Annotated in this window: 45 protein-coding genes, 2 pseudogenes and 1 CRISPR repeat array (2 of these 48 running past the window's edge); of the genes and pseudogenes, 35 read left to right on the top strand and 12 right to left on the bottom strand. The window is 42.6% G+C overall.

All coding sequences use genetic code 11. The annotated features are described in order from the left end of the window. The 3 genes in view from E5342_RS00820 to E5342_RS00810 are tightly spaced (at most 34 nt apart) and all read left to right on the top strand, a layout consistent with a single transcriptional unit that may run on beyond the window. Positions 1 to 92, top strand: the final stretch of a protein-coding gene (locus E5342_RS00820; RefSeq protein WP_135958610.1) for a pyridoxal phosphate-dependent aminotransferase. Its footprint begins 1,087 nt before the window's first position; the window shows 92 of its 1,179 coding nt (coding positions 1,088–1,179); its start codon lies beyond the left edge, outside the window; it ends in the stop codon at positions 90 to 92. A 34-nt stretch (positions 93 to 126) separates the two neighbouring features. Further along, positions 127 to 1,197: a bifunctional 3-deoxy-7-phosphoheptulonate synthase/chorismate mutase type II gene (locus tag E5342_RS00815; RefSeq protein ID WP_168354435.1), complete on the top strand. Its 1,071-nt coding sequence runs from the start codon at positions 127 to 129 to the stop codon at positions 1,195 to 1,197. Positions 1,198 to 1,205: 8 nt separating this feature from the next. Then, positions 1,206 to 1,979 (top strand): prephenate dehydrogenase, encoded by a 774-nt coding sequence (locus E5342_RS00810; RefSeq protein WP_005856360.1) that lies wholly within the window; start codon positions 1,206 to 1,208, stop codon positions 1,977 to 1,979. Positions 1,980 to 2,075: 96 nt separating this feature from the next. Here the strand turns inward: E5342_RS00810 and E5342_RS00805 are convergent, their stop codons facing one another. Genes E5342_RS00805 through E5342_RS00790 form a run of 4 tightly spaced genes read right to left on the bottom strand, consistent with a single transcriptional unit; the run spans position 2,076 to position 4,478 of the window. Then, positions 2,076 to 2,834, bottom strand: a complete 759-nt coding sequence (locus E5342_RS00805; protein ID WP_121734683.1) for a tetratricopeptide repeat protein — start codon at positions 2,832 to 2,834, stop codon at positions 2,076 to 2,078. Next, positions 2,831 to 3,376: an RNA polymerase sigma factor gene (locus E5342_RS00800; RefSeq protein WP_168354434.1), complete on the bottom strand. Its 546-nt coding sequence runs from the start codon at positions 3,374 to 3,376 to the stop codon at positions 2,831 to 2,833. The genes E5342_RS00805 and E5342_RS00800 overlap by 4 nt, the downstream gene beginning before the upstream one ends. A gap of 8 nt (positions 3,377 to 3,384) precedes the next feature. After that, on the bottom strand, positions 3,385 to 4,263 hold the full coding sequence (locus tag E5342_RS00795) for a caspase family protein (protein WP_121734685.1): 879 nt from the start codon (positions 4,261 to 4,263) through the stop codon (positions 3,385 to 3,387). Continuing rightward, positions 4,260 to 4,478 (bottom strand): hypothetical protein, encoded by a 219-nt coding sequence (locus E5342_RS00790; protein WP_087343024.1) that lies wholly within the window; start codon positions 4,476 to 4,478, stop codon positions 4,260 to 4,262. The genes E5342_RS00795 and E5342_RS00790 overlap by 4 nt, the downstream gene beginning before the upstream one ends. A 51-nt stretch (positions 4,479 to 4,529) precedes the next feature. Here E5342_RS00790 and E5342_RS00785 point away from each other — a divergent pair, with 51 nt between their 5' ends. The 30 genes and pseudogenes from E5342_RS00785 (at position 4,530) to E5342_RS00645 (ending at position 46,834) form a co-directional block, all read left to right on the top strand. After that, positions 4,530 to 6,824, top strand: a complete 2,295-nt coding sequence (locus tag E5342_RS00785) for a CHAT domain-containing protein (protein WP_135958608.1) — start codon at positions 4,530 to 4,532, stop codon at positions 6,822 to 6,824. 64 nt (positions 6,825 to 6,888) lie between these two features. Beyond that, positions 6,889 to 8,451 carry an ATP-binding protein gene (locus tag E5342_RS00780; RefSeq protein WP_135958607.1) on the top strand — a complete coding sequence of 521 codons (1,563 nt, stop codon included), beginning with the start codon at positions 6,889 to 6,891 and terminating at the stop codon, positions 8,449 to 8,451. 253 nt (positions 8,452 to 8,704) lie between these two features. Next, positions 8,705 to 9,412 (top strand): hypothetical protein, encoded by a 708-nt coding sequence (locus E5342_RS00775; protein ID WP_135958606.1) that lies wholly within the window; start codon positions 8,705 to 8,707, stop codon positions 9,410 to 9,412. Between the two features lie 1,109 nt (positions 9,413 to 10,521). Then, entirely contained in the window at positions 10,522 to 11,184 is a 663-nt protein-coding gene (locus tag E5342_RS00770; protein WP_135958605.1) for a hypothetical protein, read from the top strand. A 108-nt stretch (positions 11,185 to 11,292) separates the two neighbouring features. Beyond that, positions 11,293 to 13,278 (top strand): MotA/TolQ/ExbB proton channel family protein, encoded by a 1,986-nt coding sequence (locus E5342_RS00765; RefSeq protein WP_135958604.1) that lies wholly within the window; start codon positions 11,293 to 11,295, stop codon positions 13,276 to 13,278. Further along, positions 13,275 to 13,979 (top strand): OmpA family protein, encoded by a 705-nt coding sequence (locus tag E5342_RS00760; RefSeq protein WP_135958603.1) that lies wholly within the window; start codon positions 13,275 to 13,277, stop codon positions 13,977 to 13,979. The genes E5342_RS00765 and E5342_RS00760 overlap by 4 nt, the downstream gene beginning before the upstream one ends. Further along, positions 13,976 to 15,820, top strand: coding sequence for an EH signature domain-containing protein (locus E5342_RS00755; protein ID WP_135958602.1), 1,845 nt, complete (start codon positions 13,976 to 13,978; stop codon positions 15,818 to 15,820). Before E5342_RS00760 ends, E5342_RS00755 begins: the two co-directional genes overlap by 4 nt. A gap of 1 nt (position 15,821) precedes the next feature. Beyond that, positions 15,822 to 18,581, top strand: a complete 2,760-nt coding sequence (locus E5342_RS00750; protein WP_135958601.1) for a DEAD/DEAH box helicase — start codon at positions 15,822 to 15,824, stop codon at positions 18,579 to 18,581. Between the two features lie 13 nt (positions 18,582 to 18,594). After that, positions 18,595 to 19,422, top strand: a complete 828-nt coding sequence (locus E5342_RS00745; protein ID WP_135958600.1) for a hypothetical protein — start codon at positions 18,595 to 18,597, stop codon at positions 19,420 to 19,422. Positions 19,423 to 19,578: 156 nt separating this feature from the next. After that, a complete protein-coding gene (locus E5342_RS00740) occupies positions 19,579 to 20,154 on the top strand; it encodes a hypothetical protein (protein WP_135958599.1) in 576 nt (191 codons plus the stop codon). Positions 20,155 to 20,167: 13 nt separating this feature from the next. Next, complete coding sequence (locus E5342_RS00735; protein WP_135958598.1) at positions 20,168 to 21,841, top strand: tetratricopeptide repeat protein; 1,674 nt, start codon at positions 20,168 to 20,170, stop codon at positions 21,839 to 21,841. A gap of 417 nt (positions 21,842 to 22,258) precedes the next feature. Beyond that, positions 22,259 to 22,483 (top strand): annotated as a pseudogene (locus E5342_RS00730) (cell division protein FtsZ); the annotation flags it as partial. 557 nt (positions 22,484 to 23,040) lie between these two features. Next, positions 23,041 to 24,387, top strand: a complete 1,347-nt coding sequence (locus tag E5342_RS00725) for an MATE family efflux transporter (RefSeq protein ID WP_135958597.1) — start codon at positions 23,041 to 23,043, stop codon at positions 24,385 to 24,387. A 48-nt stretch (positions 24,388 to 24,435) separates the two neighbouring features. Further along, a complete protein-coding gene (locus tag E5342_RS00720; protein ID WP_121734694.1) occupies positions 24,436 to 25,785 on the top strand; it encodes a sigma-54-dependent transcriptional regulator in 1,350 nt (449 codons plus the stop codon). After that, on the top strand, positions 25,775 to 27,094 hold the full coding sequence (locus tag E5342_RS00715; RefSeq protein WP_135958596.1) for a sensor histidine kinase: 1,320 nt from the start codon (positions 25,775 to 25,777) through the stop codon (positions 27,092 to 27,094). The genes E5342_RS00720 and E5342_RS00715 overlap by 11 nt, the downstream gene beginning before the upstream one ends. Before the next feature lie 561 nt (positions 27,095 to 27,655). Beyond that, a complete protein-coding gene (locus E5342_RS00710) occupies positions 27,656 to 28,909 on the top strand; it encodes an Nramp family divalent metal transporter (protein ID WP_121734696.1) in 1,254 nt (417 codons plus the stop codon). Between the two features lie 52 nt (positions 28,910 to 28,961). Continuing rightward, on the top strand, positions 28,962 to 30,701 hold the full coding sequence (locus E5342_RS00705; protein WP_121734697.1) for a glutamine--tRNA ligase/YqeY domain fusion protein: 1,740 nt from the start codon (positions 28,962 to 28,964) through the stop codon (positions 30,699 to 30,701). 10 nt (positions 30,702 to 30,711) lie between these two features. Continuing rightward, the gene (locus tag E5342_RS00700; RefSeq protein ID WP_135958595.1) at positions 30,712 to 32,172 is read left to right on the top strand and encodes a tetratricopeptide repeat protein; all 1,461 of its coding nucleotides are present in this window, start codon (positions 30,712 to 30,714) and stop codon (positions 32,170 to 32,172) included. A 17-nt stretch (positions 32,173 to 32,189) separates the two neighbouring features. Next, positions 32,190 to 33,107 carry a DUF368 domain-containing protein gene (locus E5342_RS00695; protein WP_135958594.1) on the top strand — a complete coding sequence of 306 codons (918 nt, stop codon included), beginning with the start codon at positions 32,190 to 32,192 and terminating at the stop codon, positions 33,105 to 33,107. Positions 33,108 to 33,636: 529 nt separating this feature from the next. Further along, positions 33,637 to 37,395 (top strand): type V CRISPR-associated protein Cas12a/Cpf1, encoded by a 3,759-nt coding sequence (gene cas12a, locus E5342_RS00690; protein WP_121734700.1) that lies wholly within the window; start codon positions 33,637 to 33,639, stop codon positions 37,393 to 37,395. Next, positions 37,388 to 37,957, top strand: coding sequence for a type V CRISPR-associated protein Cas4 (gene cas4 / locus E5342_RS00685; RefSeq protein WP_135958593.1), 570 nt, complete (start codon positions 37,388 to 37,390; stop codon positions 37,955 to 37,957). The genes cas12a and cas4 overlap by 8 nt, the downstream gene beginning before the upstream one ends. Further along, entirely contained in the window at positions 37,944 to 38,924 is a 981-nt protein-coding gene (gene cas1 / locus E5342_RS00680) for a type V CRISPR-associated endonuclease Cas1 (RefSeq protein ID WP_135958592.1), read from the top strand. Before cas4 ends, cas1 begins: the two co-directional genes overlap by 14 nt. After that, on the top strand, positions 38,854 to 39,198 hold the full coding sequence (gene cas2 / locus E5342_RS00675; protein WP_349237369.1) for a CRISPR-associated endonuclease Cas2: 345 nt from the start codon (positions 38,854 to 38,856) through the stop codon (positions 39,196 to 39,198). The genes cas1 and cas2 overlap by 71 nt, the downstream gene beginning before the upstream one ends. 273 nt (positions 39,199 to 39,471) lie before the next feature. Then, positions 39,472 to 40,406: a CRISPR direct-repeat array (repeat unit 36 nt; unit sequence GGCTATAAGCCTTGTATAATTTCTACTATTGTAGAT). Positions 40,407 to 40,978: 572 nt separating this feature from the next. After that, a complete protein-coding gene (locus E5342_RS00670; RefSeq protein WP_121734704.1) occupies positions 40,979 to 41,206 on the top strand; it encodes a 4Fe-4S dicluster domain-containing protein in 228 nt (75 codons plus the stop codon). Between the two features lie 14 nt (positions 41,207 to 41,220). Next, a complete protein-coding gene (locus E5342_RS00665) occupies positions 41,221 to 42,300 on the top strand; it encodes a 3-methyl-2-oxobutanoate dehydrogenase subunit VorB (RefSeq protein ID WP_121734705.1) in 1,080 nt (359 codons plus the stop codon). A gap of 5 nt (positions 42,301 to 42,305) precedes the next feature. Further along, positions 42,306 to 42,476, top strand: a complete 171-nt coding sequence (locus tag E5342_RS19260; protein WP_168354433.1) for a hypothetical protein — start codon at positions 42,306 to 42,308, stop codon at positions 42,474 to 42,476. Positions 42,477 to 42,488: 12 nt separating this feature from the next. Then, positions 42,489 to 43,253, top strand: a complete 765-nt coding sequence (locus tag E5342_RS00660; RefSeq protein WP_135958591.1) for a thiamine pyrophosphate-dependent enzyme — start codon at positions 42,489 to 42,491, stop codon at positions 43,251 to 43,253. A gap of 18 nt (positions 43,254 to 43,271) precedes the next feature. Continuing rightward, complete coding sequence (locus E5342_RS00655) at positions 43,272 to 43,814, top strand: 2-oxoacid:acceptor oxidoreductase family protein (protein ID WP_121734707.1); 543 nt, start codon at positions 43,272 to 43,274, stop codon at positions 43,812 to 43,814. 104 nt (positions 43,815 to 43,918) lie between these two features. Beyond that, entirely contained in the window at positions 43,919 to 46,000 is a 2,082-nt protein-coding gene (locus E5342_RS00650) for a putative porin (RefSeq protein ID WP_121734797.1), read from the top strand. Positions 46,001 to 46,009: 9 nt separating this feature from the next. Beyond that, positions 46,010 to 46,834, top strand: coding sequence for a transporter substrate-binding domain-containing protein (locus E5342_RS00645; RefSeq protein ID WP_135958590.1), 825 nt, complete (start codon positions 46,010 to 46,012; stop codon positions 46,832 to 46,834). A 2-nt stretch (positions 46,835 to 46,836) separates the two neighbouring features. On the opposite strand, the pseudogene E5342_RS00640 reads toward E5342_RS00645, so the two are convergent. Beyond that, positions 46,837 to 48,027 (bottom strand): annotated as a pseudogene (locus tag E5342_RS00640) (ATP-binding protein); the annotation flags it as partial. Positions 48,028 to 48,173: 146 nt separating this feature from the next. Here E5342_RS00640 and E5342_RS00635 point away from each other — a divergent pair. Next, entirely contained in the window at positions 48,174 to 49,451 is a 1,278-nt protein-coding gene (locus E5342_RS00635) for a DEAD/DEAH box helicase (RefSeq protein ID WP_121734709.1), read from the top strand. Between the two features lie 75 nt (positions 49,452 to 49,526). Here the strand turns inward: E5342_RS00635 and rho are convergent, their stop codons facing one another. From rho to E5342_RS19255, 6 genes are all read right to left on the bottom strand, one after another. Continuing rightward, positions 49,527 to 51,503 carry a transcription termination factor Rho gene (rho, locus tag E5342_RS00630; RefSeq protein WP_135958589.1) on the bottom strand — a complete coding sequence of 659 codons (1,977 nt, stop codon included), beginning with the start codon at positions 51,501 to 51,503 and terminating at the stop codon, positions 49,527 to 49,529. A gap of 201 nt (positions 51,504 to 51,704) precedes the next feature. Next, entirely contained in the window at positions 51,705 to 53,021 is a 1,317-nt protein-coding gene (tilS, locus tag E5342_RS00625) for a tRNA lysidine(34) synthetase TilS (RefSeq protein ID WP_121734710.1), read from the bottom strand. A gap of 73 nt (positions 53,022 to 53,094) precedes the next feature. After that, positions 53,095 to 53,859: a zinc ribbon domain-containing protein gene (locus E5342_RS00620; RefSeq protein ID WP_121734711.1), complete on the bottom strand. Its 765-nt coding sequence runs from the start codon at positions 53,857 to 53,859 to the stop codon at positions 53,095 to 53,097. Position 53,860: 1 nt separating this feature from the next. After that, entirely contained in the window at positions 53,861 to 54,958 is a 1,098-nt protein-coding gene (locus E5342_RS00615; RefSeq protein ID WP_135958588.1) for a Nif3-like dinuclear metal center hexameric protein, read from the bottom strand. Between the two features lie 111 nt (positions 54,959 to 55,069). Continuing rightward, on the bottom strand, positions 55,070 to 56,827 hold the full coding sequence (gene aspS, locus E5342_RS00610; protein WP_121734713.1) for an aspartate--tRNA ligase: 1,758 nt from the start codon (positions 56,825 to 56,827) through the stop codon (positions 55,070 to 55,072). 120 nt (positions 56,828 to 56,947) lie between these two features. Continuing rightward, on the bottom strand, positions 56,948 to 57,121 hold the full coding sequence (locus tag E5342_RS19255) for a hypothetical protein (protein WP_005856296.1): 174 nt from the start codon (positions 57,119 to 57,121) through the stop codon (positions 56,948 to 56,950). An 86-nt stretch (positions 57,122 to 57,207) separates the two neighbouring features. On the opposite strand from E5342_RS19255, the gene E5342_RS00605 reads away from it, so the two are divergent. Further along, complete coding sequence (locus E5342_RS00605; RefSeq protein WP_095231483.1) at positions 57,208 to 57,345, top strand: HepT-like ribonuclease domain-containing protein; 138 nt, start codon at positions 57,208 to 57,210, stop codon at positions 57,343 to 57,345. A 44-nt stretch (positions 57,346 to 57,389) separates the two neighbouring features. Here E5342_RS00605 and E5342_RS00600 read toward each other — a convergent pair whose 3' ends face one another. Next, positions 57,390 to 57,671: the 3' end of a glycosyltransferase family 2 protein gene (locus E5342_RS00600; RefSeq protein WP_008771875.1), read on the bottom strand. It continues 531 nt past the right edge of the window; only the last 282 of its 813 coding nucleotides appear in the window; its start codon lies off the right edge, out of view; its stop codon occupies positions 57,390 to 57,392.

The raw sequence follows: 57,671 nt of genomic DNA, 5'->3' as shown, positions 1-57,671 counted from the left end.
TCGGTAGTCGTGGCGAGCGTTATATCCGTATATCCCTTTGCTGCAAGAACGAGACTTTAGAAGAAGCCTTGAAGAGAATTGAGAATTTATAACTGAAAATTGAAAATTAAAATATAGATCACAAAGATGGAAATGAAGATTGAACCGTTAGCATTACCGGGAGTTGATACACAACGTCCTATCGTAATCGCAGGCCCTTGTAGCGCCGAGACAGAAGAGCAAGTGTTAGAAACAGCCCAAGGATTAGCCTCCAGAGGCGTTAAGATATTCCGTGCGGGTATTTGGAAGCCTCGTACGAAACCGGGTGGATTCGAGGGCATCGGAGCCGAGGGATTGGCTTGGTTGAAGAAAGTGAAAAAAGAGACCGGCATGCTGGTATCTACCGAGGTAGCGACTAAAGATCATGTATTCGAGGCATTGAAAGCCGGTATCGATATCCTTTGGATCGGAGCACGTACGACAGTAAACCCATTCGCTGTCCAAGAGATCGCCGACGCATTGAAAGGGGTTGATGTACCTGTATTGATCAAGAACCCGGTTAACCCGGACCTGGAGTTATGGATCGGAGCGTTCGAACGTTTGTATCGGGCGGGTATCCGTCGTTTAGGCGCTATCCATAGAGGTTTCAGCTCATACGACAAGAAGATCTACCGTAACCTTCCGTTGTGGCATATTCCTATCGAGCTTCGCCGCCGTATGCCGGATCTGCCTATTTTCTGTGATCCTAGTCACATCGGTGGTAAGCGTGAGCTGGTAGCCCCACTTTGCCAGCAAGCGATGGACTTGAGTTTCGACGGATTGATCGTAGAGTCTCACTGTAACCCGGATTGCGCATGGAGCGACGCTTCCCAGCAAATCACCCCGGATGTATTGGACTACGTATTGAACCTATTGGTGATCCGTGACGTAAACCAGACTACCGAGAACCTGACCGCTCTTCGCCGCCAGATCGATGGTATCGACGAGCAATTATTGGAGCTTTTAGCTAAACGTATGCGTATCTCCAAAGAGATCGGCGTTTATAAGAAAGAGCACAATATGCCGATCTTGCAGTCTCCCCGCTACAGCGAGATCTTAGAGAAACGCTCCAACATGGGTGAACAAATGGACTTGAGCCCAGACTTTGTAAAGGAGATCTTGAAGGAGATCCATGAGGAATCCGTGCGCCAGCAAATGATTATCATGAACGAACAATAATTTATAAGATGAAAATATTGATTTTAGGCGCAGGAAAGATGGGTTCTTTCTTCACCGACCTGCTTAGTTTTGATCATGAGGTAGCCGTATTGGAGAAAGATCCGAAACGTATGCGTTTTATCTATAACGCCCTTCGCCTACAAAGCCCGGAAGAGGTTAAGGATTTCAATCCCGAGTTGGTCATCAACTGCGTGACGTTAAGTTACACGATAGAGGCTTTCAAGGCCGTGATGCCTTACTTGCAACCGTATTGTATCATTTCCGATATCGCTTCCGTGAAGACTTATTTGAAGGAGTTTTATGAGACATGCGGTTTCCCGTATGTTTCCACTCACCCGATGTTCGGACCGACATTCGCCAATCTGGGGCAACTGGAGAAAGAGAATACGATTATTATCTCCGAGGGCGATCATCTGGGCAAGATATTCTTCAAGGATATTTATTCCAGCCTCCGCCTGCATATCTGCGAATACACGTTCGAGGAGCACGATAAAGTGGTAGCCTACTCACTAGGTATCCCTTTCGCCTCCACTATGGTATTTGCCGCTACGATGAAGCATCAGGACGCTCCGGGTACGACGTTCAAACGCCATATGAAAATCGCCCGCGGCCTTTTGTCCGAGGACGATTTTCTATTGACCGAGATCCTTTTCAACCCCCGTACCCCTCGCCAAATCGAGCGGATACAAGAGGAATTGCATATCTTGCAAGAAATCATCAAGGATAAGGATTCCGAGAAGATGAAAGAGTATCTGACGAAGATACGGAAGAATATCGAGTGATAGGACGTACCGACTCTAGGTTCTGGAGATAAGGGGGGCGCATAGAAACATAGCTCCCCCTTATCCATAAAATTCACATCTATTCAGCGGCCTTTCTCACTCCTCCAACTTATCCAAAATCGCCTTTGCCTTCTCCGCATAAAAGCCATCCGTTTCCACGATCCTCTTTAAAGAGGAAAGTGCATTCTCCTTTTGGTGACTTTTTAAATAGGCCATGGACAAATACCATTCTGCCGGTTGAAAATAAAGGCATTTATCCCCCATCTCCACCAATGGTAGTAATCTGGCTATCGCATTCTCTGGATCATTTAGCTCTAAATAACAAATGGCCGAGAAAAAAGAGATCTCTTCGGTGAGAGTAGGCGCAGACTCAAATCCACGTAACGCAGCGATGTAATTCCCTTTCTTATACTCAACGAAGGCTTCCCGCAAAAGCTTATCCGGTTCATCGGAAACACTACCCCTAGAAACCAATGCCTCGTATCCGACAGGTTCATAATACATCAGATACAAACCTTCCATACTTTTAGACGGCGGCAGTAACAGGATCCGTGTCACGACCGCTACCAGCAATATAGCGGCCGCTACCCAAGACGCCCGATTCAAGAAACGCCGTCCGGAACGCTTTTCCTTCATGAACGCCTTCATCTCCTCCTCACTTGTCATCCGGAAAGCTTCCATCAACTCTCGATCCGCCGCGACATCTCGGATAGACTCCGCGATTAAAAGCGTCTCCTCATACTGATGAGACAAGAAGTCATCTTTTTCCAGATCCCGTTCGAAAGCCTGCATCTCACCCTCCGGCATCTCCCCTCTTATATATCGATCTATTCGATCTTGCCTATCCAAACTCATATTGATTTCTTTTTCTCACCTGTGATACCCATTTGTCTCAACACATCCGCGACTTTCCTCACGCATCTGTACTTTTGCGATTTAGCCACCGTAGCATCCTTATAGGACATCCGGGTAGCGATCTCGTCCATGCTAAACTTATCCCAATAAAAAGCGAAAAGAATATCCTTACAAGGAGATTCCATCGCGGCAACTATAGAATATATCCGGTCTTGCCACTCCGATAACATACCTTCCTCAGTTTCCCTCATGCTACGCTCATCCAGATCAACCGTCTCCCGCCTAGACTTGAAATAAGTAAGCGTCTTATGAAACCCTATCTGGAATAAATAAGTCTTGAGAGAACAAGAAGAACGTTCCTCATACTTTCCGTTTCGTATATTCTCATGCATGGCTATAAAAGCCTCTTGGTACAAATCCCGCAGATCCTCCATCGGCAACTCACCACATTGCTTACGGATAAAAGCGAAAAAATCCTCCTTGCAAGCATCATAAAACCAAGCGATCTTTCGCTCATATCCTATTTTATCATTTATATTCACGTCTATCCTCATTTTGTTATCTCAAACACAGGAGTTTGAAAAGGAGACATACGTCTCACTCTCTTGTCCACTTCCCGCAAGAACCGATCCGTATCCTCAGCCCAATCCGGCAAACGATCCAAAGCCTTACCGATCGAATACGATAAAACCCCATACCAACGCCCATCCACCTTACACTCACAGTTATCTTGGTACGACTTACAAGCGCTTAATACAATGATCGAAGCCCAATCTTCTTTTTGTTCCAACGGTGTATCCACATACCCATTACCGGGGACATCGGGAGGCATAAAGCCCAAATTAGCGGAGAAAATCAAGTTCGTTCCCCGGATCCATCGTCCTTCCACCTCATCCCCTCTAGTAGCCGAGGCACTATGACAAGCGTCCAAGGAAACCCAAAGCTTTCCTCTACCACCTAATCGTTTACGGATCTCCGTTAAATACGTATGAAGCTCATCATCCCTCAAATGAGATTCTCCCTCATATACGCCTTTCTCGTAATACATCTGGGCATCATAAGGGATCAAAGCCTCATCCAATCCGTCCGGCTCATCCCCATCCAAGTCCTCCATCTGCTGTCCATGGCAAGAAAAGTGAATCCAAACGGTATCTCCCGGATTCACGCTCTCCCGCAACCCTCTTAGGGCGGTCGTTATTCCTTGGTAAGTAGCCTCCTTATCTTTACATAACCGAATATCCGAAAAGCCCTGCCGCAAAAAACTCATACGTAGCAAACTCCAATCGTTATCCGCATGCAAAGAAGACCAACCCGAATGAGGCGGATACTCAGCGATCATCACACCCAGAACCCTGCGGGTTTGCGCCATACCGGAAAGTACCAACCACCATCCCATTCCCAGCAATACAACCGACCTGCCTATTCTCATCCAAATATCCAACTAAAGATCAAATACAATACATACAGAGAAACAAAGCCTAGAAACAGCTGGAAAATCATCCCGGCACACCCCAAGCTTCCCATCAGGAAACCACTCCAAAAGGCCTCTTTTTTATCTTCTTTCCGATCCTCAATCCGATACAGATAGACCGCATACAGCAGCCCCACCAAACAAATCACTCCGGCAATGCCCCACCAATTCATAATAATTTGTACTTTTACACAAAAGTATGAAATCGTATCCAACTTCTCGATATGGGTGTAAAGAAAAATATACAAGAAATGCTTGCCGCCATTCTCTATTTGTCAGGACACCTTTTCATGTACCTACTTGGTTTGCTGACTATCGGAACGATCTGCGTATGCGCCGTCCGTTTCTTTCTTCCGGATATCACGCATGCCTTTAATCAAGAACTAACAGAAAAGTCGGTCAAGCAATTGCTGGATAAAAATTATTTCAATCAAGTTCTTTGGCTATTACAAACCAAGCGAAGCACGATCGAGCGAATGCCCTCCGAAAAACAAGCTTTCTATCTATACGTAGAAGCAGAGGCCTACTCCGGTATCGGGGAGTTTCGCTTGGCGGAACAGCGTTATCTGCGCATGGTAGATCAAGCCCGCCTTACGGCAGGAAAAGACAGTGCGGGATATATGGCAAGTATTTTATCACTCGGCATGTTCTATCATCGTCTGGGTGACCGCCCTAAAGCGGAACAACTAGCCGGACAAGTTGTCCGTTTCAACCAAGCACATACCGATAAAATACCCGAAAGTTTCCGGATAGCAGCCCTTTGCCTGCAAAAAGGATCGGTATCCGAGCCATCGCTCCCACCTTTAAATAGGGAAGAAACCCACCAACTCACCCAAGCCACCCGTAAAGATTATGGGGAAGAACATCCTTTTTACGTGAATGCCCTGAAAAAAGAGAGCTTCTTTGCCGCGGCAGATCGAGATACGGCACGACTTAGGGAGCTCATCGGCGAACAAAACCGAGTCATCCGCACCATCTTGAACCGGAACTTCCTGTTCATGTCCACGCACCAGCAAACCTATCTATACCAAATGTACCAAAAAGACCTTATACAAACCTACCAACTCCAACACATCGCCCCGGATAAGGACTGGGCCGGCCATTGCTACGACAATGCCCTTTTCATCAAGGGGCTTTTGCTACGTTCCGGTCACCGCCTGCGTAATACGCTGGATAGCCAAAGCGACACGACCCTACTACAGGCTTACGATCAATGGCTCGCATGTAAACGAAAAATCTCTTATCTCGCCACCCAAAACAGCATGATCGCTAAAATAAAGCGCATGCTGGAAGAGGAAAAGGCCGAGAAACAAGAGAAAGAACTAGCCGCTCGAACACTCAACTGGCAAGAGGCGATCTCATTGGATCCCTTCAACTGGATGGATATACGGAAAGCCCTCTCTACAGATGAAGCTTGCGTCGAATATATCACCTACCCGAATAAGGGGGAAAATCATTACGCCGCCTTGCTTCTACGGTCGGACTTCGATAGGCCGCTCTTTATCCCGTTGTTCGAGGAAAAAGAGATAAGCCCCCTATTCCCGGCAGACACCTTGCCTATCCAAAATCAAATCCATACATTATATAATAAGGAGAATCTCTATCAAAAGATATGGCAGCCGATATCCGAATATGTACACGATATCAAACGAATCTATTACAGCCCTTCCGGAATCCTGCATAAAATCTCCTTTTCCGCTACCCTAGCCGGACACTTCCCGCAAAAAAAAGCCCCCTATGAGCTTTACAGGGTAAGTAGCACAAGGGAAATCATAAAGTTCAAGGAAGAGAGTAAATACCTTCCTCTCAACGCCACTCTTTTCGGAGCCTTACGTTATGACGCCCCAGAAAGCGCCTTACAGAAAGCGGCACAAGAGGCGACAACCCGAGAACGGCTCTCCCGACATCCTTGGGGTCCTCTTCGATACTCAGGTAGTGAGATCTACCAAATCAAGGCATTACTAGACAGCCTCCATATCCAAACAACCGCATACACCGGCCTGTCGGGAAATGAGGAAGCCTTCAAGTCGCTCGATCGATCCGATGCCCATATCCTTCATATCTCCACCCACGGTTATTTCTTGGAAGATGACAGCCTGCGAGTAAACCCCATGCTCCGATCCGGCTTGATTCTTTCCGGAGCGAACCGGGCTTGGCTACAGAAAGACATCATCGAGGGTATAGAAGACGGACTGCTCACGGCCGATGAGATCTCCCTGCTCCGTTTGGATCATCTTCGGCTCGCCGTTCTTTCCGCCTGTAATACGGCTCTAGGCTCGATCAATAACAGCGAGGGTGTCTTCGGCCTCCAACGAGCCTTCAAGCTAGCCGGAGCGCAAACCCTTATCATCAGCCTATGGCCCGTAGACGACCGAGCGACGGCTGAATTTATGATCACCTTTTACCAAGCTTGGCTAACTGGCAAAGATATGCGCACCGCCTTCACGGAAACCCAACACGCTTTCAGCGAGAGGTATGAGAATCCGTATTATTGGGCGGGGTTTGTGATGGTTGATTAAAAACTTTTCCAATTCGATTTTTTATCATACCTTAGCGAAACTATTCAAGCAAAAGGATACGGCTATGGAAGCAATCAGAAAATATCCGGTAGGAATCCAAACGTTCTCCGAGATCCGTACACGCAACTACGTGTACGTGGACAAGACGCAATACATCGTAGATCTCGTACAAAACGGAGCAAAATACATCTTTCTGAGTCGCCCCCGGCGATTCGGCAAATCACTCTTTGCCTCTACCTTACAAGCCTATTATGAAGGCAGGAAAGAACTTTTCGACGGACTTGCCATCGCCGCATATGAGACAGAATGGACCAAGCATCCTGTAATGCACTTCGACATGAGCGGAGCCAAGCATTATGACGCAAACTCGCTTGAAAACTATCTCAACCTGCAACTCATCCCCTATGAGAGACTTTACGGGAGAGACGAACAGGAGATCCATCCAAACGAACGACTGAGAGGCATCGTGGAGAGAGCTCATGAACTGACCGGGCAAAAGGCCGTGGTGATCATTGACGAGTATGACGCACCCTTACTGGATGTGGCACATGAGGAAAAGAACCTTCCCATGCTAAGACGTATCATGCAGAACTTCTACAGTCCGTTGAAGATGCTCGACCCTCATTTGGAATTCGTATTCCTGACCGGAATCACGAAATTCTCACAGTTAAGTATTTTCAGCGAGCTAAATAATATCAACAATATCAGTATGCTCGATCAATTCTCGGCCATTTGTGGTATCAGCAAGACCGAGCTACTTGATCATATGCGACCGGACATCCAAGCATTGGCAAACGCGCTTGATCAAAGCTTCGATAAGACCCTGAAGGAACTGACAGAATATTATGACGGGTATCACTTCAGTAAACAATCGGAAGACATATTCAATCCATTCAGCATGATCAAGGCATTAGCGAACAAGGATATCGCTCCCTATTGGTTCGGATCAGGAACCCCCTCCTACATCATCCAGACTTTGCAAAAGTATCATGTGAACGTGATGGATTTAGAAGGTAATGACGCATCAGTAGATGATTTTGATGTATCACCGGAACGCATGACATCCGCATTACCCTTACTCTACCAAAGCGGTTACCTAACCATCAAGGAATACAATAAACTAATAGGAGTGTACACTTTAGGGTATCCCAACAAAGAGGTACGCATAGGTATGCTCAAGTCTTTGGCGCCCAATTATCTTTCACCCATTACAACAGACAATAGCGGTTTCGTCTTCAAGTTCATGAAATGCTTGTATGCGGATAACATCGAAGGTGCGCTCATGGAGTTGCAAGCCTACTTAGCCTCTCTGTCAAACCGCCTATCCAATAAAAGCGAGAAGGATGTACAGACTATCTTTTACTTGATATTCAGTCTTCTTGGCCAATTCATCCAAGTCGAGGTAGAAAGTGCGATCGGCCGTGCTGACATCGTATTACGTATGCCGGAAACCCTCTATGTATTCGAGTTGAAGTTTGACAAGAGCACAGAGGAGGCGTTACGCCAAATCGATGAGAAAGGTTACCTGATTCCTTATACCACCAACGGACTGCGCTTGATAAAGGTAGGAATCAATTACGATAGCTCACAAAGGACGATCACGGAATGGAGGATCATAAATGGTTAATCTATCAACTTTTTTCAGGAAAGCTCACATGATACATATTATCGGTGTAAGATGTATCATCTTATTCATGTAAGATGTGTCATGTGAATCATATAAGATGTATCATCTGATATGGAATTCATCCAAGACAGGCAACTTGCATTGCTTTGAATTATATCGAACAGACGTTAAAATAAAAAAAGCTCCTTCCCTTGTTTACCTTTCGCCCCTCATCGCTATTCATAGTCAAAGAATATTTAATCAGATAGCGAATATGGAAAAGACACAAGTACACAACGTAATCATCCTCGACCGCAACGGTTCGATGAGTAGTATCCGGCAAGCGGCCATAGACAGTTTTAACGAGACATTGGCGGGAATCAGGAAAGCGCAACAGAAATTCGCCGATACCCAAGAGCATTTCATATCACTCGTGACCTTTTGTGGTTGCGAGATGAGAAATGTCCTTGACAAGACACCGATTTGCGAGGCTCACCCCTTACGATTGGAAGACTATGAGCCTTGTTGTTGCACACCCCTTTACGATGCGATGGGATTCACTTTTACGAACATACGTAAGTATGTCAAACCTATAAAAAACGCGGTAGTAGTAGTGACTATCATCACAGACGGGATGGAGAACGCCTCAGAAGAATACACAGGATCAAGTATCAAGCGACTTGTCGAGACACTCCGTACCGAAGGATGGACTTTCACCTATATGGGTGCCAATCAAAACTCGGTAGAGGTAGCCATGGAAATGGCCATCCATAACACCCGCGATTTCGCATACAGCGAGAAAGGCATCAACGCATGTATGCGGAAAGACGCAAATACCCGGATGAACTTCTTTTCCCGGCTAGCACAAATGAAGAAAAAGGAAGGTCTACGCTGTTATTGTTTGTCCGCCGAAGCCCTCCACTCTCACTACGCAACGCTGTTCGAGGAAGCGTTCGAGGAAGAAGAGAACAAGGAAGAATAAAACCGCAAAGCACATGTTTTCTCATTAACTTTCCTTATCTTTCTCGAAGAAAATTATACCGCTTCCTCAACGTCATCCCGGATTCACCAAATCGCCAAATTTCGGATAGACCACTACGGAGTGACAGAGAGGGGCGGTAGTACTTACTTAGCCAGAGAAGTAGTACTCCATTGGCAAAGTAATATATACTTCGTTGACAAAGTAAGTATATATTCTCCACGGAAATGAATTTACCAACAGTATAAGGCTTGCGCAAGAATCAAAGAAAAACATTTTCCAATAGAGACACAAATTTAATGTAATCTATTATGTAATAGCTTCTTATACAATACAGCAAGCCATAGGAACAATGCCTGTCAAATGAATAACTAATCATTTCCCAAATGAATAACTTACGACTACCCCTAGCCGTAAGTTATTCACTTGAGAAGCCATTAGTTATTCACTTAACAAGGCTTTAATTGGATCAATTCCAAGCCCCTCTGTGGGAATTTTCAGTATCTTAGGTGCATCGGTCTATGAAGCTAAGATACTTCGCCAATGAAGCTAAGATACTTTGACGATGAACCTAAGATACTAACATCGCCGTACGCCTAATTCATTCTTGAAAAAATCCACCACAATTGTTTACCTTTCGTACATCATTCTTATTCATAGACAAGAAACAGCCGCTCCTCAAAGCCTCCTAGGATTCACCCAATCGCCAAATTCGGACAGACCGTTACAAGGAGACTGAAGCAGAGTGGTATTTTTCAGATTAGGTACAATCTTAGTCAGGTTACTTAGAATACCTTTCGCAAAAGTTGATAGTCAATAAAACAATTACTACATTTGCGAAAATAACAAATCGAATTGCGAATGAATAAACAACAGAAGAAGAAAGACATAATAACATATTAGATAAAGCGTAAGCTTAGACTTGTAACGTTCAGAAAATCGCCAATTTAATGAATGCCAGTACAAGGGAATAAGTTGACGCTCATGTTCTATATACATGATGTATAGGCGTGAGCTTCCTTGTTGTACTGGTGGGTGTTTGGCGATACCTCTGAATCTAGCAAGGCGGTTATCACGCCTTTCTTTGTATATAAACATTAACAAATCATAATATGGAAGAGCAAAATTTATATTTAGAGTATTTAGAGAATCACCCTAAATGGAAGACTAAAGAAGGTTGGTTGGATCGAGAATATGACTCAAACCAAAATATCACTGAGTATATCGCCTATTTCTATGTGCTCAAATATGAAAACACATATATAGGCATATTAGAATCTACCCGTCCTAACGCAGCGACATACATATACTCATTCCCGGATACGTATATCCAGTTACGAACTTTTCTATATAAGACGCACCTTACCGAACCTTATATCAAAAGGGAGTTTTCCACAGAAGATAAAGAGGAAATTAAACGGATAGTGGCCGCATTGAACGATAAAGACTTCATAGAATGTTCAGACGAGGAAGAAGAACTCGATAACGAGTTAACATTCATCTTATCCTATAAACCTATTAAATACAGACACTATTTTATCGATGAAATAGAGCATGGAGACATAACGAAATGGAAAGCCCAATTAGAAAATACAATTAACAACTATTTAAAGGAGGGTAAACAAAACAAACAGAAAATTGAAGGACTATATAATGATGACGATGACGATGTAAGTAAAATTACTTCTGTCATGCGTGAATATATGTATGATGGAGGAATAATAAGCTCAATCGTATCAGAAATCATTAAGCCTTATGAAGAGAAGGAAAATTAGGAGTATGAGACAAATAGTAACAGCAAGTATGATCCTAACAATTTTTGTTTGTTAATCTTCTGGGAAATAGAAAGTAAGAATTTATCTTTTTAATTTGACTATACGATTATGAATACAATAACTGAATGGATAAATAACGACACAACAACTGTTGTTTTTTGTATTATTATCTTAAGTGTTTTCTTTTTCTTTCTTTTGCAAGCAATAGGATTGCAAAGGCTTTCTTTTCTTATAATAAAGATAAATAGCAAAGATGATATATTACAATCATTAGAAAACACAAAGCTAAATAATTTAAAACAGCAGTTTGAACAAACGATTAACATAAAAACCCCGAAAGGGAATAAAACAAATACACCCTCTTCCATATATTTTGATGAGTTTCATCTATGTAAAGCTTTTGATTTTAACCTGAGATTGTTGGATACAGCTGCCGGTACACTTGTCGGCTTAGGTTTGTTGGGAACATTCTTAGGCTTGACATTAGGTGTAAGAGGCATTGATATTACTGATTCCTCGAAAATATCAGAAAGTATAAAACAATTGTTAGGAGGAATGGGTACTGCATTTATGACTTCCTTATTCGGTATGGCTTTATCTTTGATCTATACGTTTGTAGATAAACAATGCAAACATAGTTTGGCTAAATCTCTTTCTGATTTTACAGAGCGATTGGATGATTTATATTATATTGACGATACCCGGTTAGCACAGTTGCAACAAGAAGAAATGATGACCAATTTCTATGGGAATGTAAGACTATTGATTGAAAAACAATCTACTGAAATTGTTAGGGAATTGAAAGGGACGCTTATTTATGACGATGCCAATGGAAATAAAGTTCCTGTCTGTAACGCAATTCGTGATATCCTTTTGGAAAACAACGAACAGTCTAAAGCCCTAAAATCATTCTCTACGGATCTTGCTATTGAAATGAATGATAGACTTGATGAAACAATGTCACGACAAATGCAAGAAAATATCATTCCACTGATGGGAGACCTTAATAAAACAGCGGGAGATATTGTTAAACATATTGACCTGTTATCAAAGGATATCGCATCACCAGCCACAGATATCATCGAGAAAGTGGTTGAAGAATTGAAAAAAAGCATTGATGTGGTCTTGAATGAGTTTAAAAGTAGTTTGTCCGGATCTGCTACAAAAGAACTTGAAAGACTGGCTTTACAATTGGGTTCAGCAACAGATGCCATGGCGAAATTCCCTCAGAATATGGAAGATATATCCTTAACGCTTCAAGCAACTATCAAAGATGTTCAAAGTGTTGTTTCTGAAATATCAAAGACATCGGCAACGGCTAACTCCGAAGCAATGCAAGAAATGCAAAAACAAACCACATTGGCGACCAATGCTATCCGTGATGCTATCAATGATCTCAAATCAGTAATGACTGATGTTTCTAATTCTACGCAGTTGCATAGTGAGCAAACGATTAACAAAATGTCGGACGCCACCCAGCAAATGACAGCGTTGGTTCAACAAACGGTTCAAAACATTTCCGGTGGCTTGTCTGATCAACAATTAAGCATATTATCCTTGCATGAAGGAGTAATCAATGAAATAAAGAATCTTCTAAAGACATTTGAAGTTGGATTGAACCATTTGGAAAAAGTGAACGGTTTACTTTTTCAAACAATGGGACAGTTTGGAGAGGCTCAAAATAGCATAACCGATACAACGATAAATCTAAAGGCAATATCCGGTAATATGGATGTCTCTACTAAGAAATTTTCAGATATTGTTATGGAGCATTCCAACAAAATCGGAGTCATACAGCAAGATACAGAACGAGGAATTGCCGCTGTAAAAGATATTTTACATAACGCAGATGAATTATCGGAAGGATATGTGAAGAAATTCGGAATCATAGAAGGCGGATTGCAGGGAATTTTCTCTCAAATCCAAAACGGATTGACAGAATATAGCCATATAGTCATAGCCTCTAATCAAAAATATTTAGAAAGTTATAGTGCAAGTTTGACACAAACAGCAGATGCTCTTTCTAATGCCATACAACAATTAAATGAAGTTGTAGAGATGTTAGTCGAATCTATTAATACGCGTAAGCAATGAAGAAAACAAATATACCATACGAAGAACGGGAAGAAAACGCATTTTCGCTTTCTACAGGGGATTTAATGGCCGGTTTACTTTTTATCTTTGTATTGTTGCTGATGAGTACTTTATTAAGGGTTGTCGAAACGGAAGAAAAACGCACAGGCATTGTTAATGAATATAATAATGTAAGAGATAGTTTGTATATTGATTTACAGAAAGAGTTTGAAAACGACTTAGTTGCTTGGAAAGCAGAAATAGACTCTTCTTTGGTTATTCGTTTTAAAGAACCTTCTACATTGTTTGATTACGACAAGTCTGTTCTTAAACCGGAATTTAAGAAGATATTAAATAACTTTTTCCTTCGATATATCAAAGTTCTTAGAGAGCCGAAATTTAAAGATCATATTACGGAAATAAGAATAGAGGGACATACCGATAGTAAAGGAGAATATTTCTATAACATGGAATTGTCACAAAACAGAACTCGAGCTGTATTGCAGTTTTGTTTCAACTTAATAGAGGAAGAAGAGATAAAAGAATGGGCAAAAAAACTAATTACGGCAAATGGATTATCTTCCAGTCGATTGATATTAAATGAAAATCGCGCAGTGAATGATAGTCTATCAAGAAGAGTGGAATTTTGTGTCAGGACGGATGCCGAAAGGCAATTGGAAAAAATCATGAAAAGTAATTTAGATTCAATACCCAAGAAATGAATGGCATATATAACATCCTAAATATAGACTTTAATTCGCTTTGTGATTATCCAAAGCTGGCCAATCTATCTGTTAATTACCAATTAGAAAAAAAGATTGAAGCCAATATCCGTAAATTGGGAGAAATAGAAAATTCTATTCAAATAGCGGATAATGTACCTTCTCCTTTAGACATTGATAAAATATTGAACAAAGTCCGTTGGTATGCACGGCAAGAGGAAAAAGTGGGTTTCTCAATGAGAGAGTTGAGAATCGTTTCCTTTTATATGGTCAAATTGCAGGGAGATACTATCTCTTACGATTATGCGATTGACTTATTAAGAAACAATTGGAAAAGTCTTTATTTTAGGGGACTGGTCTATTATGCTTTAAATTCTTGGAACACTTTATATAAAGAATATCGGATCAAAGTTTGTGAATTGATTCGTAAAAAACTATCTGAATACCAGGACCATAATAAAAGGTATCTCTTGCTAAAAGACCATGCTAATTATTTTGAAGAAGAAGGACCTTTAAGAATGTCTAAGTTGGTAACAATAAAAGAGATGAATTTATTTGATGCACCCCAAATCATTGGCTATAAATCATCTTCATTCACCCTTTCTTTCTATTCAGATGTAATCTTGTACTATTTGAAAGAAAAAGAGTATGACTTGACACTCATAGAAAAGATTCTTGAAAAACATGAATTAGACAGAACTAAAAAATTAATATTTTCCAATCTCGTCAGGATTGCAGATGAACTGGGAGATGAATTTTACCAAACACGTATCTGTAAACTTGCCAATCGATTTTTAGGTGATATTACTGTTTCACAAACCTGGATGCCTTTTATCGGTGCTACAGAAAAGGAGGTGGAAGAGTTACGTGAGGCAAAGGAGCTGGTTAATTTATGGTTTACTAAAAAAATCATTGAAACATTTTTTGAGGTCTGTGTACAAGATAAAACTCGGAAAAACTTCTGGTTAAAATATGTAAATTGGGTAAATGATTTTAAGGTGTTTGGATCGGCATTGATTGAATCCAAATTGAAAGCAGACAACCGTATAGGGAATATGTTGGGCCGCTTTTTTATGAAAACAAAATCTCGAAATTCACAAAATGCGGCATTGGCCTTATGTATCAGAGGAAAAGTACTAATAGAGTTTTCCGATGTGGGCAGATTGTATGTGTATGATGCACATCATCCGATAGTCAGAAAGATAAAAAGTTCAAGATCAATAGACTCATTAGAAGATTTAAAACGCCCGGAAATGAATAAACTTATTAATCTTATTAATTTTCAACGAAACAATTGGGGTCAGTTTAATAATTACGAATTTGAAGATGAAGGACATCTGAATCACCGTGGCGAATGGGAAATTCGTTTGGAAGGATGGATGAACGATAAGCTGAGAAATGACAACTTCGTATTCGTAGAATTTACTTCTCAAAAAGACAATGAAGTCTTTGTAGAAAAACCTATTCCTATTGAAGAGGTAGAAATAAGAAATCCAGAGGAGGAGACAACCGATTTAATAATTGAAAAATCAATTAAAACAAGGTTTCAAAGTCAATGGATATTTGGAGAAGAAAAATGCCGAGTTGTTACAAGCAAAAAAGGGTTCTATATTTTCGTTAAGGAAAGAGATGAATATATTTTTATTAAATCATTTGAATCCAGTGAACATCCCATAGGATATATTACGTTAACAAAATCAAGTTCTACTGATTTCCAAGGAATCATACATATTGATTCAAAAAAAACATACAAAGTAGGATATATTAAAAAAGACGATAATCAGCTAATTTTCAAAGAAGAAATAGAAGACAAAAAAGAGATAAAAATTAAAATTTATTGATATGCTAAGATTAGACATAAACAGTGACGGTTTTAATTTTACAGCCAGTCAAGGCGAATATTATATAGATTTTGCTGAATGGATAAATACGGATGACTGTATCTATTATTTCCCATTATCGACATTAAAAGATAATGGTTTTGCGACTATTCAGGAACAAACTTGCGTTGTTCCATTCGATAATATTTATCGGTTAGAACAAACAGACAGGGATTTGTTGGGCATTCCGAAGTATTACAACAAGGCAATGCGGTTAAGAGGGGAAGGAACGCTTAATCTTTCTGATTTCAACTATCAATTGGAATATTTGACACCTAAAGGAGAGCTAATTGAGCATAATCGATTAAAGAATATATTGATTACGTCTAATCAAAAATACCTTTTGCCAAAAACACAATATAGACTTGCTGAGTTAGTCAGTCGTTATAATCAAGCAAACAGCAATGAAAAAACATTTGACTATAACCTGCGGTGCTTTTCAGAAATAAAATCGTTAGCGATTGAATCCGGTTGTGAATTGGACAGTTATCTGCTCAATGAGAATGTATTTGTCCCAGAAAAGATAGCAATCCATATTGATGTGGATGATGAAGGTATCAAAGTTGAACCTTCGATAGATATTGAAGAAAAAGAGAAGTTTACAAGTACCTTCGGAAGAATGCGAAAAGTGCTCAGTGTTTATCCTCTATCGAAAGATAATGGAGAACGTGTACGAGTGGTCTTAAATCATCAACAAAAAGAAGATCTTGAAACGCTAAAGAAATCGGGAAGTAAATATAAATCAAAAGAGTTTGTGAAAGATCTTATAGAGCATCCAACAGCCTATTTTGATCCAAATGTATTCGACTTGTCTAATTTGTATAGTGACAGAGTGATTGATATCGGAGTCTATAAACCGAAGTTTTATCCTTTTATCTGTCCGTATAAAACAGAATGGATTGTTGTAGCAAAAATTACGACCTCTACTGGTGGAACCAATTATTTGGCAATCAAAACGAGAGAAGATTTAGAAGAATTATATGTCGCAATAAATAAAACCAAAGAACACAAAAAAGAGATAGTCAATTTTAGAAATAACCTAATAGCATTGGAAGACGCTGAATTGCTCGCTAAAAAGGCAGAAAAGCAATTGGAAAATCAGACTTCTCCGAATGGTGATTCACCGGTTGTTAAAGAAACACCTCCAGTTCTTCTTATTGAGGAGAATATTGAGAATGAAATATATATATGGGATAATATTCGGTTAAGACATGAAGATAAATATACCTTATATCCGAATCCCAATCTTCAAAAGAATATAACGCTGAAGACACATCAAGAGGAAGGTGTTGCATGGTTGCAACATCTGTATATGAATAATGCCGGTGGTTGTTTGTTGGCCGATGATATGGGGTTGGGTAAGACGTTACAAATTTTATATTTCATTGATTGGCATTCGCACGAACATCAGCAACACAAACCCTATTTGATAGTCGTTCCTCCTTCGTTGTTAGAAAATTGGGAGAATGAATACAAGCGTTTTTTTACCTCTCCGCATTTAAAAGTCAAGCGTCTTTCTACAAAAGAGGTCCCTCGCCAATTTGATGAAAAGGAGATAGAGAAAATGCAGAATATGGATATTATTCTGACCAATTATGAAACATTGCGTAACGCACAACTCAATTTTTGTGCCGTTGAATTTGATATTGTTGTTTTGGATGAAGCACAAAAGGTGAAAACACCGGGTACATTGGTGACAAATGCCGTGAAGGCATTAAAAAGTAATTTTAGAATAGCCATGACCGGTACACCTGTCGAGAATACATTAGTCGATTTGTGGTGTATCATGGACTTTTGTGTTCCTGGTTTGTTGGGTAATGCCAAAGAATTTGCAGCAAAATATCAAACTCCATTAAAGAACGAAGATACGGATATTGAAGAATTGGGCAATGAGATTCATAAACGCTTGGGTGTTTATTTGATGCGACGTATGAAAAAGGATGTGGCGAAAGACTTACCTGTTAAATATGAATTGAAACAAGAAATAGAAATGCCGGCAAAGCAGGAAGAAATTTATGAATCTGTTGTGGATGAATTTAATAATGAAGAAGATGGTAATATGCTGGAGACTATTTTGCGTATCCGGGAAATATCTGAACATCCGTATCTTTACGAGCATACGATAGGCCAACATGATGTACCGGAACTGATAAATGTTTCAGCACGTCTTCGTGCTACCATTCCGTTTTTGGATACAATAAGAGATAAGAATGAAAAGGTTATCCTTTTTGCGGAAAGAAAAGAAACACAAAGAATGTTGCAAAGAATATCTTTTGAACGTTATGGGATAGAAGCTAAAATTATTAATGGGGATATGCCTGCGAATGTATCGAACAGTAAATCAAGTAATAAAGTTTCACGTCAGAAAGCAATAGATGAATTCCAAAAAAAGGAAGGTTTCAATATAATTATAATGTCACCTATTGCGGCTGGCATGGGACTGAATGTAACAGCAGCCAATCATGTCATACATTATAGTAGGCATTGGAATCCCGCAAAAGAAAGTCAGGCAACAGACCGTGTCTATCGTATCGGTCAAACTAAGGATGTCTATATTTATTATCCAATGGCAGTGAGTCGTAGTTTTAAATCATTTGATAAAACACTGGACGAGTTGCTAAATAATAAAACAGCATTAGCGAATTCGACCATATTTCCCACTGAACAGATCGAAGTGAAACAAGCAGAAATTGGGAATACGTTATTTGGGAATGTGAAATAAAATAAGGTGTATTATGAATACAAAAAATTCGTTTATTTTATTAGTGAGTTTTATGGTGTTTTTTGTTCTTGTTATAATGTTTTATAAATCAATTGGTAGGGATAAAAATGATGGTAAAGATAATGGTATTGTTACATCAGAAGTTCCTAAAGGATTTGAAGAGTTTAATAGTAGTTGGTTTGTAAAATGTCAATATCGTGTTTTTGCGACATACGCTGATAGTCTTTATCATTTCAAAATTAAGGCGATGATGATTGGTTATCTGAATGAGAAAAATTCAACAATTGATGCGAAGACTATATTTATTTTCAAACATTCTTCTGGAGATTCTATTAAATCTCGAATGATGGATTTTCCATTGCTTTCTTATGAGAGTTTCAAGTCTTTTTATGATTCCAATTATAAACCACATAATGATACAATTATTAATTTGAATTATGAATGTGTGATTCATCCAGAAAAGTCATATAATATAAATAAATTACAATGTGAGCCATTTGCTTTTTTGGATGTGAATTTTAATGATGCTCCAGCACTGCTTGTAAATCGGTCTGATTTTAGTACACCTTGTCAATATTTTGATGTATATGGATATAATAATAACGGAGTGTATAAAGTAGAATTTGCTCCATTTGACGCATTTAAGACACAAACGAATAGTTGGTGTTTGGGATACGGGACAAACATTGATTATGAGAAAAAAGAGATTATAGTTCCCTCTCTTTCCCCTAACTCTTGTTCTGATTTTGGGATTATGATCAATGATCACTATATTTTAGATGAGAATGAACAACAATTCAAACATAAAAGAATAACTGAAAAGTATGATTTTTGTGAATAGCCTAAATCCCAACATCATGAACACACGCTAAAAGAAGAACACGTAATAAAGTCTTAGAATATGCTACCAAAGGATCTCTTTTCTGATTTTAATAGATCTGTGTGTTTACCTTTTAAGCCGAATTTCTATTAATAGTAAAATAAAATACAATACAGTATGATATTAAAAAATCTATTTAGCTGGAATAAGAAGAAAGAAGAGAATGCGTATAATCCCCAGAAAACCTTTGGGAATTGTCAAGAGTATCCAAACTGTAACGGAATCAAGCAACTTCAGACAAGAGAATCCGCACGGCAGATTCTTTCTGAAGACTTCCCCAAACATACTTGGCCTATCAGTGGCGGATGGGGATATACTCAAGAAGATGCGGTCGTCTTAGAAGTGGATAATGAAGGCGATGGTGTTGCTTTGGAATACAAATTTTTAGAATATCGCTCTTATGAGGAAGGTATTATATTTCGCCCGAAGGGATATAAACTTGAGGGTTTTAGGTTTAAAATGGGGAAACAGGCTTTATACAAGAAAAATGGGAAAAGCTATGACTGGGTTACCATGACTGTTTCCGCATATACCGAGGAAGATTTCAAGCTCCTCAAGAACGATTTTGAGGGAAACAATGGATATATAAATGATCCAGGGGGGCTTAAAAGACCCCAAGAACTTTCCCAATCCAAAAGAATCAGTTATGAGGTTACAGGTTGGTTTGATATAACTCGATTTTCCAGAAAATAAATACAATTTATAAATGAAACAGTTTCTATCAATTCTCACCTTCTTATCCTTTCTTGTATGCAGTACAAATGCACAAGAAATTCAGCGTCCCGAATCATACAATTACAAACAAGGAGTCGAGGCTTTGCAAAATAATGATCTGGAAAAAGCACTGGAGTATCTAAACAAAGAACTACAGGAACATAAAGATAACGGATATGCCTTTGTATGGCTCGCTGTCATCAGGAACTATTTAGAAGAGTATGGAAAAGCTTTGACAGCTGCGAACTCATCAATCAGGTATATCCCCAAAGAGGATTCTGTATTCAGAGCCTTGGCTTTCAGTACCAGGGGTGATGTCTTTTTAGCTTTGGAAGAAAAAGAGAAAGCACTGGCAGACTATTCCTCTACCATAGAAATATTACCCAATGCAGCTGGCGGTTATGAAAAACGAGCTGAGTTCTATTTTACAGAGAAAAAATATAATCTCTCAGACAAAGATTACCAGCGAATAATCGCACTAGATCCGGGAAGAACAATGGGATATATGGGACTAGGAAGAAACGCTAAAAAGCAGGAAAAATACGAAGAGGCCATTAGCCAATTCAATTATGTCATTAAATTAGCCCCAGACTATGCGCAGGGATATTCTTTTCGGGCTGAAAGCTATATGTTTTTGAAAAAATATAACGAAGCGATGGATGACGTGATCACGGCATTGGATATAGATAGGGATAAAAAGGCATTCTATTTGCTGCAAGACTTAGCGGATTCCGCACAGACAATCGTCACCGCTAAACTCAAAGTACAAATAAACAAACATCCGAATGATTATTATTGGCCTTATTGCCTAGGAATCATCCATGAAAGATCCGGTCAATACCCTATTGCCATAAAATATTACAAAACAAGTTTATCAAAAGAGATAAGTGATGTTATATGCGAACGAATCGCCGATTGCTTAAATGAAGCCGGAGATTATAAACAGGCTTTGGCATATATAAACCAAGCCATCCAACTGGATTCTACCTATAACTACTATCTCATGCAAAAAGCGAATATAGAATATAATGCCGGTATGACTAAAGAAGCGATCGCTGATTTAGACAGGTATATATCAAACGAACCGGATCATTATTCCGGCTATTATCGCAGAGGATGGTTCAAAGATAATACAGAAGATATGGATGGAGCTATCGAAGATTATACAATGTCTATAGTCTTAGAGCCTGCATATGCGTACGCATACATGAACAGGGGTATCTTATATTGGAAGAAAAATAACAAAGACGCAGCTGTCGCTGATTTCAAGAAAACAATCGAGTTGGATACGGTACCTAACGATAATTCTTCCGCTCAATACGCCTACTTATATTTAGGACAAATAACCGAGGCTAAAGAATGGATGAATAAAGTCCTAGAAAAAAGCACAGATAAAGGCAACTATTATGATGCCGCTTGTCTTTATTCTGTCATAGGAGAAAAGGAACAAGCCATTGACTACCTAAGACTGGCACTCGAAAAAGGTTTCAGGCGCTTCGCTCATATTGAGCGAGACAACGACCTGAACAACATCCGTAAGCTTCCTGCCTTCAAGGAACTTCTTGATAAATATAAGCGTAAGCACTTACAAGAAGTACAAGATTTATCAGATAAAGAACAACTTATAGATAACTACATCGTGAATAATTATAAACCGAATAAATAACAACTTAATCTCATTTTATCATGCTTTACCCTTTTATCATTTACATCATCGTCGCTTTTTTAACAGGTTCTCCCATCTGGCCATTGATGTGCATCGCACATCCGGGACCGCTAGAATCCATCGCTTTGGGATTATTGATTTGGTCATTTTGGTGGTAACAGAACCCAATAGAAACATAATTAAAACAAACAACACATCATGAGTTTCTTCAATAAATTTTTCTCACAACGAACATGAATATAATAATCGGTACCTGTATTTGCGTAATTATTATATTAATGACGCTATATTTTCTAGAAGTAGCCTTATTTACCGATTCGAGTTTTAGAGGAGCACCGCAAACAGATACTTGGAAAAGTAGATTTGAGCGATACTCCGAATATATAGGCAAAGAAGAATACAAATAAATAAAAACACATGGACAACTCTATCATCGACTTCATCCTGCCTACAGATAAAACCAAAAACATCATAAAGGTAATCGGTGTGGGCGGAGGTGGCGGAAACGCCGTACACAATATGTATAAACAAGGTATCAAAGACGTGTCTTTCGCTATTTGTAATACGGATAGTCAAGCACTTTGGAAATCGGACATTCCGGTAAAAGTCCAACTAGGAAAAACTGGATTGGGAGCCGGAAGTTAGACGCTTTTATGGAGGAATTAAACCCTGATATAGAAGTGATATGGGGATTGTATGATGATAACTCGCTTGATACGGACGTATAGTTTACAATTATCGCCACAGGCTTTGAAACTGAGGAAAGAGTCAATTCTATTCCGGAAGAACCGGAAGAGTCCAAGGAAACCCCGGAACCTATCGATTCCCCTATAGATAGCACCATAGCCTCACCCTATAAACCTAGCTTAGCGGAACGCCTATTACAACGATTCGGGTATATTATCGATGAAATGACGAGAGATGAATAAACCTCGTCATTTTAATGATTTGCGGGGTTCAGCGTTTTTACGTAACTTTACGCCGCTAAATCTAAGAAGAGGTATGAGCTGTAAATTCGAATATTATTTTTTTACGACTAAAAGCATCTTGTTCGTCCATTGGACTACGAGAGGTTCTACCGTATCCGCACCCTATTCCTTCTAATTTATCTTTACATTTTCATTTAAAACAACTCTATCGTATATCCGGCATATACGATCAAGGATTTTTACACCATCATTAATAACAGAACAATACATATGTACAATAGAATAGCGGGTTACAAACAATATTATAAATCCTTAGTAATGCTAGGGGTACCTATCATCATTGGACAATTGGGGGCTATCATCACCGGATTGGCAGACACCATCATGGTGGGACAACACAGTACGGAGGAACTAGCGGCGGCATCGTTCGTCAATAATGTAATAAACGCATTTATCATAATGGGAACCGGATTCTCCTATAATCTTACCCCGCTGATCGGACAGAATTTAGCGATGAATAAAAAGATCGTGATCGGAGGCTGGCTCAAAAACAGTCTGGTTGCCAATATGACTACTACCTTATTATTGATAGCCGTCTTACTGGGGATTTACCTAAACCTAGACTCTTTAGGCCAACCCGAAGAACTCTTGCCATTGATAAGACCTTATTTCGCGGTCTTATTAGTCTCGATCCTATTCGTAATGCTTTATAATTCATTCCGTCAATTCGTGGAAGGCATAGCCAACCCATCCATATCCATGTGGGTCCTATTGACAGGGAATCTGCTGAATATCATCGGCAACTATATCCTCATTTACGGAAAATACGGAATGCCGGAACTCGGACTGCTTGGGGCAGGTATAAGCACCTTTATCTCGCGTATCATCATGCTATTGCTTTTCATCGCCGTATTCATGCTGCGAACCGACTATAAGCCTTACCGGAAAGGTTTCACCCATATTCGTATCAATAAGCAGAGTTGGAGAAGGCTGAATTCCATAGGCTGGCCGATCAGTCTACAACAAGGCTTGGAAGCAGGAACATTCTGCGTCACCGCCATCATGGTAGGTTGGCTGGGTAGCCTTGAGCTTGCCGCCCATCAAATAGCCATTACCATATCAACGATCAGTTTTACCATCTATTTAGGTCTTGGAGCCGCCGTAGCGATTCGTACCAGTTATTATAAAGGGGCGAACGACTGGTATATGGTGCGTAAGATCACCATTGCCGGGCTTCATCTGGGGCTTATTGTCGTCTGTATTGTCTGTACCACCTTATTCATGACCCAATCCTGGCTTGGATTAATATTTACGGATAATCTTCATGTCAACGCAATCGTGAAGACACTACTCCCCATATTGATGCTCTATCAAATAGGCGACAGCGCACAAATCATTTTAGCGAACTCCTTACGAGGGCTAGCCGACGTGAAAGCGATTATGTGGATCTCGTTTCTCGCTTATTTCATCATAGCCATACCTGCCGGATATCTATTGGGATTCACGTTCCATTGGGGTATCGCCGGGATTTGGATGGCTTACCCATTAGGCTTCTTATGCTCCGTATGCCTGCTGGGATACCGGGCGAAAATGCAGGTAAAATCGCATCTGGTTTAGGAAGTATCGACCAGATCGAGTATCTTTGCCCGTATAAATGGACATGACATGGCAAAACAAGGCACTATACTAGTTGTGGATGATAATAAAGGTATCCTGACCGCCGTACAAATGCTGTTAGGAACTTGCTTCGAAAAGGTTATCACCATCTCTACCCCGAACAAGATAAAAAACACGCTGCACGACGAGAACGTGGATGTCGTATTGCTCGACATGAATTTCAGCGCCGGCATAAACAGCGGCAACGAGGGGCTGTTCTGGCTCTCCGAGATCAAGAAGGCTTATCCCTCAATACAAGTCGTTCTATTTACCGCCTATGCCGACATTGATCTGGCGGTACGAGGTATCAAGGAAGGAGCTACCGATTTCGTAGTAAAGCCTTGGGAAAACGCTAAATTATTGGAAACCTTGCAAGCCGCTTACCAAATCCGATCGGCCAACCATAAAGGCGGTGTCGGCGACAAGCAGTTGGTATCCAAGGAAAGCGGTATGTTCTGGGGAGACAGCAATGCCATGCAACAGCTACGGATGCTGATAGAGAAAGTAGCCAAGACAGACGCCAATATATTAATCACGGGTGAGAACGGAACCGGTAAGGAAATGCTGGCCCGGGAAATACACCTGCTATCCCCCCGCAAGGATGAGACCATGGTACCGGTAGACATGGGCGCGATCACGGAGACACTGTTCGAGAGCGAGCTATTCGGCCACGTAAAAGGAGCCTTCACCGATGCCCGGACAGATCGCCCCGGTAAGTTCGAGGTAGCGAACAACGGAAGCTTGTTCCTCGACGAGATCGGGAACCTGTCTTATCATTTGCAAGCCAAATTATTGACCGCCTTGCAACGCCGGAGCATCGTACGGGTAGGTAGCAATACCCCGATCCCCATCAATATCCGCCTGATCTGCGCCACGAACCGGGACTTGCAGGAGATGGTACAGAAAGAGCAATTCCGCGAGGACTTGCTGTATCGTATCAATACGATACACGTAGAGATCCCGCCCTTGAGGGAGCGGCCGGAGGATATCGTACCGCTTACCGAAATATTCATCACGAAATATACCAACATCTATGGTAAAAAGCCCATGACTCTCACCGACGACGCCAAGGAAAAACTGAAAGCCCAACCTTGGCTGGGTAATATCCGCGAACTGGAACATACCGTGGAGAAAGCGATTATCATCGCCGACGGTGATACTTTAGATGGCAGCAATTTCGATTTCCCCCGTAAGCGGGAGGCGCCCGTCAAGAATGACATCACTACGCTCGAGGAAATGGAGTATACCATGATCAAGGCCGCCATGGATAAATTCGGCGGCAATCTCTCGCTCGTGGCGAACCAATTGGGTATCTCACGGCAAACGCTTTACAATAAGATCAAGCGGTATGAGCTTTAAAGGCATTTATTACAGCCTCACCTTCCGCCTCGCCCTCGCTATCGGGCTGACGGCGGCACTCACCTACCTGGCCTTGGAGAAAGAATGGGGGTGGTTCCTGCTCTTAGGCATCGGATGGATGGCTGCCTTGCGGGGTATCGGCCTTTTGTTCAAGCAGAATGCGCAAAAGGTAGCCTTCATGTTCGATGCGATCGACAATAGCGATTACGCCTTCAAATACGCCACCCGGGGGCGTTCCTCCAATGACAAGCTGGTTGGCGAGTCCTTAAACCGCATCACCCGGATACTTTTTCAAGCGAAAGCCGAGGCGATCCAGAAAGAGAAATATTACGAGTTGATCATGAACCAAGTGAATACGGGTATCATCGTGGAAGATGATAAGGGCAATATTTTCCAGACCAACAACGAGGCCTTGCGACTGCTGGGATTGACGGTCTTTACCCATGCCCGCCAGCTCGGGCGTATCGACGAGAACCTAGAGCGCCTCATCAGTAACGTTCGTCCCGGCGAGAAACATCAGATCTCTTTTATCAACGAGCGGGGCACAGTACATCTCTCAGTCCGTGTCTCCGAGATGACGCTCCAAGAGAAACACGTCCGCATCATCGCCATCAATGATATCAACAGCGAGCTGGACGATAAGGAGATCGAGTCATGGATACGGTTGACACGGGTCTTGACCCATGAAATCATGAACTCCGTCACCCCTATCACCTCCTTGAGCGACACCTTGCTTTCCCTCCACCAGAATGTCGACGAGGAGATACGGGGTGGCTTGGAGGTAATCAGCTCTACCGGAAAGAGCCTGATCGCGTTCGTCGAGTCATACCGCAAGTTTACGCATATACCAACTCCTCAGCCCTCTTTATTCTACGTCAATAAGTTCGCCGAACGGCTCACGCGGTTGGCCCGCCACCACAATAACTACCCGAACATAACCATTCGCATCGACGTGGAACCGGAGGACTTGATCGTCTACGCCGACGAGAACCTGATCACGCAAGTAGTCTTGAACCTTTTAAAGAACGCCATGCAAGCGATCGGGCACGAGCAAGAAAACGGGCTAATCCTGCTCAAGGCGTATTGCGACCCTAACGAAGCGGTTATCCTGGAAGTGACGAACAACGGCCCCATCATCCCCCCCGAAGAAGCCGAGCATATATTCATACCGTTCTTCACCACGAAAGAAGGTGGAAGCGGTATCGGGCTATCCATCTCACGACAGATCATGCGCCTGTCCGGCGGAAGCATCGCATTGAAAAGCAATCCGGCCCAGCGGCAGACTACCTTCGTGTTGACATTCCCGTAGCTCGCTTACCATATCCGTAGACACGCGGACACGCGGACATGCGGCCGTATTTCCCAGGGCAACCGCACCGGATAACATCAAGACGCGATGCCATCGGGAAAGGGCGGGAAGCATCGCTGCCGGGGCGGCAACAAGCGAGTGGGCGAAAATGTTCACCACCCTCCCGCCGGCGAAAAACGGTTCACGGCGAACGTCTTAATCTCCCCTAAATATTCTTACCCCGTTTTAACAAGGGAAGGGCTGTTCTATCTCCATGCCAGGGCCGTTCTGCCCTCGTTCTACCTTCGTTGTAAATCCGGTCTTAAGGACTGGACTTACAACGAAGGTAGAGCTTTGTGCGTCTGCCCCTTTCGCTCCCGGAATGTTAACCGGATTTTAACACGGGAAAAACGCGTTGTTATAAGGCTGTGACAGTAGAGTCCGCAGATCCGCGAGAGGGAGGGGATGCCTTCCAGGTGATAGTTTGGCGCGGCCGCCCTGCGTATTTCCGGCCACCGTTGGGTAACAATGAAACAATTCGTATCTTTACGCTGTTTTTTAGTCAAAAAGATCCATACAGACATGAATTTACTAGACAAACTGAATATCAACCACCGCCCCCACTCCGGGGCATTGGATTTGCTAAAATATATCGGCCCCGGATTACTCGTCACCGTAGGCTTTATCGACCCCGGAAACTGGGCGACGAATCTTGCGGCAGGTTCTGAGTTCGGCTACGCCCTCCTATGGGTCGTCACCTTCTCGTCCGTCATGCTGATCATTATCCAGCACAACGTGGCCCACCTCGGTATCGTGACCGGCCTCTGCCTTTCGGAGGCGACCAACAAATACATGCCCCGCGTGCTAAGCCGCCCGATCCTAGGGTCGGCCATGCTCGCCAGCGTATCCACCTCCCTCGCCGAGATACTCGGTGGAGCTATCGCCCTCCGAATGCTGTTCGGTATGCCGGTCAAGGCTGGAGCGGTGATCGTCACCATCGTATGCCTTGCCATGCTATTCAGTAATACGTACAGCAAGACCGAACGCTGGATCATCACGTTCGTGTCCATTATCGGGCTCTCGTTCCTATACGAGCTGGCGTTGGTAGACGTAAACTGGGGGCAGGCCGTGGTAGGCTGGGTGAAACCCACCTTCCCCGACAACTCCATGCTGATCATCATGAGCGTACTGGGAGCCGTCGTGATGCCTCACAACCTGTTCCTGCACTCGGAGGTGATACAGAGCCGGGAATGGAACCTAGAGGACGAGTCGGTCATCAAGAAACAATTGAAGTACGAGTTCTACGACACGCTCCTGTCCATGGTAATCGGCTGGGCGATCAACTCGGCGATGATCATCTTGGCCGCCTCTACCTTCTTCAAGCAAAACATCGCCGTAGACGAGCTGGACCAAGCCAGGCAGTTATTGGTACCCCTCGTAGGAAATAACGCCGGGGTGATTTTCGCCGCCGCCCTATTACTGGCAGGCATCTCCTCGACCATCACATCCGGTATCGCCGGGGCTTCCATCTTCGCCGGATTCTATGGCGAGGCGTACAATCATACCGACCTCCACTCCAAGCTGGGAGTCCTGCTATCGTTCGTCCCCGCCTTGGCCATCATCTTCCTGATCGGCGATCCGTTCAAGGGATTGATCCTGTCGCAGATGTTGCTGAGCGTACAATTGCCAATCACGGTCTTCACGCAAGTATACCTCACTTCCAGCAAGAAAGTCATGGGTGCCTATGCGAACAGCCGCTCTACGACCATCATCCTCTTGCTACTGGGAACTATGGTAACCGCCTTAAATATAGCCCTGCTCATCAGCCTATTTTAAAAAGAAATCGTTACCTTTGTCCCATTCGAAGAAAAACTATCAATTTTTAAGTATGAGCGATATCAATACAAACGAAGAAGAAGGCAAGAAAAACCTGAATTTCATTGAGGCAGCCGTAGAGAAAGATTTAGCGGAAGGCAAGAACGGAGGACGTGTACAAACCCGTTTCCCGCCCGAGCCCAACGGATACCTTCACATCGGCCACGCAAAGGCCATTTGCCTAGATTTCGGCATCGCTGAACGCCATGGCGGTATCTGCAACCTCCGTTTCGACGACACGAACCCGACAAAGGAGGATGAGGAATACGTGGAGGCGATCAAGGAGGATATCCAATGGCTGGGATATCAGTGGGGAAACATTTATTATGCGTCAGACTACTTCCAGCAATTGTGGGATTTCGCAATCCGCCTCATCGAGGAAGGTAAAGCATATATTGACGAACAGACATCCGAACAAATAGCCCAGCAAAAGGGCACGCCTACACAACCGGGCATCGAGAGCCCGTATCGCAACCGTCCGATCGAGGAAAGCTTAGATCTCTTCAAGAAGATGAACACGGGTGAGATAGCGGAAGGAGCCATGGTACTTCGCGCGAAGATCGACATGGCAAACCCGAACATGCACTTCCGCGACCCGATCATCTATCGGGTGGTTAACCATCCGCACCATCGTACGGGCACGACGTGGAAAGCGTATCCGATGTACGACTTCGCCCACGGACAGAGCGATTTCTTCGAGGGCGTGACGCATTCCTTGTGTACCTTGGAGTTTGTCGTACACCGTCCTCTGTACGATCTGTTTATCGACTGGCTGAAAGAAGGCGAGGACTTGGACGACAACCGTCCAAGACAGACTGAGTTCAACAAATTGAACCTGAGCTACACGCTGATGAGCAAGCGTAACCTGCTTACATTGGTAAAAGAGAACTTGGTAAACGGCTGGGATGATCCCCGTATGCCGACCATATGCGGTTTCCGCCGCAGGGGTTACTCCCCGGAGTCTATCCGTAAGTTCATAGACAAGATCGGTTATACGACTTACGACGCCCTAAACGAATTCGCTTTGTTGGAAAGCGCCGTACGCGAGGATCTGAATGCCCGCGCCATCCGTGTATCCGCCGTGATCAATCCGGTGAAACTGATTATCACCAACTATCCGGAAGGACAGGTCGAGGAACTGGAAGCGATCAACAACCCGGAAGATCCGGAAGCTGGCAGCCATACAATCGAGTTCAGCCGTGAGTTGTGGATGGAGCGTGAGGATTTCATGGAAGACGCTCCCAAGAAATATTTCCGAATGACACCGGGACAGGAAGTTCGTCTGAAAAACGCTTATATCGTAAAATGCACGGGCTGCAAGAAAGACGAGAATGGTGAGATTACCGAGGTATATTGCGAATACGATCCAAATACCCGCAGCGGTATGCCGGATGCTAACCGTAAAGTAAAAGGTACTTTGCACTGGGTAAGCCGCGCCCATTGCCAAAAAGCGGAAGTACGCTTATACGACCGACTTTGGAAGGTGGAAAACCCTAGAGACGAATTGGCCGCTATCCGTGAGGAGAAGAATTGCTCCCCGCTAGAGGCCATGAAGGAAATCATCAACCCGAACTCCTTGGAGATCCGGAAAAACTGTTACGTAGAGAAGTTCGTGGCTACCCTGCCCAAGCTTTCCTACCTTCAGTTCCAACGCATCGGTTATTTCAACATAGATAGCGAATCCACCCCTGACAACTTGGTATTCAACCGTACCGTAGGGCTAAAGGATACGTGGAGCAAGATTAATAAATAAAGAATAGTAGATGAAAAAAGACGATATCTCACGCTTGTTACAACATTATATTTCAGCGAAAGAAGAGGGTAAGGAGCCCTATTTCGACGCCGATCAAATCGACGAAATGTTAGACAGCTTTGAAGATTCGAATGATTATACTTACTTCGATGAAGTCTTAGCCCTCGGGCTAAGACTTCATCCCGGTAATTCAGCCTTGCAAATCAAGAAAAGCAGGCAATTTGCGTATAACGAGGATTATGAAAGCGCTCTCGCTCTGCTCGAGAATATAGCGGAGACTGATAACCAAGATCTGGATATGTTAAAAATGGAATGTTATTGCTCGCTCAACCAATATTCCAAGGTTCTGGAGATCACGGAAGAACTAATCGCTAGAGATTGTGACTATTTAGAGGAAGTATTCGAGTACATCTCTCCCATTCTGAATGATTTAGACATGAATAAAGAGGCCCGGGATTTCGTAGACCGTGGCTTGGCTTTATTTCCAGATAACTTGATCCTTAAGAATGAATTTTGCTACATCCTTGAGGCGGAAGGAGACGTTTCCCGGGCGATCGAGTTGTGTAATGAGCTGATCGATAAGAATCCTTTCTCGTACGAGTATTGGTTTACGTTGGGAAGGCTACATTCCATGGTTGGCGATTACGAGAAAGCGATCGAAGCTTTTGACTTTGCCTTGACATGCGACGATTCCGATATGGAACTGAAAATATTGAAAGCATACTGCCTGTACATGAACGAAAGTTACGAGAAGGCAATCGAGGAATATCAAGAAATCAAGGGTGATGAGGAAGTGATGCGCCGTATCTCTCCACTCATGGCGGAATGTTATATGAAGCTGGAGCAATATGAGAAGGCTTACCAACTGCTTTCCACGATCATAAACGACCCGAATATGGAAGATGGACCGGCCAATTATATCAATTATATCCGTTGCTGTACCGAGACCGGACGTGACAACGAGGCTTCCAACAAGTTATTCGAGGCGGCGCAATTGTATCCGAGCAATGTCCGTCTCCTCTCTCTTTTAGCACTTAGCTTACTTGACAGCGGGAAAAAGGAGGAGGCTATCGAAATTACGAATAAAATATTCAAGGTCATCGATAACAAGAATACCAATCCGGAGATTCAAGAGGAATGCGACAGCCTGATTCAGGCCGCAGAATATTTGCTTACTAAGGGAGAGGTGGACAAGGCGATCTCTTATTACAAGAAAGTCCTTCAGATCAACCCGAATACCCCGATGATTCATGTCTTTTTGGCTATGGCCTATCTGCGTAACCAGAATATGGGGGAGTTCATGGATCATATCAGCCACATACCCGAAAATGATCTTTACCTCTTATTTCATAAAATGGCACCGGACATGCTTGCGGACTATAAGCCCATCCAATCCGATCAAGAAAAGAAACATATCCAACCAGAGGATCTGGCAAAAGAGTTTTTAAAGAATAAAGATAATAGTAATTAGACAATTAATAATGCAATATGCCTAACAAACGAAATCTCAAGGACTACGGCTTTTTAGTATTAAAAGGTATGGGTATGGGAGCGGCGGATGTCGTTCCTGGCGTGTCGGGAGGAACGATCGCCTTTATCGTAGGTATCTACGAGGAACTGATCGACTCTATCAAAAGTATTAACGGGACGACATTGAAACAATTATTCACAGGGAAAATAGCCGCTTTCTGGAAAGGGATCAACGCTAATTTCTTGCTTTCTATCATGACCGGTATCGGTATCAGCATATTTTCACTGGCGAAGATCATTACGTATCTCTTGGTGTATCACCCGATCTTGGTATGGTCTTTTTTCTTTGGTTTGGTACTGGCCTCTACTTGGTTCGTCTCAAAGGATATCAAGCAATGGAACTGGAAGACGATTTTGAGTTTCGTTGTCGGGACGGTGATCGCTTTTTATATCACCGTGGCGACTCCCGCCGAGACTCCGAGTAATTTACTCTTTATCTTCCTCTGTGGAGCGATCGCTATTTGCGCCATGATCTTGCCTGGTATCTCGGGTAGCTTTATCTTAGTGTTGCTTGGGAAGTATTTCTATATCATGGAGGCGGTCAAGACGTTTAACGTTCCTGTTATGTTGGTGTTTATAGCGGGTGCGGCTATTGGTATCACGACGTTCTCCCGCGTGCTGTCATTCGCGCTTCGTAAATTCCATGATATAACGATCGCCGTATTGGCCGGATTCATGCTGGGTTCGCTTAACAAGGTATGGCCTTGGAAAGAAACGATCGAGACCTATGTGGATAGCCATGGCATGACCAAGCCGTTGGTGGAGGCGAATATCGCTCCAAATCAGTTTGTTTGGGAGGCCGTTGGATTAATGATCTTAGGTTTCGGGATCGTATATTTCCTAGAAAAGCTCTCACAAAAAAGCGCTAAGGCCTAACCTTAATATTACAATGGGCATTATAAGGAGATTAGAATGCCCATTATAAGATGGTAAGAATGGGCATTGTAAAGAGCTTACGATGCCCATTGTTATTTGCCTACATTTTATCATCGCACATCGTATCTTTCCAATAAGCGAAATCCGCCCCATACCAGTAAGGTGATAAAGAAAAATGTAGTCAGCGCATACAGGCCGATAAGCAAATATATATTGGGGAAGAAAGAGGGTGGAATGAAACTTATGAGGCGGTTTATAGAGAAATACAGAAAGAATGCCAAAGTTTCTATAAATCAATATACATAATGGTGGTCTATTCAAATAAAATGAGTAATTTTATATCCGAATTATAGGCTACAATGAAGAAAGCATATACGACAGGACAACAAATCGTCAGACTAAAGTCAAATGGTATGACGTTTGATGAAAAGGAGAATGCAGATTGATTGAGCTTGCAGTAAGAGTGGATCAAGGCAGAAATGCCATTTTTGAATAAACACAAAGAACATAAATCTTAAATATCTGTATTATGAAAAATATATTGGAACAATTCGTAGGATTATATCCTTTGAGTAAGACACTGCGGTTTGAACTAAAACCCTTGGGCAAGACATTAGAGCATATCGAGAAAAAAGGTCTTATTGCGCAAGACGAGCAAAGAGCGGAAGAGTACAAACTTGTCAAGGATATTATCGACCGTTATCATAAGGCATTTATTCATATGTGTCTAAAACATTTCAAATTGAAAATGTATTCAGAACAAGGTTATGACTCTTTAGAAGAATATAGGAAACTGGCCTCTATCTCCAAACGTAATGAAAAAGAAGAACAACAGTTTGATAAAGTAAAGGAAAACTTACGCAAACAAATTGTCGATGCTTTCAAGAATGGTGGCTCGTATGATGATTTGTTTAAGAAAGAACTAATACAGAAGCATCTGCCTAGATTTATAGAGGGAGAAGAAGAGAAACGAATAGTTGATAACTTCAATAAATTTACCACATACTTCACCGGTTTTCATGAAAACCGGAAGAACATGTATTCGGATGAGAAGGAATCAACAGCCATTGCCTATCGGTTAATACATGAGAATCTTCCCTTGTTTTTGGACAATATGAAATCGTTTGCCAAAATAGCAGAGAGTGAAGTAGCTGCCCGGTTTACTGAAATAGAAACGGCATACCGCACATATCTCAATGTGGAACACATCAGTGAACTGTTTACGCTTGACTATTTTTCTACTGTGCTGACACAAGAACAGATAGAAGTTTATAACAATATCATTGGTGGCCGTGTGGATGATGACAATGTCAAGATACAAGGGCTTAACGAGTATGTGAACCTTTATAACCAACAGCAAAAAGACCGTAGTAAACGACTGCCTTTATTAAAGTCACTCTATAAGATGATTCTTAGTGATCGTATAGCTATTTCGTGGCTACCAGAAGAGTTTAAGAGTGACAAGGAGATGATTGAGGCCATTAATAATATGCATGATGACTTGAAAGACATTCTTGCCGGTGACAATGAGGATTCATTGAAATCATTACTACAGCACATCGGACAATATGACCTTTCTAAAATTTATATTGCCAACAATCCAGGGCTTACGGATATTTCACAACAGATGTTCGGATGCTATGATGTTTTCACAAATGGAATCAAACAAGAACTCCGCAACTCTATCACTCCCAGTAAAAAGGAAAAAGCCGACAATGAAATATATGAGGAAAGAATAAACAAAATGTTCAAGTCGGAAAAGAGTTTCAGCATAGCGTATCTAAACAGCTTGCCACATCCCAAAACAGATGCTCCCCAAAAGAATGTGGAAGATTATTTTGCCCTGCTTGGCACTTGTAACCAGAATGACGAGCAACCGATAAACCTATTTGCACAAATAGAAATGGCTCGTCTTGTCGCATCGGATATTCTTGCTGGCCGACATGTCAACCTCAACCAATCAGAAAACGATATCAAGCTAATAAAAGATTTGCTTGATGCCTATAAGGCATTGCAGCATTTTGTCAAGCCCTTGTTAGGCAGCGGCGATGAGGCCGAAAAAGACAATGAGTTTGATGCCCGTCTGCGTGCGGCTTGGAATGCGCTGGATATTGTAACCCCTTTATATAACAAGGTGCGCAATTGGCTGACTCGCAAGCCGTATAGCACAGAAAAGATAAAATTGAATTTTGAAAATGCGCAGTTGCTGGGAGGTTGGGATCAGAACAAAGAACCAGACTGCACTTCTGTATTGTTGCGTAAAGATGGTATGTATTATCTTGCCATCATGGATAAAAAAGCCAATCATGCGTTCGATTGTGATTGTCTGCCTTCGGATGGCGCTTGTTTTGAAAAAATTGACTACAAACTATTGCCCGGAGCGAACAAGATGCTTCCAAAGGTATTCTTCTCAAAGTCACGCATAAAAGAATTCTCCCCTTCCGAAAGCATCATCGCAGCCTATAAAAAAGGCACCCATAAAAAAGGTCCGAATTTCAGTCTGTCAGACTGTCATCGACTGATCGACTTCTTCAAGGCATCTATTGACAAGCACGAAGACTGGAGCAAATTCCGGTTCAGATTCTCCGATACGAAAACTTACGAAGACATCAGTGGATTTTATCGTGAGGTAGAGCAACAAGGATATATGCTTGGCTTTAGAAAGGTCTCTGAAGCATTTGTCAACAAACTGGTCGACGAAGGTAAACTTTATCTGTTCCATATATGGAACAAGGATTTCTCGAAACATAGCAAGGGGACGCCTAATCTGCATACGATATACTGGAAGATGCTGTTCGACGAGAAAAACCTAACTGATGTAATATATAAACTGAATGGCCAAGCAGAAGTATTCTATCGTAAGAAGAGTCTCGACCTTAACAAGACCACGACACATAAGGCACACGCGCCCATCACGAACAAGAATACACAGAATGCCAAGAAAGGTAGCGTTTTCGATTACGACATCATAAAGAACCGTCGTTATACGGTTGACAAGTTCCAGTTTCATGTGCCTATAACCCTCAACTTTAAGGCAACCGGACGGAATTATATCAACGAGCATACGCAGGAAGCCATACGAAACAACGGTATTGAGCATATTATCGGCATTGACCGTGGTGAAAGACATCTGCTCTATCTGTCACTAATCGATTTGAAAGGGAATATCGTAAAGCAAATGACACTGAACGACATTGTCAATGAGTATAACGGACGCACCTATGCCACGAATTACAAAGACCTCCTTGCCACACGAGAGGGAGAACGCACAGATGCACGCCGCAACTGGCAGAAAATAGAGAACATAAAAGAGATTAAGGAAGGTTATCTCAGTCAAGTTGTCCATATTCTCTCCAAGATGATGGTGGACTATAAAGCAATCGTAGTGCTTGAAGATTTGAATACGGGATTCATGCGCAACCGTCAGAAAATAGAACGGCAAGTGTATGAAAAATTCGAAAAGATGCTTATCGACAAACTGAACTGCTATGTAGACAAGCAGAAGGATGCCGATGAAACGGGAGGCGCATTGCATCCGCTCCAACTCACCAACAAATTTGAAAGCTTCCGCAAACTCGGTAAACAGAGCGGCTGGCTGTTCTATATTCCCGCATGGAACACCAGTAAGATAGACCCTGTCACCGGTTTCGTGAACATGCTCGATACCAGGTATGAGAATGCAGACAAGGCAAGATGTTTTTTCTCGAAATTCGATTCTATCCGATATAACGCTGATAAGGATTGGTTTGAATTTGCCATGGACTACAGCAAATTTACCGACAAGGCAAAGGATACGTACACTTGGTGGACACTTTGTTCCTACGGAACACGAATCAAGACCTTCCGCAACCCGGCCAAGAACAATCTGTGGGATAATGAGGAAGTTGTTCTGACCGATGAATTTAAGAAAGTTTTTGCAGCTGCCGGCATAGATGTTCACGAAAACCTGAAAGAAGCCATTTGTGCATTAACCGACAAGAAATATCTTGAGCCGTTGATGCGCTTAATGACCCTATTAGTACAAATGCGCAACAGTGCCACCAACTCGGAAACGGATTATCTGCTCTCGCCAGTAGCCGATGAAAGCGGAATGTTCTATGACAGTCGGGAAGGCAAGGAAACGCTGCCCAAGGATGCTGATGCCAATGGTGCGTACAACATTGCCCGAAAAGGCTTGTGGACTATCCGTCGGATACAGGCGACAAACTGTGAGGAGAAAGTAAATCTTGTCCTATCTAACAGAGAATGGCTGCAGTTTGCCCAACAAAAACCTTATCTGAATGACTAATTACATCTCCATATCCACTCTCAATGATTTCATCTTTTGTCCGTACTCCATATACCTTCACAATGTTTATATGGAGTCGGACGAAACGATGTATCATGCTACACCACAAATTCGAGGACGAGCATCACACGAGACGGTGGACAAGAAAACAGCAAGCAACCGTGCCGATGACCTGCTTTCTCTGCCCGTTTATTCTGAAGAATACGGATTGATGGGCAAAATAGATGTCTATAAACGCAAGGAACGGCGATTGATAGAACGGAAATATCAGTTGAAACAGATTTTTCAAGGACAGATATACCAGTTATGGGCGCAGATGCTCTGCCTTCACGAAATGGGCTATAAGGTAGAGACATTGGCTTTTTATGAAATTTCGACCAACAAGATGATTCCGGTAGCAATGCCCAGCAATGAAGATCTTCTACAATTCAAACGGTTTATAGAACGCTTCCGTTCGTATAATCCGATATCTACTTCTTTTACAATAAATCCTAACAAATGCCGCCACTGCATCTATTGCAACTTGTGCGACAAAACACTCCAAGACAATGTTTACCAATAAAGATATAGAATTTCGCACCATCTTTGTCATCAATTGCATTTGCGAGCGAAGTCTTCGTGTCAGCAACGGAGAACTTTTGCTCGAAGAGCAAGTGGAAAACAGCAACAAGATGAAAACACTGACCAAACTGCCTTTCCAAAAAATACTTGCCTTATTTATCATCGGGCACATTCGCATCACCACACCACTGATCGAAAAATGCAAGAAATTTGGTGTGGCTTTGGTCGTCATGAAACCATCCTTACGTCCAGTTTTCTTTTGGGCTAATTCGGCAGAAGGCAACTTCCTACTTAGACAGCGGCAATACGAATTTGCGAAAGACGACATTAGCGTAGCAAAGATTATTGTCGAGAATAAAATACGCAACCAGTTGAAGGCTTTGTATGATACCCGACGCAAGGATGAGTTTACAGAACAATCATGCGCTACATTGCAAGGATGTCTCTCTACATTACTTGGCGTGACAGAGTATGATACTCTTATGGGGATGGAGGGAACGGCTGCCAAATCCTTCTTCGCTACTTTTTATCAAGATTTTGACTGGCATCAACGTAGACCTCGTACGAAATGCGATGCGCTTAACGCCACACTCGACATGGGCTACACCATCCTTTTCAACTACATGGAATGTTTCTTGCGTATGTTTGGTTTCGACCTTTATATCGGTGTCTACCACCGAATGTGGTTCAAGCGCAAGTCGCTTGTCTGCGACATCATGGAACCATTTCGTCCCATTATAGACAAAGCTGTGCGAACGGCATGGAATCGTAAGCAGTTTTCAGAGAAAGATTTCCTAGTGCAAAAAGGTGAATATCGGATTCGTTATGAGCGTAACGCCGATTACTGCCGGGTGTTTTTCGATGCCCTGATTCCTTATAAGGCAGAGGTATTCAAATATGTACAATCTTATTACCGTTGCTTCATGGGACGCAAGTCAGTTAAGCAATATCCAATTTTTATTCTTTGATATGTTAGTGATAAGCTATGACATAAGCGATGACAAATTACGCACTCGATTTTCAAAGATGCTTACCAAACATGGAGCCATCCGACTACAAAACTCAGTATATGAGATAAATAACACAAATCGGGTAATAGATAATATGATTACGATAATAGAGGAAACTTTTGCAAAGAAGTTTGGAGGTGGCGACAGCGTGATCATTTTTGATGTCTCTACGGTAAAGTTAAAGAAATATGGCAATGCCATTCATCGTGATACGGATATCGTATATTTTTGATTGGTCTAACGAGTTGAGGATGTAAATTAAACTGTGTTAGCAAAGTTAATATTTTATTTTACTCTTTGCTGACACAGTTTATTTTACACTACCAATGAGTTTACAAACCTCAGTCTTTACATGCTCTAAGGGCAATCGTTTGTTCTTTGTGTATGAGTATTTTATGCATTTTTATAGACCGTAGAGAATACAGAACCCTCTTATTTATCTTTTTATTTCCCTCATGTAATTATTTGGTTAATAAAAAAATAATCGTACCTTTACAATACAAGAGGCTATAAGCCTTGTATAATTTCTACTATTGTAGATGGAAGAGCGTCCTTCAAGAACTTCATGGGCTATAAGCCTTGTATAATTTCTACTATTGTAGATTGACAATCTCGAATTGCTGAAAGGAGGGGCTATAAGCCTTGTATAATTTCTACTATTGTAGATGGCAATAAACAACCCTTCAAGACTACCGGGCTATAAGCCTTGTATAATTTCTACTATTGTAGATATGGATCAGACAAACGTATTGTAAAGTGGGCTATAAGCCTTGTATAATTTCTACTATTGTAGATCCCCTGTAAGATAACAATATTAACAAACGGCTATAAGCCTTGTATAATTTCTACTATTGTAGATTATAGGCTTCTGGTGCGCCTGTTTGTTAGGCTATAAGCCTTGTATAATTTCTACTATTGTAGATCGATAGTGGGTCGTGGAATGATCCTGAGTGGCTATAAGCCTTGTATAATTTCTACTATTGTAGATTAATCGCTTATCGTAATTTCTCTCATGGCTATAAGCCTTGTATAATTTCTACTATTGTAGATCATAATTGTATCACTACCTCCTTATCCTTGGCTATAAGCCTTGTATAATTTCTACTATTGTAGATCTTTAATATACTGTTTATGTCCTTCCCGGGGCTATAAGCCTTGTATAATTTCTACTATTGTAGATGAGAAATTCCGTCCCACATCCTCTTGTGAAGGCTATAAGCCTTGTATAATTTCTACTATTGTAGATTCAGAGCTTCTGCTACAGTCTAATTTAGGCTATAAGCCTTGTATAATTTCTACTATTGTAGATATAGCTAAATGTATAACATATTACCTGAGGCTATAAGCCTTGTATAATTTCTACTATTGTAGATAGCCACCCTAACATACATCGTATTGATAGGCGGCTATAAGCCTTGTATAATTTCTACTATTGTAGATAAATACACACGGATCGTCCAAGGCTTCCACACCCCAATTTTTTATTTCGCCTAAGAGAACAAAAGCCGAAACAAACAGAAACAAATATTTCTTGAACCTTATGGAAAAGTCCTTACAATAATATACTTCATTCAACGACAGAGAATGATCGTTCAGTGGCACCAGACAAAAAAAGCACACTTATCTTTCAAGGAATAAAACAGTTACAGCACAAGAACACGAACGAATCCTTAAGACTATCGACAATAACTGAGTCAGCGGAAATATCTGATGCATACATATATTTCACCAGCATAGGCACAAGCCATAAGCACTAGTACTTAGCGTCCACACTGATAGAGCTTACGGCCCATGCCTATAGAGGCATTCTGCAACACCGATACTCATATAAATGGGATCACTTTTAATGTGTTTAACATGTTATATGTACCAAATATTTCCGCTGCTCCATTAACCATCAGTAGAAAATCTATTCAACAAAAAGAATATAATCTTGGCTACGAGTAATTTTTTACTAACTTTGATGCCTCAATAGAAATGTGTTACATTTAGATTTTAAATAAACAAGTATTATGGCGAAAATAAAAGGAACTGTTGTTGTAAACACAGAGCGCTGCAAGGGATGTAACCTTTGCGTAGTAGCCTGCCCGTCGGATGTACTGGAGTTGCACCCACGAGAAGTAAACAACAAGGGGTACCATTATGTGTACATGAAGAACCCGGACGCATGCATCGGTTGCGCTAGTTGCGGGTTAGTTTGTCCGGACGGTTGTCTAACGATCTACAAAGCAAAAATATAAAGTTATATCAAGATATGGCAGAAGATATAAAATTAATGAAGGGTAATGAAGCTATCGCCCATGCGGCCATCCGCTATGGTGTGGACGGTTACTTCGGCTATCCGATCACTCCGCAGTCAGAGATATTGGAGACCCTTATGGCAGAGATGCCGTGGGAAAAGACTGGTATGGTAGTCTTACAAGCAGAGAGCGAGGTAGCCGCTATTAATATGGTATATGGCGGAGCCGGTTCAGGAAAAAAAGTGATGACCTCTTCTTCCAGTCCGGGCGTGAGCTTGAAACAAGAAGGTATTTCTTATATTGCGGGAGCGGAGCTTCCTTGTCTGATCGTGAACGTTATGCGTGGCGGTCCCGGATTAGGAACGATCCAGCCAAGTCAGGCTGATTATTTCCAGACCGTGAAAGGCGGTGGCCATGGCGATTATCGCTTGATAACCTTGGCCCCATCTTCCGTACAGGAGATGGCAGATTTCGTAGGTCTTGGTTTTGACCTGGCTTTTAAATACAATAACCCCGCTATTATCTTGGCAGACGGTATCATCGGGCAGATGATGGAGAAAGTGGTATTACCTCCCTATCAACCCCGCCGTACCGAGGAAGAGATTATCGCTCAATGCCCTTGGGCCGTACAAGGAAAGAAAGGCGGACGCAAAGGTAACGTCATTACTTCCTTGGAGCTAGACCCGGCGAAGATGGAGGAGAACAATATCCGTTTCCAAGCGAAATATCGCAAAATCGCGGAAAATGAGGTTCGTTACGAGGAGTTCCAATGCAAGGATGCTGATTATCTGTTGGTCGCATTCGGTTCTTCCGCTCGTATTTGCCAAAAGGTAGTCGAGATTGCCCGTGCTGAAGGTATCAAGCTTGGCTTGTTACGCCCGATCACGTTATGGCCGTTCCCGACAAAAGTGATTGCTGCTTATGCAGATAAGGTAAAGGGTATGTTATCAGTTGAGTTGAACGCCGGACAGATGGTAGAGGACGTTCGCCTAGCCGTAGACGGTAAGGTAAAGGTAGAGCACTTTGGCCGATTAGGTGGAATCGTATTCACCCCGGATGAGATATTAAACGCACTGAAGGAAAAATTATTCTGATCCGTATGACACGAGGAAGTAAAGCAGACGAGATATTGACGCTTTTTTTCATGCTACTGGCCATAGCAGCCGTGGTATGTTACTTCGCAGTTAGCGATAAGACCGTATTCTTGTATTGCGGTGGGGCGGCGATCGTATTGCGGCTAGTACAATATGTCTTAAGATATATACATTAATGATTAAAGATTATGGAACTCAACGATATAATTAAACCGGAAAATCTGGTGTATGAAAAGCCCAGATTGATGAATGAAAATCCCATGCACTATTGCCCCGGTTGCAGCCACGGTGTGATACATAAGCTAATCGCCGAGGTTATAGCCGATATGGGTCTGGAAGATAAGACAATAGGTATCTCCCCCGTGGGATGTGCCGTATTCGCATATAACTATTTGGACATCGACTGGATCGAGGCAGCCCACGGACGTGCGCCAGCTATCGCTTCCGCCGTTAAACGCTTGAATCCGGAGAAGATGGTATTCACGTATCAAGGAGATGGTGACTTGGCGGCTATCGGTACGGCCGAGACGATTCATGCCGCCAACCGTGGCGAGAATATCGTGATCGTATTCGTAAATAACGCAATCTATGGTATGACCGGCGGACAGATGGCTCCGACTACATTGGAAGGTATGCCCACGGCTACCTGTCCTTACGGACGTAACATCGCCTTGAATGGTTACCCGTTGAAGATCAGTGATTTATTAGCCCAATTGGAAGGAACTTGCTTGGTAACACGCCAAAGCGTACAAACGGCCGTAGCCGTACGGAAAGCAAAAAAGATGCTTCGTAAGGCTTTCGAAAATGCTATGGCCGGTAAGGGTACTTCTGTAGTAGAGTTCGTCTCCACTTGCTCATCCGGCTGGAAGATGACTCCGGAAAAAGCCAATAAATGGATGGAAGCAAACATGTTCCCCTTTTACCCGCTGGGCGACTTAAAGAATGTTGAATAAGTAATACGGTAAACGACAATGAAACAAGAAATAATTATAGCAGGTTTCGGTGGACAAGGTGTATTGTCTATGGGTAAGATCTTGGCCTATTCCGGTTTGATGGAAGGCAAGGAGGTTAGCTGGATGCCTTCATACGGACCTGAGCAACGTGGCGGTACGGCCAACGTAACCGTTATCTTGAACGACGAGCGTATCAGCTCACCCGTATTGAATGAATATGATATCGCTATTATTTTGAACCAACCTTCCATGGATAAGTTCGAGAACAAGGTGAAACCGGGTGGTATTTTGATTTACGATGGTTACGGTATTCATACGCCGGCAAAACGTACAGATATTAACGTATATCGGGTAGATGCCATGGACGCCGCTACCGAAATGAAAAATGAGAAGGCTTTCAATATGTTGATCTTAGGAGGGTTGCTTAAAATCGTCCCGATGGTTCAATTGGAAAACGTCATGTTAGGATTGAAGAAATCCTTACCTGAGCGTCACCATCATTTGTTGCCAATGAACGAGGCTGCCATTAAGAAAGGAATGGAGATTATACAGAAAATATAAGAAGCTCATTCATTAATGTGCCGATATGCTAATTAAGTTTTCCGATTGGCATATTGGCATATTTTATAATTGGTACATTATTTTTTGTTATATCTTTGCAACCCATGAAGTATTATCTATACATATTACTTTTTCTGACAGGAACGGTGGCTTCCACATATGCGCAAAGACGTTCCGGGAACCGGGGAGGACGCAATGGATTCTCGTTATCTAATTTATCATCCTCAAACAAAGAAATACCGGATAGTTTGCTACAAACAGATAGCGCGGCACTGAAATCAAAACGAATTACCGGTTATTGGCTCACGCCTCTCTTGGGAGAACGTTATATCGCTCCCATGGATACCAATCGATTAAATTTAGGGAATAGTACGTTGATGGAGGCGAACTCATTGGCCGTTGGGTATTTGGCAAATGTGGGATCGCCAGCGCAAACCCGTATTTTTAACGAACGTAAGGAGGAACGTGATTTCATCTTCGCCGATGCCTATGATTATTATATCACGACCCCGACAAACGCTTATTTCTACGATACCAAAGTACCCTATACCCAAGTAACTTATACGACAGGAGGAGCCAGTCAGAATAAGATGGATCGCCTGAAAGGGGTACTGACCATAAATTTTGGCAAGAAGATCAATGTCGGAGGTGAGATGGATTATATTTATAGTCGCGGATATTATAACTCCAACGGTAATAAATTATTAAGTTATCGCATTTTTGGTAGTTATATCACTGACCGCTACAAATTAAACGCTTATTTAAGCAATTTCAACTTCGTGAATTACGAAAATGGTGGACTTACAAATGACCAATATATCACGAATCCTGATGACTTAGCCAAGAATCAAAGAAATATTGATAGCAAATCATATCCTGTCCGCTACACAGACACATGGAATCGTGTCCGCGGAAAACAGTATTTCCTGACACAGAGATATAACCTCGGTTTTACCAAGGAATTGGAAGAAACTGATGAGGAAGGGAACGTAAAAGAGGTATTCATTCCGGTTTCCAGTATTATCCATACCATCGATTATGAGGATAACCGCAGACGCTTTATCTCTAACGATGTTGGGATCGATACTTGTTACGCTCATCTTTATGGCATGGACGCATCTTTGAATGACCAGACTTCCTCTTGGAATTTAAAGAATACTTTTGCGTTGGCCTTGAGGGAAGGTTTCCAAGATTGGGCTAAGTTCGGGCTGACTGCCTTCGTTACTTTCGAGAAACGTCGGTTTAGATTGGCATCCCAAGTTCCCGGACTGGATTACGGTCCGGATGGTCGTGGAAGCTCTGAGCCGAGTACATTAAATTTCCATACTTCCGAAGTATATGATGAGTTTACTACCTACATCGGCGGAGAATTATCCAAACGCCGTGGTAGCCTGCTTACCTATAATATCCGTGGAGAATTAGGGCTTGCGGGAAGTGACGCCGGAGAGGTCCGAGTGAGCGGAGACCTGCAAACAAAATTCAAACTTTTTAAGAAAGACGCTACGATCAAGGCGGAAGGATACATCAAGAACATCACCCCGGCGTTTTACCAACGTCACCATCATGGGCGTTACTATTGGTGGGATCTATCATTGAAAAATGTACAAAGGATTTACGCCGGAGCGAAAATCAACTTGGAATCCACCCGTACCCAGTTATCCGGAGGAGTGGAAAGTATCCAGCATTATGTATTTTTCAACGGTAAAGGTTTGCCGGAGCAAAGCAATAAGAACATCCAAGTTGTCTCAGCCCGTATCAAGCAAGATATCATGTATCGTGCGTTCGGATGGGAGAATGAGGTGGCCTATCAGCTTTCTAGCGAGAAGTCTCAACTCCCGTTACCGGATATCAGCGCATACTCTAATATATATCTAGCGTTTAAGTTGGCGAAAGTATTAACCGTACAGATTGGCGCAAACGTATACTACAACACCGCTTATTATGCTCCTTATTATGAGCCGGCTACCCAGCAGTTCCAAGTACAGGAAGGAGACAAGAAAGTGAAGGTAGGTAATTATCCGTTGATCAACGCTTATGCGAATTTGCATTTGAAGCAAGCTCGCTTCTTCATCATGGCATATAATCTAGGCTCTAAGTTCGTTGATCCGAATTACTTCTCTCTTGCGCATTATCCGTTGGATCCGATGGTTTTGAAGATGGGAGTCTCCGTGACTTTCAACAATTAGTCGATTGCCATGAAAGCTAAGAAATTGCTTATCCTATATGCTTGTCTATTGATTGTCGCTGTAGTGACAATGATACAGCTTTGGAAATTCAGCCAACATCCTCAAGAAATCGGGCCTCGTGATTATCCGGAAATCAAGGAAGAAGGAATTCTCCGGATGATAACCGAATACAACCAATCCGGGTATTTCGTATCCGGCGATACGGTGCAAGGTTTTCAATACGAGCTTAGCCAAGCGATCGCTAAATTATCCGGATTGGAAGTTCAGACACATTTGGAAATGAGTTTAGCGAAAAGCTTCAAGGAATTATCAGACAACAAAGGCGATGTACTCGCAAGAAACATCCCCATCACCTCCGAGATGCGGGAAAACTACCTGTTTACCGAACCGATCGTTCTCAACAGACAAGTCTTGGTACAGCGTACGGCAGAGGCGAACAATGGACAACCTCCTATCCGCAACCAATTGGATTTAGCTCAAAAGACCTTATACATACCGAAAGATTCCCCAGCCTTATTGCGCCTGCAAAATCTGGGACACGAGATAGGTGATACGATCTACGTGGTGGAAGATGAGTTATATTCTACCGAGCAGCTTATGATCATGGTAGCCAAAGGCGACATTGATTACGCCGTATGCGACCAGCAAATCGCCCGCATGACCCAGAAAAACTTACCAGAAGTCGATATCCTGACGGATGTCAGTTTTACCCAATTGCAATCGTGGGCAATCCGTAAAGACTCCCCTATCCTACTGGATAGCCTAAATAGTTGGCTGCAGCAAATCAAAGACAGTGGATTACACGATCAAATCTATAAACGCTATTACAAATAGTGCTATTCATGAGACGGCAAAATAAAGGAGAACTCCGAACCCATCCCTAATTCGGAAGTAACATGTATCGAACCTCCCATCTTCACAACCAACCCTTTACAGATAGCCAGTCCTAATCCGATACCTTCCATATAGTCATTTACATGCACAAAACGACCGAAAACATCTTTCAATTTTTCCTTATCGATGCCAATACCCGTATCCCTTACGTAAAAACGTAAGGGATTATTCGGTTGAATGGTATATCCCATCGTGATATTACCTTCTTTCGTGTTCTTAATAGCGTTGTTCACAAAATTATTGATCAACTGCAACAGGCGCATGCTATCCGTACCAAACATATGGTGGTCAGCCCCTTTCTCCAAAACCAACTTAACTCCTTCCGGAACCTGCAGCTTGGCAGAAACATAAATCGTATCCATCAATTCACTGACATCTAATTGCTCATATGTGATCTTTATCGCATCCACCTCGATCTTCGAGATATCCAAAATATCGTTGATCAATTGCATCAACAATTGATTATTCATCTTGATCACGTCGTAGTACGACATACGTTCCTCATCCGTATCAGCAAAAGCCATCAACTCTGAGAAACCGGTAATCGCATTCAAAGGAGTCCGGATCTCGTGGCTCATATCCGCCAAATATTTCGATTTCATCTTATCAGCGGCCTCGGTCTTCACCTTTGCCTCCTCAAGACTTAGTTCTTGATTCTTCCGTTCCTGAATATTCGTTGAGCATCCAAGGATAAGAAGGTCTTCCTTTCTCGTCCCATTCATACACGGTAGCGAATCTCTCTCTCCAAGCATATTCCTTCTTACCGGGAATAGCATACGGACCTCGATCCTTGCCTCGGATATCTCCCCTCTACAAAGACGGGTAAACACACTATAATAATGTTCCTGATCATCCGGATGCGCTCGACTGACAAACTGTCCCCACAGCACCTCTATCATATTTTCCGACATGGCATTCCAATCGTTCAAGGTCACAACGGAATCCTTGAAATTATGGGTACTATACGGATCGATGAAAACCGAGCATGTACGTATATCACTTATCCGCAATGCCATTTTCGTCAAGATCCAGGTTCTTCTCAAAGTATTTTCCGTAGCCAACTCGGAAGTTATATCTCTCCATAAAGCCAAGATAAGCGGCTTACCATTATTCAAGGAAATAGGATATTTAGCGGACTATTCATATTTATTCTTTCGTTTTTAGAGTATAACTCGGGGATAAAGGTATTATTTTTCTATTTATCACCAAAGAGAAAACTAGCTATTGCATAACATTTCTAAATAATCTTTATCTTTACCGAGAATTTGAATGTAAAAAGATGAGATTTGATGAATTAGATTTGGAAGATGCCGTATTAGACGGGCTTTATGACATGAATTTTAACGAAGCGACTCCAGTCCAAGAGTTAACGATTCCTGTCATTTTAGAAGGTAAAGACATCATCGCTTGCGCACAGACCGGAACCGGTAAAACGGCGGCGTATGTTTTGCCAGTTATTAATGAACTAAGCAAAGGTTGTCATCCGATAGATGCGGTGAATGCGGTCATTATGGCACCGACCCGGGAATTGGCTCAACAAATAGACCAACAAATTCAAGGATTCACTTATTTTATACCTTCCATATCCGCAGTCGCCGTGTATGGAGGTACCGATGGAATCGCTTGGGAACAACAAAAGAGAGGTTTAGAGATGGGGGCGGATATCGTGATCGCTACCCCGGGGCGTTTATTGTCCCATATTAAATTAGGTACTGTCGATTTGTCTAAAGTGTCTTTCTTCGTCTTAGACGAGGCAGACCGCATGCTAGATATGGGTTTTTATGATGACATCATGCAAGTTCATAAACAAATGCCCCCCTATTGCCAGACGATCATGTTCTCGGCTACCATGCCACCTAAAATACGGACGTTGGCTAAAACCATCCTAAAAGATCCAGAAGAAGTCAAGATCGCTATCTCACGCCCGCCCGAATCTATCATGCAAACCGCATATATCTGCTACGATTCACAAAAACTCAAGATTCTACAAGATCTCTTCACTCAAAGCCGCCCTCAACGGGTAATAATCTTCTCCTCTTCTAAAATGAAGGTGAAAGAATTAGCGTCTACCTTAAAAAGATTAAAGTTCAATGTAGCTGCCATGCACTCGGATTTGGAGCAATCCCAAAGGGAGGAAGTCATGAAAGAATTCAAGAGCGGACATACCGATATCCTCGTGGCTACGGATGTAGTGGCACGTGGAATCGATATCAATGACATCAAGTTGGTCGTGAACTTCGATATCCCACATGATCCAGAGGATTACGTACACCGAATCGGACGTACGGCACGGGGTACGAATGGGGAAGGATTAGCGATTACTTTCGTATCAGTTGATGAACAACCACAATTCAAGCGTATAGAGGATTTCTTAGAAAAAAAGGTTTACAAGATACCGATCAGTCCGGAATTCGGGGAAGTACCCTTGTATGAGCCAGAAAAATACGGTATGAATAAAAGAGGCAGAGGGCGGCCTCGCAAAGGCGGGGATAAAGGATCATCCTCGAGCCCACAGAAACGGAATATAGGACACCGTGGAAGACCTAAAAAGACGTAATAAAAACACTATACTTTTGGAATTAAAACAATATTGTCTTGAACACAAAAGTATAGTGTTTTTTATAGGATATTATCAACCGTTCATGGATGCCAAGAATTCCATATTATCAACGGTTTGTTCCATCCGTTGCTTAACAAATTCCATAGCCTCCATAGAGTTCATGTCTGATAAATATTTGCGTAAAATCCACATACGGTTTAAAGTACTCTCATCCTGCAATAAATCATCACGGCGAGTACTGGAAGCCGTGATATCCACAGCTGGATAGATACGTTTATTGGATAATTTACGATCCAATTGCAACTCCATGTTACCCGTACCCTTAAATTCCTCGAAGATCACGTCGTCCATCTTAGAGCCAGTCTCCGTAAGAGCAGTGGCTAGAATCGTAAGGCTACCGCCGTTCTCAATATTACGGGCGGCACCAAAGAAACGTTTCGGCTTCTGCAACGCATTTGCGTCAACACCACCGGAAAGTACCTTTCCTGAAGCCGGTTGTACCGTATTATAAGCACGAGCCAAACGAGTGATCGAGTCCAAAAGAATCACGACATCATGACCACATTCTACCATTCGCTTCGCCTTGTTCAATACGATCTCAGCGATTTTCACGTGGCGTTCAGCCGGTTCGTCGAATGTAGAAGCGATCACTTCCGCATCCACGCTACGAGCCATATCTGTAACCTCCTCCGGACGTTCGTCGATCAATAATATAATCATATAAACCTCGGGATGGTTGTAAGCGATAGCGTTCGCAATATCTTTCAATAACATCGTCTTACCGGTTTTCGGTTGAGCGACGATCAAACCACGTTGCCCTTTTCCGATCGGGGAGAATAAATCAACCACGCGTACAGCGATATTATCGTATACTTTCGGTGATTTACGTGCCGTAAGCATAAATTTCTCATCCGGGAATAACGGGGTCAAATGATCGAAAGGAACACGGTCGCGAACCTCTTCCGGCGTACGACCATTGATCTTATCCACTTTTACCAACGGGAAATACTTCTCACCTTCCTTCGGCGGACGGATCGAACCTTCTACCACGTCACCCGTTTTCAGTCCAAATAACTTGATCTGAGATTGAGAGACATAAATATCATCCGGTGAAGTCAAATAGTTATAATCGGAAGAACGAAGGAAACCGTAACCATCTTGCATCATCTCCAACACGCCGGTTCCTGTAAGGATACCATCAAACTCATACATTTTCTCTTGAGCTTGCTGGTTGTTATTAGCGTTATTACGGTTGTTATTATGATTATTCTGTCGATTGTTCTGTCGAGGATTATTCTGCTGGGGAGCGGCCTCAGGTTGAGGCTTGTTTGCCTCGGGTTTCGGAGCGGAGAACGGAAAAATCTGATCCAATACGGATTTAGCGTCCGGATGGCGGAATACAATGCGCTTAGGCTCTTCTTCCGTCGCTTGTGGTGAAGTTGTTTCTCCCGCTACCTCTACCGAAGTCGTATTTTCCGGCAAAGCGGTTTCTTCTTCCGTTTTAAATTCTGCCACAACAGGGGGCAACAACGGTTTCTCCACCGGGTTTTCTATTACCGCCGGAGTTTCCACGATCGGGATTTCCATTACCGTAGAGATCGTTTGCGGCTCTTTTGAAACCACCACTTCCTTGTTATCCTCGGAAGGAGCAATAGCACCGGCTACCTTTTCCCTTTTCTCGATACGGACTCTTTTCTTACGTTCAGGTTGCTCTTTTTGCTCTTTCTTATCAGCCGGAGCAGCCACTGACTTTTCCTGAGCCTGTTGGGTACTCTCTGTAGCTTCAGCAGTCTCAGCCTTCGCTACTTTAGGAGAAGCAGCTTTAGCCGGACGGCCTCTCTTACGACCCTCAGCAGGCTTCTTAGCCTCTTTCTCTTTCATCTTTTCAGCCTGAATGCCGGCATAGGAGATCGCCTGCTCATCAAGAATCCGATAAACCAACTCTTCTTTCTTTAAGCTGCTAACTTTTTTTATTCCCAACTCTTCCGCAATACTTTGAAGTTCGGGAAGAAGTTTTTCATTTAGTTCTAGAATGTTATATTTCTGCATATTGCGAAGTAATAATATAAATGGCACATACATACGGATCACATATACAAACACGATGTATGCCCAATGGTATCATTGTATCTTTATTAAATTAAAATTTTCATGTAATAACCGGATTGTTCAGCTAATTTGAACCATTAGTAACATATCTGCGGAGTAAATCTTCGCAAATGTAAGAATAATTTTACAATAAACGAGGATTTAGCCAAAAAAATTCACAATTAGCACACGTTTTGTTGATTCGCCTATACGAAAACGATTATCAATCCTTTCTCCTACCACCCAAACTATAGCGTCGCCACTACAAAGAAGCCATGTGCGCTCCTTCTCAATCCGGCTAAATTTATGATCGGAAAAATAGTCACTCAACTTCTTACGTCCTTTCATTCCGAAGGGAATAAACCAATCGCCTTCTTTCCAAGTCCGCAATGTTAAAGGGAAATCGAGTTTATCATAATCCAAATAAGCGATTCGCTTATTCTTTTCGATAGGGAAATCTATAGTTATAACAAGTTTACGGAAAGATAGTTCAACAGGTTCGTGATTAATACCCTTTTCCGGATCTAAAACAAAAGTTCGCTCTTCCTTTTTCTCTAAAGGAGTAATCCATAAATAATCACGATCCTTCAGCAAACGATGCGTGGAAGAGTAAAACAGCTTACCAGGCTCCTTAGTCAAGGCAGCGAAAACATCGTCCGAGACCAGACGGGTAAAACCATATTCTTTTAATAGCTCATATAAAATCGTCTCCGGAGCCGGAAACCACATCAACGCCTCAATAGAAAGACGATCATGCGATACGATAACCTTTTTCCGGGCTTGCTCCAATACATATATATATATAGTCTCGGCAGCAGAAATATGCTCAGCAGAACGTGCGATGGTATTCCGAACCGATGGATTTATTTCCTCCAAAAGCGGCAACACATTTAAACGGATGAAATTACGGGTATAAGCATCCGATAAATTCGTACTATCCGTTATATAGGCGTAGTCTTGATCCGCTAGCCAAGCCAAGATATCCTCACGGCTTACGCATAGCAAAGGACGGACGATGAAACCATTCCTCGGACGAATCCCGCTCATCCCCCGAACTCCCGTACCCCGTACCAAATTCATCAAGACTGTCTCCACGCTATCGTCCCGATGATGGGCAACGGCAATCGCCTGCCCTCCCAACCGCTCCCGCATCTCCTCAAACCAAGCATAGCGCAATTCACGGGCAGCCATCTCTATCGAGAGATGTTTCTCTCCCGCATAAGAGATCGTATCGAAATCTACCTTATGAAAGGGTACTTCCAAAGCCCCCGCAAACTCGCAGGCGAATGCCTCGTCCCGATCCGACTCCTCCCCGCGTAAATGAAAGTTACAATGAAGTGCTATACACGAATATCCCAAACGCACCAATACACCCAACAAAGCCACTGAATCGGCCCCACCGCTCAATCCGACCAAAACCGGACCATCTTCGGATAACAGCCGGTACTTCTCTATATATAAACGTATCGTATGTATCATAATGCCTTTGTATTAAAAATAATAATGGCCCTAGCCGGTTTTAGCTAGAGCCATTACTTACAGATCTTTTGAATTAATCTTCTACACCTGCTAATTCCGGGTCGATCATAATACGACCACAGTATTCGCAAACAATAATTTTTTTACGCAACTTGATATCCAATTGCTTCTGAGGCGGGATCTTATTAAAGCAACCACCACAAGCGCCACGTTGCACATAAACAACAGCCAAACCGTTACGAGCACCTTTACGGATACGCTTGAAAGCGGTCAACAAACGAGGTTCGATAGTGGCCTCCAATTTCTTCGCTTTCTCACGAAGTTTCTCCTCATCCTGCTTTGTCTCGGAAATAATCTGTTCCAACTCACTCTTTTTCTGAACCAAGTCAGCTTTACGGCCTTCTAACTTCTCAGTCAATTCTGCGATATCTTTTTTCTTGGAGTCTACCGCCTCTCCGAATTCACGGATTTTTTTCTCTGAGAACTCAATTTCCAAACCTTGGAACTCGATCTCCTTAGACAGGTTATCAAACTCCCGGTTATTACGCACATTATCCAATTGTGCCTTATAGCGATCTATCAATGTGGCAGATTCTGTGATCTTATGCTTTTGCTCAACAACAGAAGCCTCAAACTCCTTGATCTCCGCTTGATAGTTCTGGAGACGTGTTTCCAGTCCTACGATCTCGTCCTCCAAGTCTTGAACCTCCAGAGGAAGCTCACCACGAAGGGTCTTGATCTTATCAATTTCAGTCATCATCGTCTGAAGTTGATACAGCGTAGAAAGCTTTTCTTCAACCGTATATTCCTTTTCAGCTGATTGTTTATCTGTAGCCATTCTATAAATATTTTACTGGGTTTGAATTAACATTCGAAAAATGTACTGCAAAGGTAGGGAATTTTTTCGATATTATGTTATAAAATATGTCTTTTGTACAGATTTCCGATTCATAATGACCGATAACCGCCAGTAAAATCTGATCCTCCACATCATAAAAATCGTTGTACTTCGCCTCCCCCGTTATAATGACATCGGCTCCATACGCAATAGCGTCCTTGATCAAGGAAGCGCCGCTGCCTCCGCAAATAGCAACCTCTCGGATAGGCTTACCCGTAAATGGAGAATGCTTCACGCAACCAACGTCAAACAGGGTCTTGATTCGCAACAAGAAACTCAACTCATCCTCCTCGGCAAGCAACTCTCCCACTACACCGGAACCTGCCTGTTCCCAGGTGTTCGACAACGGATAGAAATCAAAAGCCGGCTCCTCATACGGATGAACGGATAACAAGGCACGGGTCACCGCCGTCTTCTTGAATGCCGGAAGGATCATCTCGATACGCACCTCTTTCTCTACATGCAACTCGCCGATCTCACCACAAAACGGATTGCATCCCATATTGGCACGGAATGTTCCCTCGCCGTGTAAATTATAACTACAAGCGTCATAGTTCCCGATACTTCCCGCACCGGCATTGAACAAAGTATTCCGCATGACCTCGGCATAAATCTCCGGGACAAATGTCACCAGCTTTAACAAAGCGCCCTTCTGAGGACTCAAGATCCGTACATTTTGCAAGCCTATCAACTCCGCCAAACGGTAGTTCACGCCTCCTACAGCATTGTCCAAATTGGTATGGGCGGCATAAATCACCAAGTCATACTTACATGCCTTCATCATGCAACGCTCAATATAATTGGAACCCGTCAACGACTTAAACGACTTAAAGGCCAAAGGATGATGGGAGATGATCAGGTTGCATCCCATCTCGATCGCTTCATCGAGCACCTCCTCGGTAACATCTAGGCATAGCAACACCCCCGTCGCATACTGATTCACGTCGCCAACTTGCACACCCGCATTATCAAAACCTTCTTGAAGCGGAAGCGGGGCATAATGCTCAATTTCTCTCAATATATCTTTAACCTTTACCATGCTAAATATCCTTTGATTTATGTTCGGGAGAAAAGAAAATTCCTTTAGAAAGAAAAGAAAATTCCATTCGGATGGAATAAGATTCCCATTCGAATGGAATTTCAGATTGGATTATTTCTTGATATCAACGATCAAATTCAGTTCATCCAACTGGGCCGGATCCAAAACGCCCGGAGCATCAAGCATAACATCTCGTCCGGAATTGTTCTTCGGGAAAGCGATACAGTCGCGGATAGAATCCAAACCGGCGAACAAAGACACGAAACGATCCAAGCCATAAGCCAAACCTCCATGAGGAGGCGCTCCATACTTAAACGCATTCATCAAGAAACCGAATTGCTCTTGCGCTCTTTCTTCAGTGAATCCTAACAGCTTGAACATCTTATCCTGCAATTGGCTGTCGTGGATACGGATAGAACCACCACCCACTTCAACACCATTGATAACCATATCATACGCATTCGCACGAACAGCACCCGGATCCGTATCCAACAACGGTATATCATCCGGATTCGGAGAGGTAAACGGATGGTGCATAGCGTAGAAACGTTGATCGTCCTCGTTCCATTCGAACAGCGGGAAGTCGATTACCCACAAGCAAACGAACTTATCCTTGTCACGAAGACCTAATTGATTACCCATCTCTAAACGCAACTCGCAAAGTTGCTTACGAGTCTTCATCGCATCGTCGCCAGAAAGGATTAAAATCAAATCACCCGGTTTAGCACCGAACGCATTCTTCATTTCTTGAAGAACCTCTTGGCTATAGAATTTATCTACGCTTGATTTCACGTTACCATCCGCTTCCACACGGGCGTAAACCAAACCTTTAGCACCTACCTGCGGACGTTTCACGAATTCAGTCAGCGCATCCAGTTGTTTACGGGTATAGCTTGCAGCACCTTCCGCACAGATACCCCCTATGTAAGCGGCGTTATCGAATACGGAGAAACCATGGCCTTTCATGATGTCCATCAACTCGACGAACTTCATGCCGAAACGCAAATCCGGTTTATCGCTACCATATTGTTTCATAGCATCTTGCCAAGTCATACGCATAAACGACTCCTTGAACTCGACACCACGGATTACCTTAAACAAATGTTTCGCCATGCCCTCGAACATATTCAAGACATCCTCTTGCTCCACGAAGCTCATCTCACAGTCGATCTGCGTGAACTCCGGCTGGCGATCCGCACGCAAATCCTCGTCACGGAAACATTTTACGATCTGGAAATAACGGTCGAAACCGGAAACCATCAACAATTGCTTCAAGGTCTGTGGAGACTGAGGCAAAGCGTAGAACTGTCCCGGGTTCATACGGGAAGGAACCACGAAGTCACGGGCACCCTCCGGGGTAGAATTTACAAGAACCGGAGTCTCTACCTCCAAGAAACCTTGCTCATCCAAATAGCGGCGAACCTCGAACGCCATTCTATGACGAAGTTCCAGATTCTTACGAACTGGGGCACGACGCAAGTCCAGATAACGATATTTCATACGCAAGTCATCACCGCCATCTGTCTCCTCCTCGATCGTGAACGGAGGGGTAAGCGCAGTGTTCAGGACATTTAATTCAGAAACGATCAACTCAATATCACCTGTCGGGATATGCGCATTCTTGCTGGAACGCTCACGAACCGTACCCGTAACCTGAATCACGAATTCACGGCCCAACTTATTTGCCTTTTCGCAAAGAGCTGCATCAACCTCCTGATTAAATACCAACTGAGTAATACCATAACGGTCGCGGATATCGACAAATGTCATTCCTCCCATTTTGCGGGTTTTCTGCACCCAACCGGCCAGTGTAACCACCAGACCTTCATCCGCAAGGCGCAAGTCGCCACAAGTTCTTGTTCTATACATCTTTATTATTTAATTTGCTAGATTTACCAATCTTTATACCTCGGTTTATTACAAACCGCAACCACAAAGATAATACTATAAATCTTAATAATTATTCTTTTAAGCAAATTAAAATACGTTTTATCCTCTGCTACCCAAGCTGTCCGTATCGGGATTAATCTCTTTCACAGCCTCCTTTACATCCTTGGCCGTTATTTTCTTCTCATTTTTAACAGCGATTTGCTCTACAGGATACTTTTCCTCCATCTCCTCCAATTTAGAGTCTACGGATGTTTTTGAATCATTTGTTCTCATATTCTCTATTTTATTAACGTAATAATGGCTATTAAACAAGCAAGTACTGCCAATGGTTTATAGCGATAGCGACATTGTCCGTGAACATGGAAGGAGTTATGGGAATGCGAGACATTATAGCACATCATTATTTCGATATAGACGCTGTTATAGTGTTTGATGTGATGAAAAATAATCTGCCAGCCATAAAAATGACTATTGATAAAATGTTATTTGATATTTGAGACACCTTCCGTGAGCGATACTGCGGATGAGGACAAAAAGCTATTTACCCCCGGATGAGCCTCTTATAGAGCAACGAACGCAAGCCATTAGGGAGAAGACGGGTCACTAAGCGAATACAGACATTCTTTAGCAAGGAGAAAAAGCCGATAAAACCCATCTTGTAAAACAGCGTCTGCAACCTCACTTCCGTTACAGCATACCGCCATCCTCCCCGCCGCCGAAACATATCCGGCGAAAAGCGGAAAAAGAGCAGGCTCTCTTGTATATTATAGAACCGGGCACCATTCATCAGCATCCGTACCCACAGATAATAATCCTCGAACAA

The organism is Parabacteroides distasonis (genome assembly GCF_004793765.1).
Taxonomy (GTDB): domain Bacteria; phylum Bacteroidota; class Bacteroidia; order Bacteroidales; family Tannerellaceae; genus Parabacteroides; species Parabacteroides distasonis_A.
The sequence above is the reverse complement of the archived record's forward strand: the minus strand, read 5'-3'. Positions and strand labels throughout refer to the sequence as shown.

Bases quoted from the DNA above. Each gene is read 5' to 3' on its own strand.
- E5342_RS00815 (WP_168354435.1), top strand. From the start codon at position 127: ATGGAAATGAAGATTGAACCGTTAGCATTACCGGGAGTTGATACACAA.
- E5342_RS00810 (WP_005856360.1), top strand. From the start codon at position 1,206: ATGAAAATATTGATTTTAGGCGCAGGAAAGATGGGTTCTTTCTTCACC.
- E5342_RS00805 (WP_121734683.1), bottom strand. From the start codon at position 2,834: ATGAGTTTGGATAGGCAAGATCGAATAGATCGATATATAAGAGGGGAG.
- E5342_RS00795 (WP_121734685.1), bottom strand. From the start codon at position 4,263: ATGAGAATAGGCAGGTCGGTTGTATTGCTGGGAATGGGATGGTGGTTG.
- E5342_RS00790 (WP_087343024.1), bottom strand. From the start codon at position 4,478: ATGAATTGGTGGGGCATTGCCGGAGTGATTTGTTTGGTGGGGCTGCTG.
- E5342_RS00785 (WP_135958608.1), top strand. From the start codon at position 4,530: ATGGGTGTAAAGAAAAATATACAAGAAATGCTTGCCGCCATTCTCTAT.
- E5342_RS00780 (WP_135958607.1), top strand. From the start codon at position 6,889: ATGGAAGCAATCAGAAAATATCCGGTAGGAATCCAAACGTTCTCCGAG.
- E5342_RS00775 (WP_135958606.1), top strand. From the start codon at position 8,705: ATGGAAAAGACACAAGTACACAACGTAATCATCCTCGACCGCAACGGT.
- E5342_RS00770 (WP_135958605.1), top strand. From the start codon at position 10,522: ATGGAAGAGCAAAATTTATATTTAGAGTATTTAGAGAATCACCCTAAA.
- E5342_RS00765 (WP_135958604.1), top strand. From the start codon at position 11,293: ATGAATACAATAACTGAATGGATAAATAACGACACAACAACTGTTGTT.
- E5342_RS00760 (WP_135958603.1), top strand. From the start codon at position 13,275: ATGAAGAAAACAAATATACCATACGAAGAACGGGAAGAAAACGCATTT.
- E5342_RS00755 (WP_135958602.1), top strand. From the start codon at position 13,976: ATGAATGGCATATATAACATCCTAAATATAGACTTTAATTCGCTTTGT.
- E5342_RS00750 (WP_135958601.1), top strand. From the start codon at position 15,822: ATGCTAAGATTAGACATAAACAGTGACGGTTTTAATTTTACAGCCAGT.
- E5342_RS00745 (WP_135958600.1), top strand. From the start codon at position 18,595: ATGAATACAAAAAATTCGTTTATTTTATTAGTGAGTTTTATGGTGTTT.
- E5342_RS00740 (WP_135958599.1), top strand. From the start codon at position 19,579: ATGATATTAAAAAATCTATTTAGCTGGAATAAGAAGAAAGAAGAGAAT.
- E5342_RS00735 (WP_135958598.1), top strand. From the start codon at position 20,168: ATGAAACAGTTTCTATCAATTCTCACCTTCTTATCCTTTCTTGTATGC.
- E5342_RS00725 (WP_135958597.1), top strand. From the start codon at position 23,041: ATGTACAATAGAATAGCGGGTTACAAACAATATTATAAATCCTTAGTA.
- E5342_RS00720 (WP_121734694.1), top strand. From the start codon at position 24,436: ATGGCAAAACAAGGCACTATACTAGTTGTGGATGATAATAAAGGTATC.
- E5342_RS00715 (WP_135958596.1), top strand. From the start codon at position 25,775: ATGAGCTTTAAAGGCATTTATTACAGCCTCACCTTCCGCCTCGCCCTC.
- E5342_RS00710 (WP_121734696.1), top strand. From the start codon at position 27,656: ATGAATTTACTAGACAAACTGAATATCAACCACCGCCCCCACTCCGGG.
- E5342_RS00705 (WP_121734697.1), top strand. From the start codon at position 28,962: ATGAGCGATATCAATACAAACGAAGAAGAAGGCAAGAAAAACCTGAAT.
- E5342_RS00700 (WP_135958595.1), top strand. From the start codon at position 30,712: ATGAAAAAAGACGATATCTCACGCTTGTTACAACATTATATTTCAGCG.
- E5342_RS00695 (WP_135958594.1), top strand. From the start codon at position 32,190: ATGCCTAACAAACGAAATCTCAAGGACTACGGCTTTTTAGTATTAAAA.
- cas12a (WP_121734700.1), top strand. From the start codon at position 33,637: ATGAAAAATATATTGGAACAATTCGTAGGATTATATCCTTTGAGTAAG.
- cas4 (WP_135958593.1), top strand. From the start codon at position 37,388: ATGACTAATTACATCTCCATATCCACTCTCAATGATTTCATCTTTTGT.
- cas1 (WP_135958592.1), top strand. From the start codon at position 37,944: ATGTTTACCAATAAAGATATAGAATTTCGCACCATCTTTGTCATCAAT.
- cas2 (WP_349237369.1), top strand. From the start codon at position 38,854: ATGTACAATCTTATTACCGTTGCTTCATGGGACGCAAGTCAGTTAAGC.
- E5342_RS00670 (WP_121734704.1), top strand. From the start codon at position 40,979: ATGGCGAAAATAAAAGGAACTGTTGTTGTAAACACAGAGCGCTGCAAG.
- E5342_RS00665 (WP_121734705.1), top strand. From the start codon at position 41,221: ATGGCAGAAGATATAAAATTAATGAAGGGTAATGAAGCTATCGCCCAT.
- E5342_RS19260 (WP_168354433.1), top strand. From the start codon at position 42,306: ATGACACGAGGAAGTAAAGCAGACGAGATATTGACGCTTTTTTTCATG.
- E5342_RS00660 (WP_135958591.1), top strand. From the start codon at position 42,489: ATGGAACTCAACGATATAATTAAACCGGAAAATCTGGTGTATGAAAAG.
- E5342_RS00655 (WP_121734707.1), top strand. From the start codon at position 43,272: ATGAAACAAGAAATAATTATAGCAGGTTTCGGTGGACAAGGTGTATTG.
- E5342_RS00650 (WP_121734797.1), top strand. From the start codon at position 43,919: ATGAAGTATTATCTATACATATTACTTTTTCTGACAGGAACGGTGGCT.
- E5342_RS00645 (WP_135958590.1), top strand. From the start codon at position 46,010: ATGAAAGCTAAGAAATTGCTTATCCTATATGCTTGTCTATTGATTGTC.
- E5342_RS00635 (WP_121734709.1), top strand. From the start codon at position 48,174: ATGAGATTTGATGAATTAGATTTGGAAGATGCCGTATTAGACGGGCTT.
- rho (WP_135958589.1), bottom strand. From the start codon at position 51,503: ATGCAGAAATATAACATTCTAGAACTAAATGAAAAACTTCTTCCCGAA.
- tilS (WP_121734710.1), bottom strand. From the start codon at position 53,021: ATGATACATACGATACGTTTATATATAGAGAAGTACCGGCTGTTATCC.
- E5342_RS00620 (WP_121734711.1), bottom strand. From the start codon at position 53,859: ATGGCTACAGATAAACAATCAGCTGAAAAGGAATATACGGTTGAAGAA.
- E5342_RS00615 (WP_135958588.1), bottom strand. From the start codon at position 54,958: ATGGTAAAGGTTAAAGATATATTGAGAGAAATTGAGCATTATGCCCCG.
- aspS (WP_121734713.1), bottom strand. From the start codon at position 56,827: ATGTATAGAACAAGAACTTGTGGCGACTTGCGCCTTGCGGATGAAGGT.
- E5342_RS19255 (WP_005856296.1), bottom strand. From the start codon at position 57,121: ATGAGAACAAATGATTCAAAAACATCCGTAGACTCTAAATTGGAGGAG.
- E5342_RS00605 (WP_095231483.1), top strand. From the start codon at position 57,208: ATGGAAGGAGTTATGGGAATGCGAGACATTATAGCACATCATTATTTC.